Raw genomic sequence first — 57,671 nt, 5'->3', positions numbered from 1 at the left:
ATGGCCGGGGCGATGGACACCGCGCTGGACCGGATCGCACAGGCGCAGCGCGCGGCCCGGGAGGAGGGTGCGACCGGGCGTCCGCGCTGGCCGGTGATCGTGCTGCGCACCCCGAAGGGCTGGACCGGCCCGGCCGAGGTCGACGGTGTGCCGGTGGAGGGCACCTGGCGTGCGCACCAGGTGCCCCTCTCCGGGGTCCGTGACAACCCCGACCATCTGCGGCAGCTGGAGAACTGGCTGCGCTCCTACCGGCCCGAGGAACTGTTCGACGAGCACGGCGGTCCCCGCGCCGACGTACTGGCCTGCGTCCCGGACGGCGCGCGGCGGCTCGGCGCCACCCCGCACGCCAACGGTGGTCTCCTGCTGCGCGAACTGCCCCTGCCGTCGCTGGACACGTACGCCGTCGAGGTCGGCAAGCCCGGCACCACCCTGCACGAACCCACCCGGGTCCTCGGCGACCTGCTGGAGGACGTGATGCGGGCCACTGCGGACCGGCGCGATTTCCGGCTGGTCGGCCCGGACGAGACCGCCTCCAACCGGCTCCAGGCCGTCTTCGAGGCCAGCGGCAAGGCCTGGCAGGCGGAGACCCTCTCCGTCGACGAGCACCTGGACCGGCACGGCCGGGTGATGGAGATCCTCTCCGAACACACCTGTCAGGGCTGGCTGGAGGGTTACCTCCTGACCGGGCGGCACGGGCTGTTCTCCTGCTACGAGGCGTTCGTGCACATCGTCGACTCGATGGTCAACCAGCACATCAAGTGGCTGCGCGTCACCCGCCGCCTGCCGTGGCGGGCGCCCATCGCCTCCCTCAACTACCTGCTGACCTCCCACGTGTGGCGGCAGGACCACAACGGCTTCTCGCACCAGGACCCCGGTTTCGTCGACCACGTGCTGAACAAGAGCCCCGAGGTGGTGCGGGTCTATCTGCCGCCGGACGCCAACACCCTGCTGTCGGTCGCGGACCACGCCCTGCGCAGCCGCGACTACGTCAACGTCATCGTGGCCGGCAAGCAGCCCTGCTTCGACTGGCTGACCATGGAGCAGGCCAAGGTCCACTGCGCCCGCGGCGCCGGCGTCTGGGAGTGGGCGGGCACCGAGGACGGCCTGCGGGAACCGGACGTCGTGCTCGCCTGCGCGGGCGACGTGCCCACCCAGGAGATCCTCGCCGCCGCCCAGTTGCTGCGCCGGTACCTGCCCGAGCTGTCCGTCCGGGTGGTGAACGTCGTCGACCTGGCCCGGCTGCTGCCGCAGGAGGAGCACCCGCACGGCATGCCGGGCGCGGAGTACGACGCACTGTTCACCACCGACAAGCCGGTCATCTTCGCCTACCACGGCTACCCGTGGCTCATCCACCGCCTGGCCTACCGCCGCACCGGCCACAAGAACCTGCACGTGCGCGGCTACAAGGAGATCGGCACCACGACCACGCCGTTCGACATGGTGGTGAGCAACGACCTCGACCGCTACCGCCTGGTCATGGACGTCATCGACCGCGTCCCGGGACTCGCGGTGCGCGCCACGGCCCTGCGCCAGCGGATGGAGGACGCCCGGCTGCGCCACCACGACTGGATCCGCGAGCACGGCACCGACCTGCCCGAGGTCGCCGACTGGGCCTGGGACGGCTGACCGGGCCCGCGACCCACGCTCACGCTCACCGGCACCGCGCCCGGACGGTGCCGGTCCCATCCGCACCCCGGTCCCGGAGTCGGGACCGCACAGGAATCGGGACCGCACGACCGAAGTCCGGGACCGTCGCCTCCGGGGGCAGGGACCACCGGCCCCTGTCCCCACGCCGTGAGGCGACCAAGACTCGACGCGTATCCCCGAGGAGGTTCCACATGCCCCGCACCGTCACCGCCGGACTGGACGGCTCGCCGGAGAGCCTGGCCGCTGCCGACTGGGCCGCCCGCGAAGCGCTGCTGCGTGATCTGCCCCTGCGTCTGGTGCACGCCGCGACGCAGCAGCCCCTGGTCTACGGTCCGTTGGCCGGGTTCACCGCGCCCGTCCCGTCGGCCGAGCAGCAGCACGCAGCGGCGCGGCACCTGCTGGACGAGGCGCGCGCCCGCGTCGCCCGTCGTCATCCCGGTCTGCGGATCGACGCCGACGAGATACCGGGGCAGCCCGCGTCGGCCCTGCTGAAGGCCGCCGAGGACGCCGAGCTGCTGGTGCTCGGCTCGCGCGGCCTGAGCAGGATCGCCGGGTACCTGGTCGGCTCCGTCGCCCTGTCCGTCGTGGCCTGGAGCACCCGGCCGGTGGTCCTCGTCCGGCACGACGGGCAGACCGGGGAGGAGCAGCCCCCGACCGGCGACCCGGCCACCGGCACCGGTGCCCACGGCGACGTCGTCCTCGGCCTCGACCTGCACAAGCCCAGCGACCCGGTGATCGAGTTCGCGTTCGACGCGGCCTCCCGCCGGTCGACGCACCTGCGGGTCGTGCACGGCTGGACGCTGCCCCCCTACCAGTACGGCGGTGACCTCATGCCCGAACTGAGCGCCGAGACCGCCGCCCGGGCCCGAAGCGAACTGACCGACGTGCTGCGTCCGTGGCAGGAGAAGTACCCGGCGGTGGAGGTGCACGCGCAGGCCACCATCGGGGGCGCGGGCGCCCATCTCGTCGAGGCCTCGCGCGGGGCGTCGCTCGTGGTCGTGGGCCGGCACGCCCGCCGGGCACCGCTCGGCACCCACATCGGCCCGGTGACGCAGGCACTGCTGCACCACGCCGCCGCGCCGGTGGCCGTCATCTCGCACGCCTGACCGCGGCAGGCGCGGCCGGGTCCCCGCCGGGACCCGGCCGCCGCTCAGACGCCGCCCTCCAGGGCCGCCCCGACCTCTCGGCGCGGGGACGCCGGGCCCTCGGGACCGTAGCCCAGCCGGATCACCATCTGGGCGCGGCCCGGTCCGCCGCCGCGCGCCGGACCGTCGAGGTGGGCGCGCAGATCCGGCCACTCCAGCGCCTGGTGCAGAAGCGACGTCCGCACGCCGTGCGCGGTCGCCACGAGCAGGATCCGCTCCAGCGCCTGCCCGGCCCGCAGCCAGTCCGTGCGCCGGTCGTGCGCGGTGCGCAGCAGCGCGAGCGCCGGGTGCCTCTCGTAGGGCCGCGCGAGCAGGACGGCCGGATGCCGGTGCGCCCCGAAGTCCCGCACGGGAACCCGCTCCAGGGAGTCCTGGGGCCCCACGACCGCCGCGGGCATCCCCAGTGAGGCGGGGTGCGGGCCGCTCGACCAGTGGCGGCTCTCCGCCGCCCGGTCCGCGTCCGCCCGGTTGCGGACCTCCCCCTCCCACGTCGCCCGCAGCACCCGGTCCGTCTCCCGCCGCCCCGGAAAGACGAGCGAGGCCCCTTCCAGGTGGGCGGCCTCGGCCAGCTCCGCGAGCAGGTGCCCGGGAAGCGGCCGGTCCGTGTAGGGGAAGCGGCTGCTGCGCCGCCGCCACAGAGCCTCGTACAACTCCGGCGCCGCCGGGATCCGCGCGGTGCCGGCGAGCCGGACGGTGGCGAGCAGGTCGGGCCGGTCGGGGCGGGGGAGCAGCCGTGTCACCGGTGCCCAGCCCGAACGGGCCGCCGCCACCCGCAGGTTGAGGACCGCACAACCCACGGACACGTGCACCGCGCGACCCGCCGGATCGGTGTGCCGCAGTCCTCGGTCGGTGGCGGCGTACACCCGGATGGTGCGCGTGTCCTGATCGATCCCGAAGCGCCACGGCTGGGTGTTGTGCAGGGACGGCGCGGCCACGGCCGCGGCGACCAGCCGTTCCAGCGCGGTGGCGTCGAGCGTCGCAGTGCTCATCGGAACTCCTTCCCCCCTGCCGGGTCCGGCGGGGCAGGTCGATGACCTCCCCAGGTTCCCGGCGGCGCGCCACCCCGGCCAGGGCCGTACGGCCCTGCGTGGTTCCCGGAGCCCATCGCACCCGCCGTCAGGGGACGTTCGGTCCCCGACCGGGACCAGCGGCCCCTGCCCCGGCACGGGCGCGCACGAGACGCTTTCCTCAGATCACCGAAACCAGGAGGTGGGCAGATGCCCGGCACGATCATCGTAGGACTCGACGGCTCGCTGGAGAGCCGCGCCGCCGCCGAATGGGCGGGCCGCGAGGCGCAGTTGCGCGGTGCCGGTGTACGACTGGTCCATGTGTGGCTGCCCGTGCCGAAGACGATGGCCCAAGCCCCCCTCCTCGGCGCCGAGACCCACCAGCACTGGACCGAACGCGTCCCCCGCGAAGCCGCCGAGGAGCTGAGGCGGCGTCATCCCGGCGTCGAGGTGACCTTCGAACAGCGCACCGGCGCCGTCGCCGAAGCCCTCCTGGACGCCTCCCGCGACGCGGAACTGCTGGTCCTCGGCTCCCGCGCGCTGAGCGGGCTCTCCGGCTTCCTGGTCGGGTCCGCCGGCCAGTCCGTGGTCGCCCGGGCCGAGGTGCCGGTCATCCTGATCCGCGCCGGTGAGCGGGCCGCCGACGAGCACGTCGAGGACTCCGGTGGCGCCCCGTCGGCCGACACCGCCTTCCGGCCCGTCGTCCTGGGCCTGGACAGCGACAGCCCCGACGACACCGTCGTGGCCTTCGCTTTCGAGGAGGCACGGCTGCGCGGCGCCGCGCTGACCGTCGTCCAGGGCTGGAGCCTGCCCCCCTACTACGTGTACAGCCTGTCGGCCGGTGTGGACCCGCGGGAGGACATCACCCGCGAGCGGGCCGCCGAGCTCACCGAGACGCTGCTGCCCTGGCGGCAGAAGTACCCCGACGTCGAGGTCGTCGAGACCTCCCGCCTGGGCAGCCCCGCCAACCACCTCGTCGACGCCTCCCGTGACGCGTCCCTCGTCGTCGTCGGCCGGCGCGTGCGCCGCAGCCCGTTCGGCATCCACATCGGGTCCGTCGCCCACGCGGTGCTGCACCACGCCGCCGCCCCCGTCGCCGTCGTCGCCCACGACTGACACGGCCGGCCGGGCACACCTAGAAGAGAAGCTCCGCACACAAGAGAAGCTCCGCAGCACGAGCAAAGCTCTCCGGAACGGACGAGAAGGTCCGGAACGGACGAGTAGCTCCGGAACCGGGAAGAACCCGGGAACAGAAAAGAGAACGCACCATGAAGGCAGCTGTCGTCGAGGAGTTCGGGGCACCCCTGGTCATCGAGGAGCGCCCCGACCCCGAACCCGGACCCGGGCAGGTCCGCATCCGGGTCGAGGCGTCCGGGCTGTGCCACACCGACATCCACGCCGCGCACGGCGACTGGCCGGTCAAGCCCACCCCGCCGTTCGTGCCCGGGCACGAGGGAGTCGGTCTCGTCGAGAAGCTCGGCGAGGGCGTGACCCATCTGTCCGTCGGGCAGCGCGTCGCCGTGCCCTGGCTCGGCAGCGCCTGCGGGCGGTGCGAGCACTGCCTGTCCGGCTGGGAGACCCTGTGCGAGAGCCAGGTCAACACCGGCTACGGCTGTGACGGCGGGTACGCCGAGAAGATGCTCGCCCGGGCCGACTTCGCCCAGCCCGTGCCCGACGGCGTCAGCGCCCTGGACGCCGCCCCGCTGACCTGCGCCGGCGTCACCACGTACAAGGCGCTCAAGGTCGCGGGCGTCGGGCCCGCCCAGCTGGTCGCCGTCTCGGGCGTCGGCGGGCTCGGGCACCTGGCGGTGCAGTACGCGAAGATCGCCGGGGCGCGGGTCGCCGCCGTCGACGTCACCGACGACAAGCTCCGGCTGGCCCGGGAACTCGGTGCCGACATCGTCATCGACGCCCGCACCCAGGACGTCGGCGCGGAGCTGAAGCGGCACGGCGGCGCCCATGTCGCGCTCGCCCTCGCCGTGAACCCGGCCGCCTTCGAGGCCGTCAACTCCGGGCTGCGGCGCGGCGGCAAGCTCGTCATGGTGGCCCTCCCGGCGCACGGCACCGTCCGGCTCCCGATCTTCGACACCGTGCTCAACGGCACCTCGGTGATCGGTTCCATCGTCGGCACCCGGCAGGACCTCGCCGAGGTCTTCCAGCTCCACGCGGCGGGCCGGACCCGGGTCATCAGTGAGACCCGGCCGCTCACGGCGGTCAACGACTGCATCGACGAGGTCCTGCGCGGTCAGGTCAAGGCCCGGATCGTCTTCGACCTCGACACGGGAAGGTGAGGACCATGCGCGCGCACCCGCCCCTGGTCGTCGGTGTCGACGGCTCCGAGGCGAGCCTGCGGGCCCTGGACTGGGCGGCCGACGAGGCCGCCCTGCGCGGGCTGCCCCTCAGGGTGGTCTACGCGTCCCTGTGGGAGAGGTACGAGGGAGCCGCACTCGCGCGTGACCTCGGCGGACCGTCCGGGCACGTGGCCGCCGAGGACATTGTCCGCGTCGCCGGGGACCGCGCCCGGCGCCGCCGCCCGGACCTGCCCGTCACCACGGCGGTCGTGCCGGAGGAACCCGAGTACGTCCTCGTACGGGAGAGCCGCGACGCCTCCGTCGTCGTCGTGGGCACGCGCGGGCGCAGCGGGCTCGCCGACGCGCTGCTGGGATCCGTCAGCCTGACGGTGGCCACGCGCGCCCACTGCCCCGTCGTCGTGATCCGCGGCAACCACGACAACCGGGCCACCGGCGGAGGGCACGCCCGCATCGTCGTCGGCGTGTCCGACGCGCCGACGACGGCCGTGCGCGTCGCCTGCGAGGAGGCGCGGCGACGCGAGGTGCCGCTGGAGGCCGTACGGACCTGGCGGCGCCCCGCGCACGAGACGGTCGACCACCCGCTGCTCGCCGGTTCGCCGGAGCGCCTGCACGAGGAGCGTGCCGCCGAGGAACTGGAGACCGCCCTCGCCGACGCCCCGCCGGAGGTGGTCCTGCACCGGCGCACGGCCGAAGGGCATGCGCGCCAAGTGCTGCTCGCCGCCTCGCACGAGGCGGACCTGCTCGTCATCGGCCGCCGCCGCACCGGGCAGTTCGGGCCCCGTCTCGGTCGGGTCGCCCACACCGTCCTGCACCACTCCGCCTGCCCGGTCATGGTCGTACCCGACGAGGAAAACACCGAGGGCCGGCACGCGGCCGCCGGCCGCCCGCACCGAACGTGACCCGGCGGCACCGCGTCGCTCGTCAGCTGTTCGCTTCGTCTCACCTCGCCTCAACGAGTCTCACCTGGTCTCACCGCGTCGCCCCGGGTCCGCCGAGGTGGCCGGTGAACCAGTCGCGGGCCAGCTCCGCGGCGACGTCCGCGTTCCGCCCTCCGGTGACGGCGTGCGGTGCGCCGGGCAGTTCGGCGATCTCGTACGGGCCGGGCATCCAGTGGGCCGCGAGGCGGGTGCGCCCGAGCAGCCGGGTGTCGAACTCGCCCACGACGAACAGGACGGGAACCCGCACCCGCGCCAGCGCCGCGGGACGGGCCAGCTCCGGGCGGCCGTCGAAGCAGACCACGGCACGGATGGCGTCGTCCGCCGCCGCGGCCTCCAGCGCGGCCGCCGCGGCCGTACCGCCACCCGCACAGCCCAGGGGGAGACCCGTCTCGCCGCCCAGCCAGCGGCAGGCGGCCCCCAGCCGCCGGGCCAGCAGGGGCACGTCGAAGAGGTTGTGACGGTCGCCCGCCTCCCGCACGGTGAGCAGGTCGAGCCGTACGGTTCCCAGCCCGGCGTGACGCAGGGCGGCGGCGACCGTCGGCCCGCCGGTGTCCATGGTGACGGCCACCAGTCCCCGGGGCGCGGCCGGCAGCGCCAGCCGGGCGGTCAGACGCACCGGCCCCGCGGGCACGCTCACGTCACGGCCCAGCGGGCTCTCCTCAGCGGCGGAGCCCTTCCCGGCCCGCATACGCACACCTCCCCAGCACGCCACTCCTCAGCACGCCACTCCTCAGCACGTCACTCCCCGGCAGGTCACTCCCCGGCACGTCACTGCCCAGCCCGTCGCTCACCGGGCCGCGCCGGCACGGGCGTACCGGCGGCCCGGCACCACGGCCTGAAGCGACGCGGCGGCGGAGCGGGCGGCCGGGTCCGCGGCGGGCACCGTGACCACGGGGACCGCCGAGAGCCGCAGGCAGGCGCGACCGACGCTGCCCACCGAGGGCAGATCACGCTGCCTGCGGGCGGTGCGCCCGAGGACCAGCAGCCGGGCGTCCTGCGCCTGCTGCACCAGCACCCGCGCGGCCGGCCCCTCCACCACGACGCCGCGTACGGCACCGCCCGTCCGCGGCCCGAGGACCGCGCGCACCGTCTCCGCGAGCACCTGCGCGGCCCGGTGCCGCTGCTCGTCGGCCGACGGCCGTGCCGGCACGGGCGCGTACGGGGCGAGCCCGGTACCGGCCTGCTCCCAGGCGTGCACGGCGACGAGGTCCGCGTCGAGCGCGCGAGCCTGGCACGCGGCCCAGCGCAGCGCCTCCATGGACGCCGCGGACCCGTCGACGCCCACCACGACGGTGTTCTCGGCGGTGTGTTGAGTCATGGCATCCTCCCTGGACGGCTTCTCGTCCAGCGTGCGGGTGGTCAGGTGCGGTAGCGGCGGTGGTCGTCCCCCTCGCCGATGAAGTGCTTCTCCTCGATGATCACTTCGCGTTCGCCGGGGCGCCGGACCAGTCCGGGCGTGGACATGAACGCGATCAGGCCGAGGACGCCGACGGCCATCAGGACGAAGCCGACGACGAACGAGCTGTAGCCGAACACCAGGCACGCGCCCAGTACGGCCGCCCCGACCAGCAGGAGCGGAATCATGGCTGCCCCCCTTCCTTCCCCGCGTACGACGCGGGGTGCGGGTCCCCGCCCGGGCCGGGCGGGGACGTTCACAGCTTGCGGAGCCAGTCGTCGGCCACGCCGTGCAGAGTCTGCTCGACCGGCTCGAGACGCGTGTCGTCGATCCGGTACGCCAGCTCGTCGACGACGCCGACGACACCGTCCACGCGGCCCGTCAGGGCGAGCGCGATGGACTTCTCGGTGCGCCGTTCCAGCACGCCCGAGAGGGTGACCACACCGTCCCTGACCTGCACCGCGACGGTCCGGGGAGCCACCCCGAGGGTGTCCAGGAGGACCTCCCGCCCGACGGCCCGCCGGATCTCCTCGTCGGTGCCCAGGAAGACCTTCAGCAGGTCGTGGCGCGTGACGATGCCGATGAGCCGGTCCTCCTCGTCGACCACGGGCAGCCGCTCGATACGGTGTCCGGCCATGAGCCGCGCGGCCTCGGTGACGGTGGCGTCGGCGCGTACGGTGACGGCGGGCGCGGACATGAGACCGCCGGCCACGGGGGTGCTCCCGGCCGGGTCGCGCCAGGCCCGGGGGAGGGCACGGCTCGCGAACCTCGACTCGGGGCTGTGACGCCGCCGACGCAGCCGGGTCAGCCACGTCTCCCCTCCCGGCCCGGCGGCCTGGCGGAGCATCAGGTCCGTCTCCGAGACGACCCCGATGACCTTGTCGTCCTCGTCGACCACCGGGAGCCCGCTGATGCGGTGCTCGCCGAGCAGCCGGACCACTTCCTTGAACGGTGTGCCGTACTCCGCCGTGACGACGTCCCGGGCCATCAGAGCGCCGATCTGCGTGGGTTTCATGGCAGTCCTCCTCGGTGCTGCGGGACCCGGTCCTCCACGGCCGGCGCTCACAGCCGGCCCCGGCCCGTGGCGGCACCCGGCACCGCGTGCGCGGCGGCCGTGCGGTGCGCACACCGGACACCTCGTCCGGCGGGGCCGCTCCGGGCTTCGAGTCCAGCGTCCGCCACCGACGCCTGTCCCTCGTAGGGCTGAGCGGGCAGGCGGCAGGGCCGAGCGGCCCTCTTCGTACGCCCGGCCGGCCGGGCCCCGCCGCGGGCACCGGCGCCTCGGCGCTCATCCTGCCGAACCCCCAACTGACGAGGGAGCGATGGGTGGTTCGGCCGGGAGCGCGACCTTGCGGGCCGGGCCGTCGACGAGACGACGACGGTGGCCGCCCGGTCCACACGAGGGGGACGTTCGGCCCCGCACTCCGGGTCCCGCAGCCCCTGCGGCCCGCTCCACGGACCCGGGACAGTGAACTCGACGACAACGCGAGTCAACGGGACTCCGGGCGTCGCCTTGGAGGGGATGAGCATCATGGCAGTTCACGATCACCCGCACCGGCACGCGGGGTTCCGCTTTCCGTCGCTGAAGAGGACCGGGAGGGGCAGCGAGGCGGTCGGTACGACGACCGCGGCGGCGACCGTGACGAGCGCCTACGTCCTCGCCTCGCTCCGCCTGCTGACCGGGTTCGTCTTCCTGTGGGCGTTCCTCGACAAGACCTTCGGTCTCGGCTACGCCACCCCGTCCGGCAAGGGCTGGATCGACGGCGGCTCGCCCACGAAGGGCTTCCTCGGCTCGGTCGCCGTGGGACCGATGGAGTCGACCTTCCACGACTGGGCCGGGGCCGCCTGGGCGGACTGGCTGTTCATGCTCGGACTGCTCGGTGTCGGTGTGGCGCTGACCCTGGGCATCGGTCTGCGGATGGCCGCCGTCGCCGGTACGGCGATGATGGCGCTGATGTGGATCGCGGAGTGGCCGCCGGCCCGCCACCTGTCCGACGGTTCGGCGAGCATGTCGACCAATCCGTTCGCCGACTACCACCTGATCTACGCCGTCGTCCTCATCGCCCTCGCGGCCGCGGGCGCCGGCGCCACCTGGGGCCTGGGCCGGGCATGGGCCCGTCTGCCCTTCGTCAGCCGCAACCGCTGGCTGCTCTGAACCGCGCCCGCACCGGCCGGAGTACCGCCGCTCATCCCGGCGGTACTCCGGCCGGTGCCGTCTGGGACCGGGAGGGTACCCGCCGCCCGGTCCCGCCGCCGCGCCGGGACGCGCACAGCGGCCACGGAGCCGACCGGCCCGGCGGCCGGAGACCTAGGGTGGAGTCATCGTTGTCCCTCTCGGGAGGAGAGCACGTGGAAATCGTCGCTTACGGCGTCCTCGCGGACGAGGAGGCCCTGCTGCGGGAGGCGTTCGACAAGGCGTTCGCCGGCCGGCACGAGCTGCGGTGCCTGAGGATGTTCCTGGACCGGGACACCGCGCCCACCGCCGTGGGCCACGAGGTCGTGCTCAGCAGCGTCAACGACGTCCTCGACGCGCAGGTGCTGCAGGTCCTCGCGGACGGCGGCACCCGGATGATCGCCCAGCGGTCCACCGGCTACAACAACATCGACCTGCCCGCCGCCGAGAAGCTCGGCCTGACCGTCGCCCGGGTCTCGTCCTACTCGCCCTACTCGGTCGCCGAGTTCGCCTGGGCGCTCGCTCTCGCCGTCAACCGCAGGATCGTCCGGGCCGCCCACCGCACCCGTGAGTTCGACTTCCGGCTGGACGGCCTGCTGGGCCGTGACTTCCGCGGCCGCACGGCCGGAGTGGTGGGCACCGGCAAGATCGGCGCGGCCTTCGCCCGGATCGCGCACGGCTTCGGCATGCGGCTGCTCGGCTGGGACATCGCGGAGAACCCCGACTGCAGGGCTCTCGGTATGGAGTACGTGCCGCGCGAGCAGCTGTTCGCCGAGTCCGACCTGGTCAGCCTCCATGTGCCCCTGCTGCCCGACACCCACCACCTGGTGAACGCCGAAGCGCTGGCGATGATGAAGGACGACGCGATCCTGGTCAACTCCAGCCGGGGCGGCCTGGTGGACACCGACGCCCTGCTGGCCACGCTGCGCGCGGGGCGGCTCAGCGGCGTCGGCCTGGACGTGTACGAGGAGGAGGCCGGGGTGTTCTTCCTCGACAAGTCGCTGGAGGTGATGACCGACGAGCGGCTCGCCCGGCTGATGACCTTCTCCAACGTCCTCGTCACCTCCCATCAGGCGTACTTCACCCGTGACGCGGTCGGCGAGATCGCCGACACGACGGTGTCCAACGTGGCCGACCACTTCGCGGGCCGCACCGGCGACAACACCCTGGTGCGCCCGGCCCGGACCTGAGGCGGCGGCCGCACCCGGACGGCCCGCCCGACGGCCCGCCCGCACGGTCAGGGGGGAAGTCCCGAGCCCGTCCCGGGCGGCCGTCGCGTCAGCGCGGGACGGCCGCCCGGTTGGTCACCGCTCTCGCCTCAGAGCATCAGCAGCAGCCGGGTGTTCGGCACGAGCTTGCGGTTGACGCTGGTGCTCTGCACGAAGATGGTGAAGTCGTCGTTGTGGTCCGGCTTGACGCGGACCTCCGTGTCCGGCAGGCCGAGCAGCGACCGGGCTTCCGGGCCCGAGTACACACGGTCCGTCTTCTTCTCCAGCACCGCGATCTGCTTCCGCGCCTGGATCTTCTCCGACTTGCTCAGCTGGTAGAAGGCGCCGCCGGTGCGGTAGGCGTGCCCGCACTCGATGACCCAGTCGCGGATCGCCGCGTCGCGGGCCACCGGGATCAGCTGGTACTTCGACGGATCGACCGGGGTCAGGCCGGCCGCCTCGATGGTGTCCTTGTTGACCGCGTCCGCACCGGTCGAGAACACCGCCCGCGATCCCCGGATGCCCTGGCTGCGGCCCACCATGAAGTTCTCGGTGGCCTGCTGGATCACCTGCCCGGCCTCCTCCAGGCCCTGCGTGCTGGTGGCGTCCCATATGGCGATGTTGTCCTTGGGGAAGCCGCACTGCATGGCCTCGCGCTTGCCCATCTGGTCGGGCACCAGGACGGCCAGCGTCCAGTTGTCCTGCTGTGTGTCCATCATGTGGGCGACCGCCCGGACCAGTTCGCGCGGGTCCCTGCTGGGAGCGTCCTGGCAGCGGTGGCTCGCGTTCTCCTGGCCGTCGGTCAGCACGAAGGTCAGGAAGCTGTGGTCCCCGTACAGCTGGGCCGTCTGCGCGAGCTCCCGCTGCGACTTCAGCGCGGCCGCCAGCAGGGACGTCATGCCACCCGCGCGGTACAGGTGCTTCAGGGACGGCATGCGCAGGACGTCCTTGTCGTAGATGACGCACTCCACGTCGTCCGCGAAGACGTACACCGTGACGCGGGTCTCCTGGTCCAGCTCCCTCGAACGGCGGGCGAGGTAGGCGATCTGCTGGTCGGCGACCTCGACGACCTTGCGGCTCAGATGTGACATGGACGAGCTGGCGTCCAGCACCAGAGCGACGTGGTTGATGTAATTCTGGGTTCCGGACATCACAAAGAATCCCCCCTCGTTCCCGGCTTGGTGTCTCCACCCTCTCACCCACCACTGACAATCGATCTTGGTCGTGGGGTGCGGGCGGGAACCGGTGCGTCCGGTACGGGCGCGGCCCCTACCGCCGTGCGGTGAACGGAAGTTGACCTGCCTTCGTCGCGTCGGTGCTCACGTGTACAGACGGCGGTCCCCTGGGCGCAAAGTTCTCCCCGCACCATGGGCAGGTCCCCGCCGCCGATCAAGGAAGTGCCTGTGAGAACGCACCGCACTCCGCGCCGTACCGCCGCCCTCGCCCTGGGCATCGCCGTACTGGCGTTTCTGACGTCCGCCCCGGCCGGGGCCGACGACGCGGACCTGCCGACGGTGACGCCCGCCGCCGAGACCCCCGCCCTCCACGACGACGAGGCGGGCGGCAACGCAGACGCGGACGACCCGGCGATCTGGCGCAACACGGCCGACCCGGGCCGCAGCCTCGTCATCGCGACCGCCAAGGAAGGCGGCCTGCGCGTGTACGACCTCGGCGCCCGCCTGGTGCAGTCGCTGCCCGCACCCCGCCCGCCCGCCGAGGACGACGCCCCGGGCCGCTACAACAACGTCGACCTCGTCACCGGTCTGCGCACCCCCACCGGCCGGACCGACGTCGCCGTGGTCAGCGACCGCGGCAACGACCGGCTGCGGATCTACCGCATCGACGCGTCGAAGCCCGCAAGCCCGCTGACCGACATCACCGATCCGGCCGCCGCCCCGGTGTTCTCCACCGGCCAGACCGAGATCAACGAGCAGCGCACCGCCTACGGCCTCGCCACCTGGCAGGACACCGCCACCGGCCGCACCTACGCCCTGGTCAGCCAGCGGGAGCGGACCCGCCTCGCGCTGGTCGAGCTGACGCCCACCGCGAGCGGCACCGTCACCTACCGGAAGGTCCGCACCCTCGACCTGCCCGCGTCCTTCCGCCTCCCGGACGGCACGACCTGGTCCCCCTGCGCGGAGCCCGGCGAACTCCCGCAGGTCGAGGGCATGGTGGTCGACCCCGCCGACGGCACGCTCTACGCCGGACAGGAGGACATCGGCATCTGGCGGATCCGCGCCGACCTCACCGGGAAGCCGGAACTGGTCGACAAGGTACGCGAGTTCGGCGTCCCCGGCGTCTACGACGAGGAGACCGAGGAATGCGCGGCGGGCGCCGACCCCGGCTTCGGCGGTGACCACCTCTCCGCCGACGTCGAAGGACTGGCGCTGTATCAGGAGAAGGACGGAGACGGCTATCTGCTGGCCTCCAGCCAGGGCGACGACACCTTCGCGCTGTACGACCGCGAGGTGGGCGAGGACAACGAGTACGAGGGCGGCTTCCGCGTCGGCGCGGCCTCGGCGACCCTCGACGGTTCGCAGGAGTGCGACGGCGCCGCCGTCCTCAACGCCCCGCTGGGCAGCCGCTACCCGAAGGGCCTGCTGGTCGTCCAGGACGGCCACGAGACCCCCGGGGTCCCCGACGGCGAGGGCGGTACGCGGACCGCGACCGGCTTCAAGTTCGTCGACCTGGCGGACGTGGTGGACGCCGCCGACCTGTGAGCCCGCTCCCTCCCTTGCGGCGGACCGCGCCCGTCCGGGGCATCAACCGTGTCTGCGGAAGCGCAGGCGGGGCATACGGGCTTCACCCCCTTCGAGAGGAGCTCGTTCCATGCTCGGCATAGTCGCGGCTGTGTTGTTCTTCATCGCGTTCTTGATCAACGCGGCGGAGATCGGCACCAATGATGTGTTCTCTTCGACGAACCTCATGCTGCTGGGGTTGATGTGCCTGGCCCTGCAGGTGGCCGGCGTGGGTGGCGGCCTGGCCCGCAGACGCTGAACCGCACCCCCGCCGCAGGCCCGGTGACATTCCGTCACCGGGCCTGCGGCGTGCCGCGGTCGTGCGGCCTCGCCTCACCCTCTTCGCGCGACAGCGCGCTCCGACGGCCGTACCCACGGCCACCATCAGCCCGCCGACGGCCAGGAACAGGGTCTTCAGGGCCGCGCCTCCCGCGGTCATCCGCCGTTCCCGCGCCGCAAGCGGACGGATGCAGGCGAAGCAGGAGCCGTCGGCGCGCGGCTCGCCCCGCGTCCGCCTGGGCAGCCGCCGGTTCACGAGCTGAGGCGCCGTCATCCCAGGCCCCGGCGGACGTTCCCCGCGGCGCAGCCCCTTATCGCCCGGCCCCCGTCTCGTTGATCGCGCGGAGTCCAGTGCCTGAGCACTTTCCGGCCGCCGCGGCGCAGGCGCCGGACGAGCCCCCGGAGGAAAAGAAGGGTAAATGTCTTGCTTTACTCCATTTGGGGTGGAGACTGGGGTGTACAAGGGACCGGCTGAGGATGTGCGCACGTGTCGATGAAGTGGGACGACGATGTCACCCTCGGCTGGGCTTACGACCAACTGCAGGCGGGCGAGCCTGTCGGGCTGCCTGTCCGCGAACCGATCCTGGCCTCCTGGCGCAGGTGCCGCTCCCAGGGTCTCGCCGAGAAGCACAAGGGAGATCTTCCCTACCTGGGGGACCTGGACGACGCGCAGAACCTGACGGAAGCCGCCGGCCCGGTGCTCGAGGCACTCGAGACCCGGCTCTCGGGCACACCGACGGCCGTGTTCCTCGCCGACGAACGGGCCCGGTTGCTCGACCGGAGGGCCGGCGAGCCCGCACTGGACCGGCGGCTCGACGCGATGCAGCTCGCACCGGGTTTCAGCGTCCCCGAGTGCGTGCTCGGGACCAACGGCATCGGCACCGCCCTGGTGACACGCAGGCCCGTCTTCATCTGCGGCCGTGAGCACTACGGCGACCACTGGGTCGACCTCGCGTGCGCGGGGGCGCCGGTGCGCGACCCGCTGAGCGGACACGTCGTCGGCGCGCTCGACCTGACCAGCATGCGGGTCAACGCCGATCCCGCCATGCTCACCATGACCCTCGATGCGGCCCACGCCGTCGAGCAGCGGCTGCTGGCACAGGCCTCGGTCCGCGAGCGTGACCTGCTCCAGGCGTTCCGGGCGGCCCGTCCCGTGGCGGACGGGGGACAGGGCGGCGCGGGCACGGCGCTCGACGAGCTGCTCGACCGGCACGACCGGCTCCTCATCGAGGAGCGCGCCACCGAGCTGATCTCCTCGGGGCACACCGGCCTCGTGGAGCTCCGGCTGGCCCACGGACGCACGGCCATCCTGCGCAGCCGGCCGATCACGACGCCGACCGGCGTCAACGGAATCGCCGTCGAGGCGGCCCTGCCCTCCGGGGTGCGGCAGCGCATCGCCGTACTGACGGAGGGGAGCGGCACGGCGGCGGTCCTCACCCCGCGGCCCGCGCCGGGTGGTGAGACGCCCGCGCCACCGCGGCGGGCAGCGGCCCGGACCGGCCCGACGCGCCCCCCGCCGCCCACGTCGCAGCCCGCGGCCGCGCCGGACACCGAACCGGGCGACGATTCCTTCGAGCCCTGGCTGGTCGCCGTCGGTGAACCGCTCATCGGCACGCTGGCCCTGCAGGCCCGGCAGCGCCTCGGCCTGCTGCACGACGCCTCCGCGTGCGTCGGCACCACCCTCGACGTGGTCCGGACCGCCGAGGAGCTGACCGAGGTCGTCGTCCCCAGGTTCGCCGACTTCACGGCCGTCGACGTGCCGGAGGCCATGCTGGCCGGTGAGGAACCGGTCCGGGTCGACGGTGACCTGCGCCGCGTCGCCCTCACCGGGGTGCGCGAGGACTCCCCGCTGTGCGCGGCCGGCGACCGGATCGGCTACGGGCCGTCCACCCCCCAGGCGAGGTGCCTGACGAGCGAGAGCCCCGTCCTGGAGGCCGATGCCCACTCGCTCATCGCGGTGCCGATGCGGGCCCGGGGCTCCCTGCTGGGCGTGGTCAGCTTCTACCGCTCCGAGCGCCAGGAGCCGTTCTCGGAGGACGACCTGCTGCTCGCCGAGGAACTGGTCGGCCGTGCCGCCCTGAGCATCGACAACGCCCGGCGCTTCACCCGCGAGCACACCGTGGCGCTGGCGCTGCAGCGCAGTCTGCTGCCGCGCGGACTGCCCGCACAGCACGCGGTCGAGGCGGCGCACCGCTACCTGCCGGCGCGGTCCGGGGTCGGCGGCGACTGGTTCGACGTGATCCCGTTGTCCGGCGCGCGGGTGGCGCTGGTGGTCGGGGACGTGGTCGGCCACGGGCTGCACGCGGCCGCCACCATGGGCAGGCTGCGCACCGCGGTCCACAACTTCTCCGCCCTCGACCTCGCCGCCGAGGAGGTCCTCGCCCACCTCGACGACCTCGTCGCCCGGCTCGACGCCGACCAGGAACAGGCGGACACCGGCGCCGAGGAGATCGTCGGCGCGAGCTGCCTCTACGCCGTCTACGACCCGGTCGCACGGCGCTGCACCGTCGCCCGGGCCGGTCATCCTCCGCCCGCGCTGGTCGGGCCCGACGGGAGCGTGGAGTTCCCGGACCTGCCCGGAGGCCCGCCGCTGGGCGTGAGCGGCCACCCCTTCGAAACCGCGGAACTGGAGATCCCCGAGGGCAGTCAGCTCGTCCTCTACACCGACGGCCTGATCGAACACCTCGGCCGGCGGGACGTCGGCCTCGGCATGGACAGGCTGCGCGGCGTCCTGGCCGGCGCCCGGGGCACACCCGAGCACACCTGCCACCGGCTGGACTCCCTGCTGCCCCGGCTTCCGGACCACCCCGCCGACGACGTCGCGCTCCTCGTCGCCCGTACCCGGGCGCTGGACGACGACCACGTCGCCACCTGGGAGCTGGCCGCCGACCCCGCCGAGGTCTCGCGGGTCCGCGCGGAGGTCACCGCGCAGCTCACCCGGTGGGGCCTCGACGAGCTGCAGTTCGCCACCGAGCTGACGGTGAGCGAACTGCTGACCAACGCGCTCCGCCACGGCAGCGGCCCCATCTCGCTGCGCCTGCTGCGCGACCGCGCGCTGATCTGCGAGGTCTCCGACGGCAGCAGCACCTCTCCGCACCCGCGCCGGGCGGCGGACACCGACGAGGGCGGCCGCGGGCTGTTCCTGGTCGCCCAGCTCGTCCAGCGCTGGGGCACCCGGTACACACCCCGGGGGAAGGTCATCTGGACGGAACAGCCACTGGCGTCCGCGTGAGCCCGGGCGGGCCGTGGGACGAGCCTCGGCAAGCGGGTCAGCCCGTGGCCGCTCCGGCGGTGAGCCCGTCGGGGAGCCGGCCGTGCCGCGGGTTCAGGCGGATGCGGAGGCGCCGGACCCGGACGAGCTCGACACCTTCCACCGCGGCGCGCCCCCGGGCGGCCTCCAGCCGCTCGCGCACCGAGGCGTCGACGTACACCTGGCTGTCCGGGGGCAGCGGCAGGACCCGGAGCTCGATCCCGCGCCCGGCCACCGCGCCCGCGCGGCGGCGCAGCCCCACCTCCCACGCGGGCCCGTACCAGAAGTGGTCGGCCACCAGCCGCCCGTCGACATAGGCCCGTGCCACGTCACCCGTGTACGACACCCGCAGCAGCACTTCCCCGTCGGTGCCGAACGCCGACGGCGGGACGGTGACCCGGTAGACGGCCGCACCGTCGAAGTCGGCGTCGCGCGGCGCGGACGCCCGGTTCCGGGAACCGCCGGTCCGTGACGGCGGGACGACGGCTTCGGCGCGGACGCACTCGACCCGCGGGAGCGGTGCCGCGGCCCCGTCGTTCACGATCGTCCACTCGGTGAAGCAGCCCCGCGCACGCGGGCCGGACAGGCCAGGACCGTCCAGCAGGCCCCGGACGGACGCTTCGCCGGAGGGCATGAGCACCGCCAGGCGCACCTCGTCCCGCGCGGTGTGGATCCGCAGCTCGCCGCCGTCGGCCAGCACCGGCTCCTCGCACAGGACCAGCCGCTCCGCAGCGCCGACGGTCACCAGCTGGGCCCGCAGCGCCTGCTCCTCCGACAGCACCAGCAGGCGTACCGGTCCCTGCGGGCCGGTCACCGTCACCCAGGCCCCCGTGCCGGGCTCCGGCACGCTCACCACGGCCCGCCCCTCGCCCTGCGCGTCCGTACGCACCGGTCCGGACGCCTCGCAGCCGGCCGGCAGGGCGAACTGCGCGGTGATGCCGGCGGTGGCCGCGAACACCGCCACCGGCGTCCCGTCGAGTTCCAGCCGGGTCACCGGCTGCGCGCTCGCCCACTCCAGCCGCACCCCCCGGCCGACGTCGTAGCCGATCGGCCACACGAAGTGCGCTCCGGACGGCACGGTGACCTCCTGGGCCGGCAGGGCGACCGTCCGCCCGGCCAGGTGCACGCGGAAGCGCACACCGTCGTGGCCGGGCAGCGTCTCGTGCGGCTGGTGGTTGTTGACGAACAGGAAGCCACTGCCGCCCCGCGCGCGCACCGACCAGCGCAGCGTGGTGCGGTCGTCGAGCCCGGCCGGCTGCTCGTCGGGCAGGTGCAGCGGCATCTCCGCCAGCCGCTCCCCGCTGTCCCGGATCAGCAGGTGCTGCAGGCGCAGGGCGTGGAAGGAGGGCCGCACCTGGCCGTACTCGCCGAGCGGCGCCTGGAAGTCGTAGGTCACGGCCGGGAGGTCGTTGGGGTAGCCGCTGTCGTGCGACTCCTGGTTGGGCAGCGCCTGGCCGAGGCGCTGGGAGGAGCCGTGGAACAGGTAGTAGCCCTGCCACACCGAGCCGCTGCCGAGCTTGGTCAGGGCGAGCGAGGAGACGTCGGCGGCGGGCACGAGAGGGCGCCGGTGGTAGGCGATCGCCATGCCGCCGCCCAGCTCGCAGGTCGCGTAGGGGAAGCGGCGGTCGTCCGGCCCGGTGCCGGCCGGGGCCGAGGAGCGCAGGTCCGCGCCGATCGCGTGGTCGTCGCGGATCGCGGTGAAGAAGTAGTGCCGCCGCATCTCGCGCGCCCAGCCCTCGTGGGCGTCCTCCCAGAACGCCTCCGGGTAGCCGCCGTACAGCGGCAGCAGCACGTCCGCGGGGATCTCGGCGCCGCCCCACGCGGTCGCCGTCCACAACGGCGCCCGGACACCGGCCCGTTCGGCCGTCGCCCGCAGGGTGCGCAGGTGCCGCGGCTGGTCGTGGAGCTCGTTCTCGATCTGTACGGCGACGACCGGGCCGCCGTCGTCGTGGCCCAGTCCGCGCAGTTGACGGCCGATGCCCCGGAAGTACCGCTCGACGAGCGCCAGATAGGCCGGGTCGTCGGAGCGCGGAGTGCAGCCGGTGCGGGCCAGCCAGTCGGGGAAGCCGCCGTTGCGGCATTCGCCGTGCGACCACGGCCCGATCCTCACGGCGACGTAGAGCCCCAGCTCACCGCACAGCTCGACGAAGCGCCTGATCTCCAGGTCGCCGTCGAAGCGCAGGGTGCCGCGCTCCTCCTCGTGCTGGTTCCAGAACAGGTAGGTGGCGACCAGACCGACCCCGCCGGCACGGATCTTCAGCAGTTCCTCACGCCACTCGGCCGCCGGACAGCGGCTGAAGTGGAACTCTCCCATCACCGGAAGCCAGGCCCGGGCACCCCGGCGGAGGGTGCGGCTGTCGGCCGTCACCGGGAGCGGGGTGCCCGCACGGCTGCCCAAGCCGAGGTGCCCCGCGAGAGGGGCGGGCGGATCCTGGGCGTGCAACGTCAGCATGACAAGCGGCTCCTGCGCGACGGGCTGTGAAGTCGGTTCATCGTCAGGGCGGCTCCCACCCCTGTCAACGAGTTCTCTGCGGACGCCTTTCGCCGCACCCGCCGCGGTGCGCCGGGCCGCGCCGCACCGGGCGGTCAGGCCTTCTCCCTCGTCCAAGTCCGTTGCCGCCGGGGGCCGGTGGGGGCGTGGACCGTGCGCGAGTCACGGCCGACGTGAGCGTTCATCGCCGACCGCAGCCGGTGCCGGAAGGAACCCCGGTGCCGGTCCCGCCTTCGCGGGACGCTCCCTCACGTCGGCCTTGCCGCACAGCTCGTCCCACACACGGTCCGGGCACTCCCCGCGCCGCCACAGGAAGTCGCAGTACGGGACGTGCGTGATCTCCAGGCCCAGCCAGCCGCCCTTGGTCAGGACGCCCTTCCATTCCTCCGGGCGGACTTTCAGGTAGCCGCGCGGCCGTTCGGACTTGTCGACGCTGGTGACGCGGAGCGCGCGGACGAAGTCAGGGGTGCGTTCCAGCACCACCACCGGACGCTCCTTGTAGGTGTCGTCCTCGTGGGTGATCTCGGCCGTCCACACCTCTCCGGCGGCCGGGGGCCAGGAGGTCACCCCGGGAGGCGCGGTGCCGGGCGGCGGACCGGTCCTCAGCCAGCGCACCAGACGGGGAGCCGCGGCCACCGCGCAGCCGGCCGACAGCCCCGCCAGCGACCACCACAGCACGGCGAGCAGCAGCGTCCCGGCGGAGGAGTCGGACGGGCCGGGGAGGAGGGTGCCGCCGGTGTCGTGGATCCAGTAGCCGGTCACGCCGGCCAGCAGCCCCTTCCACAGTGCCGTCCCCAGCAGGACCAGCGGGAAGTAGCCGTGGTCCGCGATCCGCAGCAGCCCCAGTACGGCCGCGGTCGTCGCGTAGATCACGGTCCACCCCGCCACGGGGTGCTCGGTGACCTCCGCGTCCAGCGAGGCCATGACGGCGCCGACGACACCGCAGAGACCCACCGCGCGTGCCGCGACCAGCAGCCGCTTGCCCTTGAGCCGCTCGGGCGCCACCGTCCGGACCATCGGCCGGGCGACCAGCACGCACAGCACGAGCAGCCCCCCGCAGATCCAGGTGTCCCTGTCCTCGGTGCCGCCGAACCCGACGCGCAGAACCGGGAACATCAGCACCCACATCGCCCAGGACCCGATCCCCACCGCCAGGGGCGCCCCCGCCGTGTACTCGGGTGTCCGCCGCGTCGACCTCAGCCGCGGTTGCTGTGTCCCTCCCATGAGTGGCGTGCTCAGACACACCAGAAGTACGCATGCCGCCAGAATCGCCTGCACGTTCCCCCCCGGACCCTTGTCGCTGGCAGAGGGCAGCAGCATGGACCGCGGCCGGCGCGCCCGGCGCGGTTCGGCCTCTTTCGTCCCGCGCGACCGGCCGGCCTGGTAAGCGGTGGCGCGGCGGCCGAACCCGCCGGAACGCGAAGCGGCCCGGCACCGTGTCCCGGTGCCGGGCCGCCCGTGTGCCGGAGCGCCGGCCGTCAGCCCTGACGGGCCTTGTAGCGCGGGTCCTTCTTGTTGATCACGAAGGTCACGCCCCGCCGGCGCACCACCTGCGCGCCGGGCTTGTTCTTCAGCGAGCGCAGGGACTTGCGCACCTTCATCGCCGTCTCCTTCCGCGGAATCGAACCGGCACCGCCGTCAGTGACGGGCCTGGGCGGCGGTACCTCCGTAGCGCCGCTCGAAGCGCTGCACGCGTCCCGTGGTGTCCACGACGCGGGAGGTGCCGGTGTAGAACGGGTGGCTCGCCGACGAGATCTCCACGTCGACGACCGGGTACGTACGGCCGTCCTTCCACCGCACCGTCTGCCGTGCGCCGACGGTGGAGGGGACGAGCAGCTCGAACCCCGCCGCACGGTCGCGGAAGACGACAGGGCGGGAGACGGGGTGGATGCCATGCCTCATGGCGATGTTCCTTCCTGGGGCCCCCGCCGCCGGGCGGCGGGGGCAGGGGGTCAGCGTTCCTCGCGGAAGAGGACGTGCGCGCCGGCCTTCGGGTCGTACTTGCGCAGGACCAGCCGGTCGGGGTCGTTCGAACGGTTCTTGCGGGTCACGTACGTGACGCCGGTCCCGGCCGTGGACCTCAGCCTGACGACGGGCCGCGCGGTGCTGCGTGCCATGAGTGCCCCTTTCAACGTGCACCCGAGCTGATTGACTCGGGCATGTCAGACATCCCGCACAACGCCCGCCACCGCCCCCGCATTCCCGGCGGCCCCGGGGCGCGCGGCTCAGCCCCCGGTCGGCTGGTAGTCGAACCAGTCGAAGCGCACCGTGCCGGACGCGGCGTACATGCCGATGACACGGCCGGTGAAGCCGCCCGCCACCTCCGTCGACAGGTAGCGGCCTTCGAGCGTCGCCAGCACCGCGAACGTGCCGTCGGGCTCCTCCACGCCCAGGGACACGGCGTCGGGGCCGGTACGCGCGTCGTGCGGCGGCGCCGGGTCGCTGATCCGGGCCGCGAGGACCAGCGGTCCGGCCGGAACGGGGCGGCGTGCCACGACGGTGCGCAGCGAGCCGGCACGTGCCACGACGCGGACCTCGCCGCCGTCCGTCTCGATGTCGTAGTGGTGCCTGTCGTCGAGGAGGACGGTCAGGCCGCCGCACCCCTGCGCGGGGTCGATCAGCGTGCGCGCCCGGCACAGCGGATGCTGCTGGCGCCGGCCGACGAACGTGACGTCCGGGTCGTCCGGCGAACCGCCCCGCGCGCGGAGCGTGAGCCAGCCGGGACGCTCCTCCGTGGTGACGCACTGCGCGGGACGGTCGCGCAGGGACACCCAGTGCGGCCGCAGCGTGCCGAGGTCGAAGTCGTCCCGGGGGTCCTCGGCGGGAGGCGGGGACAGCGGCCACGGGGGAGCGGGCTGCCGAAGGCCCACCTCGCCCACGACCGGCCAGCCGTCCACCCACGTCACCGGGGCGAGGAACGTCTCACGGCCGAGCACGTGCCAGCCCGGGGTGCCGCCGCGCGGCCGCACCCCGAGGAACACCATCCACCAGGATCCGTCGGGTGCCTGCACCAGGTCCGCGTGGCCGGTGTTCTGGACGGGGTGGTCGGTGCCGCGGTGGGTGAGGATCGGGTTGGCGGGGCACGGCTCGAACGGACCGGAGGGCGTACGGCTGCGGGCGACCGAGACGCCGTGGCCGCGTTCGGTGCCGCCCTCGGCGATGAGGAGGTACCAGTGGTCGCCGACCCGGTACAGGTGCGGTGCCTCCGGAGCCTTGGCGTTCGCCGTGCCGGACCACAGCTCCCGCGGGGGACCGAACGTCTCGCCGGTGTGCGGGTCGATGCGGACCTGCCCGACGCCCGCGAACGTGCACCAGCAGGTGCCGTCCTCGTCCCACGCGAGGTCCGGGTCGATGCCCGGCACGCCCGGCAGCCGGACGGGCTCGGACCAGGGCCCGGCGGGGTCGGTGGCGGTGACGAGCAGGTTGCCGCCGCCCTCGCCCACATTGGTGACGATCAGCCAGAAACGGCCGTCGTGGTGGCGCAGGGTCGGGGCGTAGATCCCGCCGGAGGACGGCGTGGCCGTGGGCAGGACGAGCTGACTCGGCCGGTCCAGCACGTTGCCGATCTGCGTCCAGTGCACCAGGTCGCGGCTGTGGAAGAGGGGGACGCCGGGGAAGTACTCGAAACTGGAGCACGCGAGGTAGTAGTCGTCACCGACGCGGCACACGCTGGGGTCGGGGTGGAACCCGGGGATCACGGGGTTGGCGAAGGTGTTCTTCGCGTCGAGCGGGTGGGACACCCGTTGTGTCCTTTCGTCGGGCAGGTCGGGCAGGTCGGGCTGTCGGCGGTCGTCGCACTGCCGGCCCTTCACTTCTCAGGACTCGTCGAAGCGCTTCACCAGTCAGTGGAACGTAATGGCTGGTATCGAGCAGAATCAAGAGCAGTGCTGGGAGAAAGAGCCGTCGATGCGCTTCGACAGCGTCATACAGACTCCGGGCACCCGCCCCCGGGATCGGCGCACGGACGTCCGAGCGGGCCCCGCCGGAGACTGCGTCGACAGGGCCCGCTCGGTCGTGCTCGGGAGAGGTCAGGCGGTGTGCAGGGTCAGCCCGTACCGGTTGAGGATCTCGTTGACGGGCTGGTGCCAGGTCTCGCCGCCGCTGCCGCAGTTGCCCCAGCCGCCGGACGTGACGCCCTGGGCCTGGTCGCCGCTGATGAAGGAGCCCCCGGAGTCACCGGGCTCGGCGCAGACGCTCGTCTTGGTCATCTGGTACACGGCGCCCTGGCTGTAGTTCACCGTCTCGTTCTTCGCCAGCACGGTGCCGCAGTGCCAGTGCGTGGTGGAGCCCGAGCGGCAGACCGAGGCACCCACGGGCGCTTCGGCGGACCCGCGGACGAGCCGGTCGGGAACCGTGCCCCAGCCGAGCACCACCGGTACGGTCCACCAGCCGCTGCCCACGTTCACCCAGGCGTAGTCGTTGCCGGGGAACGACGACCCCTGGAAGTTGCCGATGTAGGACCGGTCCCAGCCGTACACCGCCGCGCTCGGCGAGCCGCAGTGCCCGGCCGTGACGAAGCCGCCGTGCACGGAGAAGCCTATGGAGCAGCGGACGTTGCCGGTGTAGTACGGGTCGCCGCCCACGGTTCCGGCCGCGAAGGTGCGCGGCGCGGCCGGGGTCTCCCGCACCGCCACGGGACCGGCCTGACGGGCGCGGGCGAGGAAGGCCTGGACATCGTTGTCGCCGCGCTGCCCGGCGACGACGTTCACGACGACCTTGTTGGCCTTCGGGTCCACGTGCCAGCTGCCGACCCCGGCGGGCGCGGACAGTGCGTCGATGTTCTTCTTCGCCGTGTCGAGGTGGCGGGCGCTGTGCCGCACCAGACGCACGGTCGCTCCGGTCGCCCGGACGGCGTCGGCGTCGGCGGCGCGTGTGACGGCGACGGTGAGTTCACCGCTGCCGGCGTCGAACCAGGAGCCGCCGTAGGCCGGTCCTGCGGCCTTGCGCGCCTCGCGTTCGACGGCCGTCGCGGTCTTCTCCGCGGCCAGACGCGCTGCGGCCTCGTCACGGGTCAGCCCGAGGTCGCGCTGCATGGCGGAGAGGAGTCCGGGGGAGGCCGGTTGTTCGGTGGAGCGCGGGGGAGTGTCCGCCGCGGAGGCCGGCAGGGCGCTCGCGGCCGCCCAGGTGCCCAGCAGGAGGAGTACGGACAGGGCGGTGCTCAGGGGCTTGGTGCGTCTCAAGGGAATGACCCTTCGTTGTTCCAGCAGGGTGGGGGTGGAACAGCCGTGCTTGAGAGCGCTCTCTGTCGGTGCGAGACGGAGCCTAGCTTCTGATCATGTAAAGGTCTATACCGGTATCGGCCGCGTTCGCAGGCCGGAGAGGACGGCGCGTGACCCGGCCGGGTTCGGCCGCAACGGCAGGCGCGGAAAGGGCGGTTCGTCCGTGCCGACGGCCGCGCCGGAGCCATGGGGACGGGCGCCGTGCCGCCGGCGCGCCGCTCTCGGCACCGATCGTTCGCATTCGCACTGCAGAGCGGCTGCTTGCATGGCCGCTCTTCGGGTACTGGCGTCTGGATGAGCGCGATATCCGCATCCCGTGCTTGACGAAAGTGGCAAGGTCGTGACCCATTCCAACGGCCCCGGCGACCGGGCGAGGGGACCGGGCGACTGCCCGGAGGCCGTCGCCCGGGAGATCGCTGATGCCGCGGAGAGCCTGACGAGTCTGTGGTCACGGGCCGCGCAGGAGGCGACCCTGAGGCCGTCCGCGCCGCAACTGCGTGCCCTGCGCGCCCTGCAGTCGGCGCCGGGTGTGAACCTCACCGCCCTGGCGGAACGGCTGAACGTCGGGCTGCCCACCGCCAGCAGACTGTGCGACCGGCTCGAGGCGGCCGGTCTGCTGGAGCGGGTGCTGCACCCGTCCAGGCGCCGTGAGGTGCAGCTGAGCCTGACCACGCACGGTCTGCACGTCCTCACCGACGTGGCCGAGCGGCGCAGGCGGCTGCTCGTCGCCGTGCTGGAGGCCATGGACCCCGCCGCGCGAGCCGCGTTGAGCCTCGGGATGCAGGCCTTCGGCGCCGCTCAGGAGACGCCACGGCCGCACCCCGGGGGCACGAACCGCGGATAGCGGACCGTCACACCCCGTGCGGATCGTCACGTCCCGTGGACGCCTCGCGGCCCGTCCAGTCCAGGCACACGACAGCTGCGTCGGTGGTGAGGTCCGTGCTGCCGAAGTGCTCGATCACCGCCTTGACCACGGCCCGCGCGGCCTCGTGGGGCGGCATCGAGCTGGTGGCGCTCAGCGTCTGCCGCAGGGCACGCCGGCCGAAGAGGTCTCCGTCCGCGGAGACGGTGCCGTGCACCCCGGAGCCGACGGCGATCAGCCGGTCGCCGGGTTCGACCCGGAAGGTCTGCTCCTCGTACACGGTCTCCTCGAACATGCCGAGGGGGAACTGCGCCTCCAGCTCGATCCGCTCGACCGCCGCTCCGCGCTGCCGGTACAGCTGGGGCGAGCCGGCGTCCACGGCCCGCACGGTGCCGGTGTCCAGGTCGAAGTCCAGCAGCAGCGTCGAGGCGTAGGCCTTTCCGCCGTACTGGGCGTAGAGGGCCTGGTCCGCGAGGCAGGCCTGGCCGGCCAGGCCGATGCCGGCGCGGCGGGCGTTGCGCAGCGCGCCGACGGTGAGGTTGGTCAGCAGGGAGGCCCCGATGCCCTGCCCCATGCCGTCGGTGACGGTGACCGTGAGGTGATCGGCGCTCGTCGACCAGTCGAAGTTGTCGCCGCCGATGGCGTAGGCGGGCTCCAAGTGCGCCCCGATGACGTACTCCTGGCGGGCGCAGCCGCGTCCCGGCAGCAGCTGCCACTGCATCTCGGCGGCGAGGGTGAGGCGGCGGGTGCGGCGGGCCTGCAGGTACAGGTCGGTGTCGCGGCCGGCGGTGACGACCTCGTGGCCCAGCGCGGTGGCGAACTCGGCGAGCCGGAGCACCGCGGCGGTATCGGCGGCGCCGGCGGGGAGACGGACGGAGAGCACGCCCAGCCGGTCGCCGCGCACGGTGATCGGCAGGTGGACGAGGGTGGTGGACGCCGGGTCCCCGGTGAGTTCCACGACCGGGGTCTGGGTGACGAAGGCCCGCCCGGCCGGACCGTCGTCGGCGGGGACGGGGTCGTCGGTGTGGGGCAGGTGATGGACCGCCTGCAGGACGCTCAGCCCGTAGTCGGCCAGCAGCAGCGTCATCTCCCGTGCCGCGAAACGCTCGGTCAGCAGGCGGCGTGCGGTGGCTTCCAGCGCGTGGGGCGGGGCTGCGCGCAGTTCGCTCTCCACGGATCGCACCGGCTCGGAGGCATTCACGACATCCACCCTCTCCCCCTCGGGGCCTTCACGCTATCGCGGGCACCGCCGCCGCGACGGGGCGGGGGGAACGACTGAGCGATTCACCCCGATCGCAAGGCGAGGGGCGGTACGCGGCCCCGGTCTCACGGGAGGACCGGCCGTGGCGGCGAGGCGGCGGTGCGGCACAGCAGCAGACAGACGTCGTCGTCCCCCGCGGAGTCGCGCAGCATGGGCTCGAGCAGCGCTTCGGCCGCCACCTCCAGGTCCGGGTCCAGGTGCCGCGGGTCCAGCGCGGACAGCTCCCGGGCGAGACGGCCGATGCCCGTGTCGATGCCCAGGGCACGCCGCTCGACCAGGCCGTCGGTGTACAGCGCGACGGTGGATCCGGGCGCCAGGTCGAGCGTGTGCTCCCGGTAGGCGTAGGGCAGCAGGGGAACGCCGAGCATGATGCCCGGTTTCGTGTCCAGGACGCGCACCGCGCCGTCGGGGGTGCGCACGACGGGCGGCGGGTGCCCGGCGGACGCCCAGGTGACGGCGGGCTCGCCCGGCCGGAAGCGGACGATGGCGGCCGTGGCGTACAGATCGGGCTGCTGGTGGCGCAGCAGGCGGTGCAGGCGGGTGAGGATGGCGCCGGGGCCGTCCTCCTCGGCGGCGTAGGCCCGCAGGACGGTGCGCAGCTGCCCCATCAGCACGGCGGCGCGCAGGCCGTGCCCGGTGACGTCGCCGATGACGGCGAGCAGACTGCCGTCGGGCTGCTCGAAGGCGTCGTACCAGTCCCCGCCGATGTTGAGGCCGTGGGTGGCGGGCAGGTAGCGGGCGGCCAGGCGCAGCCCCGGGACGGTGGGCAGGTCCGTGAGCTGGGCGCGCTGCAGGGCTTCGGCGGTGTCCCGGTGCTGCTCGTAGCGCAGCGCGTTGTCGAGGGCGATGCCGACCCGCCGGGCCAGCTCGACCAGCATCACGCATGTGTCGGGCGCGAAACGGTCACCGGGAGCGCGCAGCGTGAGCACGCCGATGACGCGGCGGGCGGTCAGGGGGATGCACAGCAGCGGTGGTGCCGGTGCCGGTGAGGAAGCCGGCAGGTCGTCGACGCCGGGCAGGCCGCCGGGGTGCGCCGCGGCGTGCTGGGGGCGTCCGCTGCGGACGGCGGCGACCGCGGCGGCCGGGAGAGGGTCGGCGCCGGAGCTCTCGCCGTCCTCGAGAAGCCGTACGCCGACCTCGCCGGCGTACCGGGGGACCAGGAGCTCGGGCAGGCGGCGCAGGATGTCCCGATGGTCGAGGGAGGCCGTCACGGCGGCGCTGGCGTCGGCCAGGAACATCAGCAACTGCCGGGCGTTCTCCGCCTCGTTGCGGGCGGCCCGTTCGGCGGCGAGCAACCGGCGCTGCAGGAGCGCGGCCGCTTCCAGTTCGGCGTGCAGGGCCAGCACGCCCTGATTGGTCTGGTGCATCTCGCTGCGGTGGAAGCGGACCAGCTCCTCCTGCTCGTCCATCCTGCTCAGTACCGCTGCGGTGTCCTCGTCCGCCGCGAGCAGCACCTCGGCGAGTTCCCCGTCGTCCCCGCCGTCCGCACCGCCGCCCGGAGCCGGGACGGGAGGGAAGCAGGCGAGGGTCCGCGACCAGGCCGGGCCGTCCCGCGGCGCGGGCCCGGCCAGGCGTACGGCGGTGGTGACGTGTCCGGGTGCCTCGGCGGTGCCCGGCCGGGTGGTGACGAGCAACTCGCAGCCGCCGCTCCCCTCCAGGCCCGCGCGCAGGTGCGCCGTGAGGTCGGTCAGGAAGCGGGCCCGTGCGACCAGGGGCACGTCGGCGGCGGCCAGCAGCCGGGCGACCGCCGTCCGGGCCCGGGCAGCGTCGGAGACCGAGCCGATCTTCCAGGGGTCGCAGATGCCGGTCATGGGCGGCGGTGTCCTTGTTCGGGCACGGCGCCGACGGCGTGCGGGTGGGAGACACACGACTGCCGGACATCGCCCACGGGCGGTCGCGTAGCACCCACGGCGTCGCGGCCGGCGACCCGCGACCGCCCGCTGTGCACCGCCGTGCACGCTGCCGCGCTCGCGGCACCCCGCCTGACACGGCTGCCCTCCGAGGCCCGGGCCGGAACGGTCACCCCGACCCCGGCCGGGAGGCGAGTGGGCGAGGCCGCACGGGTGCCCTCCCGTCGTCTGCGGGTGCGCGGCGGCACTGCGGAGAGCGTGGACGCGAGCGCTCGAGGCGGACCGAGGGCCCGCGCGAGGCCGCCGGGCGGGTGGTCGGCGGAACGGATCACGGACGGTCGGCCGTCCGCGCGCCGTGGCAGGCCGTCCGCAGCTCCGGTGCCCCGCGCGGTGGCGAGGCCCATGCCGCGGGGGACGCGTCCGGCCCGGAACGAGACCGTCCCGGCCGCCGTGCGCTCAGCCCGCCCCCGGGCCGAGCCGCAGCAGGGGACGCCCCGCAGGGCGCTCATCCCGTGCCGTCACGGGGGGACGGAATACCGGACGCCCACGCGGCGATGCTGACCGTGGTGCCCTCGCCGGGCCGGCTGTCGACGGTGAAGTCGTCGACCAGCCGCTTGGCCCCGCACAGCCCCAGCCCCAGGCCGCCCCCGGTGGTGAATCCCTCGGTCATCGCCTGCTCGACGTCGCGTATGCCGGGGCCGGTGTCCACGAAGGTCAGCCGCAACCCCGGCTGTGGCCCGGCGGGCACCGTGGTGATCTCCACATGGCCTCCTCCGCCGTGGACGAGGGTGTTGCGGGCCAGTTCGCTCGCCGCGGTGACGATCTTGGTCTGCTGCACCAGGCCGAACCCGAGCTCCGCCGCCGCCTGCCGCACCCGCTGCCGGACCCAGGCGAGGTCGGTGTCCGAGGCGATGGGCAGGCTGATCGTGGCGGTGCCCGGAGGGGCCTGCGTCATGTGCCCTCCTGGAGGGGGCTGCGAGGGGAGGCGAGCAGGTCCATGGCGTGTGCGGTGCTGAGGGCGGTGTCCAGGCCGGGCAGGGCGAGCCCCAGCTCGGCGAGCGTGATCGCCACGGCCGGCCGCATCCCGGCCACCACCGTCCGCGTGGACAGCAGGTGTGCCTGCGAGGCGATCTCGGCGAGGACCCGCCCCAGGAACGAGTCGATGACGTCCACACCGGAGAGGTCGATCACCACACCGGAGGCGTTCTCCCGCGCGATGCGGTGGCTGATGTCCTGCTGCAGCTGCTCCGCGGTGCCGTCGTCCAGTTCGCCCTGCAGCGTGACCAGGAGGACGTCGCCCAGCGCCAGGACCGGCACGGGGGTCGGGCCGCTGAAGGGCGGTGTGTTCACGAGCGGCCCGCGCCGGTACCGGCTCGTGCGCCCACTTCGATGCCCTGGCGGGCCAGCGCGTAGGACAGGGCATCGGCCAGTCCGGCGCGGGTGACGACCGTTCCCAGGTCGATGCCGAGGTGGACGATGGTCTGGGCGATGGCGGGCCGGATGCCGGAGACGATGCACTCGGCGCCCATCAGCCGCGCCGCGGCCACCGTCTTCATCAGGTGCTGGGCGACCAGCGAGTCGACCGTGGGCACGCCGGTGATGTCGAGGATGGCGTACCGGGCCTGCTGGCTGACCACCGCGTCCAGCAGGCTCTCCATGACCACCTGGCTGCGCGCGCTGTCCAGCGTGCCGATCAAGGGGACGGCGACGATGCCGTCCCACAGCTTGATCACCGGGGTGGCCACCTCCATCAGCTGCTGCCGCTGCCGGGCGATGAGTTCCTCGCCCGCGCTCAGCGTCGTCTCCATCACCACGAGACGCAGCGTGCCCATGAGCAGGGCCAGAGACAGCACACCGTCCTTCGCGTCGGCGCCGGCCGGATCCTCGAAGTCGCCGCGCAGCAGTTCGGTGACCGACTCGCGCAGTCCCGCGACCTCGCCGGCGATCTGACCGGGGGTGAACCCGCTGCGCCCGCGGGAGGCGGCCATACGGCTCAACTGGTCACGCACCGTCTGGAAGCCGGGTGCCTCGACATCCTCGGGGCGGCCCGTGGCGGCGACGGCGGACAGCGCGTCCACCACGGCCTTGGACGCCTCGACGGCCTCGTCCCGCGAGACGGTGAACACCGTGCGGAACAGCGGGGCGTCCGCCCAGCGCTGGGCGATCTGCTCCCGTCGGCGCTCCAGGAAGGCCCCCACCAGTCGTGCTGCCGTGTCAGCGGCCGCGTCCTGTCCCACTCAGCATTGTCCTTTCGTACGGACCTGGCCGGCCACTCGGTGGCGGACAGTCGGCACTTTGTTGCCATGTGACAAACATTAGCTGCGGCACGACGGTGCAAACAACACGCGGCGGCCCCTTCCTGCCCCGCCCCCTGGTGACTGCGCTCACAACCCGCGGCCGCGCCAGTCCAGGCACACCACGAGGGCGTCGTCGTCCGCGACGGGCTTGCCGCGGTGGCCGCTCAGCTCGCGCAGCACGGCCCGCGGCACCTCGGCCGCGGGCAGCAGGCGGGTCGACATGATCGCCCGGACCAGAGCGGCCTCCCCGTACGTCTCGCCACCGGGTGAGGCGGCCCCGTAGACCCCGTCGCTGACGAAGACCAGCCGGTCGCCGGGCTCGACGGCGAACTCCTGGGCGACGTAGTCGGTCTCCTCGAACATGCCGAGCGGCAGCTGCGCTTCGAAGGCGATGTGCTCCACCGCGCCCTCCCGCAGCCGCAGCAGCTGCGGGGAGCCGGCGTCCACCACCCAGGCGCGCCCCGTGCTGAGCTCGAAGTCGAACATCAGCACCGACAGGTAGCAGCGGCCCCGGTAGTGGGCGTACACCGCCTGGTCGGCCAGGGCGGCCTGGTCGTCGATGGCCAGGCCGGCCCGGCGCGCGTTGCGCAGGGCGTTGATCGCCAGGTTGGTCAGCAGGGAGGCCTCTATGCCCTCGCCCATGCCGTTGGTGACGTACAGCATGAGACGGTCGGCCGAGGCGGACCAGTCGAAGTTGTCGCCGAAGATCGCGTACGCCGGTTCGAGCTGGGCGCCCAGCTCGAACTCCGCGCGGGCGCAGGAGCGGCCCGGCAGCAGCTGCCACTGCATCTCGGCGGCCAGGGTGAGCCGGTCCTTGCGGCGGGCCTGCAGGTACAGGTCGGTGTCCCGCTCGGCCACCATCACCTCGTGCCCGAGCACCTGGGCGACCTCCGCCAGCTCCGCGAGGCAGCCGCGCAGGTGTTCCCCGCCCGGCAGGGTCACCGTCAGCACGCCCAGGCGGTCGCCGCGCACCGTGACCGGCAGATGGACGCGTGACAGACCGCCGCCGGCGCTCTCGATGAACGGCTCCTGGGCGCCGAAGGCTCGGCCCGCCGGGCTGTCGTGCACCGCGACGGGCTCCAGTGTGTGCGGCAGCACCGACACCGGCTGCAGCACCGTCAGGCCGTAGTCGGCCATGAAGAGCTCGACGGAATCCGCCGCGTACTGCTCGGCGAGCACGTCGCGGACCGCCTCGAGCAACCGATGGGGCGCCGCCGTCCGCAGTGCGCGTTCAGTGGTCACGAATCTGTTCACGATGGGAGATACACCATTCCTTCGCCGAATACTCGCCTTCCTCGCACAGGCGGCTGAACCGGTCAAGGGACTGCTCCGGCTGCCCGTTTCATCTTTGACCGCGCCGCGTGCCTAGTACTCTGGCGGGCATCCCACTACCTGCGAGAGTGTGATGGTGACTGCCTTCAGCCCCCGCCCTGAGCCGTACGAGGTCGCTCGTGTGACCTCGACGGCCGCGGAGTTGCTGGAAGTCCTCTGGGGACGGGCCACGACGGCTCCGGTGTCCGCCTCCCAGTTGCGCGTCCTGCTCGTCCTCGAGCACGAGCGGGGCATCAATCTGCGCACCCTCGCCGACCTCCTCGCCTCAACCCCACCCTCGACCAGCCGGCTGTGCGACCGGCTGCAGGCCGCCGGTTTCGTCGAGCGCGCGGAGAGCCCGGCCGACAGGCGCGAGGTGCGTCTGCACCTCAGCAGCCGGGGCAGGGCGTTCCTGGCCGATCTGCGCGCGCGCCGGGAGAGGACGCTGCAGGCCGTTCTCGAGCAGATGCCCGCCGCCAAGCGGGCCGCGCTGCGGGAAGGGCTGGAAGCGTTCTGCGACGCCGTGGACGCGCAGATACGCGACGACGTCAGGCCGTCCGGCTCCGGAAGCCGGACCGCCTGACCCGCTCTCGCCGGCGCCTCGCCCGGCGGCACCGCCGGCGGCCGGGAAGCAGCGCACGGAGCGACCCGGGCCCACCCACCGGAACATTCGGATCCTTCCCCGCGCGCATTCGACAGGCTTACTTTGTTGCCTCACGGCTATAGTTGTCAAACGGCAAGTGTCCGGATCGGATCCGTTCGACCTGCCCCAGGGCACTCTCAGTGGCGGTGCCCGCCGAGCAGGGCGCAGACCGCGTTCTCCTCGACGGCCCGGAGCCTTTCCAGGAGACCGGGGGTGAGGGCCTTGTTCACCTGGGTGGTCAGGGAGACGGTGAGGGACTTGCGGCCGTCGGGGGTGGCGGCGATCAGCTGGGTGTAGCCGGGGAAGTTCCCGGTGTGGCCGAGCACCGCGCCGCAGCGCGTGTCGTAGCGGAAGATGCCGAGCCCCGCCCTGTTGCGGCCCGGCCCCGCCGGTTCCGACGCCCCTTCGATCCAGCGGCGCTGCTCGCGCAGCACGGCCTTCGACGTCAGGCTCCCGGAGGCGTAGCCGCGGATGAAGCGCGTCATGTCACGCGGCGTGGAGACGATCCCGCCCGAGGCCCACACACCCGACGCGCTGAGCACCTCACTGACGTCCTCCGGCGGCGCGGGCGGTTCGACGGCGTAGCCGCGCATGTACGGTTCCGGCATCTCGTAGCCCAGGGGAAGGCTGGTGCGGCGCAGGTCCAGCGGCCGGTAGACGATCCTCCTCAGGAGTTCCTCGTACGGCCTGCGGGTCACGGCCTCCGCCATCAGGGCGACGGCGATGTTGTCGGAGTTGGAGTACCGGTACCGCGAGCCCGGGCGGAAACGCAGCGGTTCGTCGGCGACGAAGTCCAGAAGCCGGCGCGGGTCGAAGGTGCGGCGCGGGTCCGCCTGCAGCAGCTCCACGAACTCCGGGTCCTCGCTGTAGTCGGGCAGCCCGCTGGTGTGGTTCAGCAGCTGCCGCAGGGTGACCGACCGCCACGCGCGCGGCAGTTGGGGCAGGGTGCGCCCGATGGTGCTGTCGAGACCGAGCGCGCCCTGCTGCACCAGCCGCAGCGCCACGGCGCCGCTGAAGGCCTTCGCCGTACTGGCGATCCGCATGTGGTCGGTGGGCTCGATCGGGCGGCCGGTCTCCAGGTCGGCCACACCGGCGCGCAGGACCCGCGGGGCGCCGCCCTTCTGCAGGACGACGATCACCCCCGGGGGTCCGCCCGGTGTGCTGACCAGCTGCTCGAGCTGCCGCTGGAGGGCGCGTCCGCCCTCGCCTCCGGAGCCCCCGGCGGCGGCGCCCGCCGCCGGGGCGGGAAGCAGCCCTCCGAGACAGCAGGCGCCGGCCAGGGCGACGAGGGTCAGACGGAGACGGGAGCGAGGACGGGCGCCGGTGCGGCTGCGGGTCCGCGGACGGGGGAGGGGCGTGAGTGGCATGAGGGTCCCGGGAGGCTCGGCGGGCGGGCAGGGGCATCCCCAGCATCGGCCGGGACCCGGCGCACGCGCTCGCGCGCTTGCGCTGTCCGGCCGACCCGGCGCCTGCGACGAACGCGGCCAAGCCGTCCACGGCCGAGCCCCGAGCCCTGGTTCCCGGCCCCGCTCCCGACCTGGACACGGCCGCCGCCGTCCGCCGCCGTCCGCCGCAGTCCGCCGCAGTCCGCCGTGGTCCGGCGGACGGCCACGGTGACCGCCGGAGCCGGCAGCGCGGCCGCCCCGCGCGGGGTTCACGCCGAAGCGGCACGGGAACTGCCCGCCCCCGCTCAGAAGGCGTAACGCACCCGCAGCCACGGCGCATGACGTTCGATCAGGGCGCGCAGGCTCCGCACCGCCTCACCCTTGACGTCGTTGCGGTAGCGAAGGTTCAGGGCGCCGTTCTCGGAGCGCTTGGCCTGCTGGAGCTCCGGCCGCCACAGGACCTCCTCGGCCCGGGGATGCCAGCCGAGGTTGACCTCGTGCAGCTCCTGGTTGTGGGTGAGCATGATCACCTCGGCGGCGGCCTGCCGCTTCACCCGTTGCGGCAGGACGTCGTCGAGGTGGAGGAGCAGCTCGGCCCAGGCGTCCTGCCAGCCGGGGCGGACGACCACGGGGGAGAGGTTGAAGTGGACCTCGTACCCCGCGTCCAGGAAGTCCGCCGCGGCGCTGATCCGCTCCGGGACGGGCGAGGTGCGCACGTCGAGCAGCCGGGCGTCGTCCGGCGGCATCAGCGAGAAGCGGACGCGGGTGCGGCCCCGCGGATCGAGAGCCAGCAGGTCGGGGTTGACGAACTTGGTGGCGAAGGACGCCTTCGCGGTCGGCCACTGCCGGAAGGCGTGGACCAGATCCGCGGTGTTGTCGCAGATCAGCGCGTCCACCGAGCAGTCGCCGTTCTCGCCGATGTCGTACACCCACGCCTCGGGGTCGCACTGGTTCGGCTCGGGCTTGGGTCCCTGCCGCGCCACGTGCCGGGCGATGTGGGCGATGATCCGGTCGATGTTGGTGAAGACGGTGATGGGGTTGGCGTACCCCTTGCGCCGCGGCACGTAGCAGTAGGCGCAGGCCATGGCGCAGCCGTTGGAGGCGCCGGGGGCGATCCAGTCCGCCGACCGGCCGTTGGGGCGCGTGGTGAGGGTCTTCTTCTCGCCCAGCACCAGCGTCTCGCCCTTGATGCGCACCCAGCGCTCGATGTTGCCCTCGTTGCCGTGCAGCCCCGGGATGCGCCAGTGGGACTCCACCGTGGTCACCCGCGCGTCGGGGAACCGGGCGCTGATCTGCCTCCCGCGCGGCGACGAGGCGGCCGCGGGCTCGGCGTGGATCTCCCGCACGGGCAGCAGCCGGCGCGCCGCGTCGGACATGCGGAAGGAGGGATGCGAGTCGGTCGCGGCGGGTCCGGGCGTCAGGGCGCCGAGCCCGAACAGCGCGCCGGAGTCGTCGTCCGGGCTGCCGGACGGGTGGTGCATGGGTGCTCCCGTACGGGTCGGTGCGCGAGGACGGGGGGCCCTGGGGCCTCCCGGCCCCTCAACCTTACGGGCCGGGCATCACCTCCGCGTCCTCGCGCGCCGGGCGGTGCGCGGCAGCCCGCGAGGGGACCGCCGGGAGCGTCCGCGGCCTGGCGATCCTCACGGGGGCGGGGGGTATCCGTACGGCTCCCCTGGACGGGCAGGCGGGCAGTCGCGGTGGTTGCCTGGCAGGGAAGACGTCTTTCCCGCCGTCAGGAGAAAGGTACGGCCGTGGCCTCTGAGCCCTCACTCCAGTACACCGTCCCGGGCATGTCCGCCCAGGACAGCTCCGACATCATCGAGCTGCTCCAGCGGCGGCTGCATTCGCTGAACGACCTGCACCTGACCCTCAAGCACATCCACTGGAACGTCGTCGGCCCGCACTTCATCGCGGTCCACGAGATGCTCGACCCGCAGGTCGAGCAGGTGAGGTCCATGACCGACGACCTCGCTGAGCGCATCTCCACGCTCGGCGGTGTGCCGCAGGGCACGCCCGGAGCGCTGGTCGCCGACCGCACCTGGGACGACTACTCCATCGGCAGGGCCGAAGCCATCGAGCACCTGGGCGCCCTGGACGTCGTCTACACCCGGCTCATCGAAGACCACCGCGAGGCCATGGAGGCGACCGAGACCTCCGACCCCGTCACGCAGGACATGCTCATCGAGCAGCTGCGCGGGCTGGAGCTGTTCCAGTGGTTCGTCCGCGCCCACCTGGAGAGCAGCGGCGGCCGCCTGAGCACCGCCGACGCCAGAACGGAACAGGCGGCGGCGGACCAGGCCGCCGAGCAGGCCCGCCGGCAGCCCTGATCGGCGCGCCGCGGGCGAAGCCGCCGGACGATCCCGCCCCAGCCCTCTCAGCGTGTGACGCAGCGGATGAAGTACTTCCCGTCCGCGTGGTGGACGCCGTGCGTCTCGTTGCCGAAGCCCGGGAACCTCTGGTCGAACGCCTCCAGCAGCTTCAGGTACTTCATGAGGTCGGAATCCCCGGCGCCCACGCGTTCTCCGGGCATGAGGACCGGGATGCCGGGCGGGTAGAGGGCGATCTGGGTGGCGACGACGCGGCCGGGCAGTTCGTCCAGGGAGAGGAGCTCGGTGTCGCCCTGGATGAACTTCTGGTACGCCTTCGCCGGGGTGAGGGAGGGGTCGGGCGGGGTGGCGCCGGTGAAGGCGTCGTTCAGGAGCTTGATGAGCCCGTTGTCCGACAGGTAGGCGTGCATCTCCTCGCACAGCTCGGGCAGGGTGGACTTCCCGTACCGCTCGGGGTGTTTCCCGGTGAGCCCGGGGAGCACGTCGCTGAGCGCGGCGCCTTCGTCGTGGAGCTTCTTGAAGTCGGTGAGGGCGTCGAGGAGGGTGCCCCACTTGCCCTTCGTGATGCCCATGGAGAACAGCAGCAGGAAGGTGTAGAGGTCCGTCTTCTCCACCACGATCTGCCGGGTCTCCAGATAGGCGGTGACGATCCGGGCCGGGACGCCGAAGGAGCCGAGGTCGCCCTGGGCGTTCACCCCCGGGCAGGTAACGGTGACTTTGATCGGGTCCAGCAGGCAGAAGCCGTCCTCGAGGTCGCTGAAACCGTGCCAGGTGTCCTTCGGGTCCAGCACCCAGCAGGCGCTCTCCTTCCGCAGGAGGTCGAGCGGCGCCCGGTCGAACGCATGGGTCCGCCCGGTCTCGGGGTCGGTGACCTCTTCGGGCTGCCACACCCCGAAGAACCACCGGGGGCGGTCACCTGCCTCGGCGAGGCGTCTGCCGAGCCGTACCGCCGCCTGCCGGAACCGGATCGCCTCGGTGATCGCCTCCGTGGTCAGCCACGTGCCGGACGGGCCGTCCATCATGCCCGCGGCGACGTCCAGCGAGGCGATCATCGGGTAGAGCGGCGATGTCGTGGCGTGCATCATGTAGGTCTCGTCGAAGATCTCCCGGGCCGGGAGCCGCCCGGCCCCCTGCTTGACGTGGACCATGGCCGCCTGGGAGAGGGCCGCCAGCAGCTTGTGCGTGGACTGGCTGGCGAAGACCGTCGGTCGGTGGCCGCCGTCCAGCGAGCCGGGGTCGATCGCCATGCCGTAGCGGCGCTCGTAGAGCGGGTGGAAGTGCGCGTAGGCGAACCAGGCCTCGTCGAACTGGAGGGCGCGGGCGCAGGGGGCGAGCAGTCCCGCCACGCGGACGGCGTCGTAACACAGGCCGTCGTACGTCGAGTTGGTGATGACGGCGGAGGCCGGGTGCGGGCTCACGGCACCTTTGGCGAGAGGGCTCTTCTTGATCTGCCCGCGGACCGCCTCCTCGGTCATCCGCGAGGGGGGAATGGGGCCGGTGAGGCCGTAGCCGTTCCGCGTGGGGACGAGGTAGACGGGACGGCCCAGGGACATGATGACGCCGTGGTTGATCGCCTTGTGGCAGTTGCGGTCCACCAGCACGATCTCGTCGTGCGCCACCGTGCCGTGCAGCAGCATCCGCACGGACGTCGACGTGCCGTGCAGCACGAAGTACGTGTCGTCCGCCCCGAAGACCCGCGCGGCGTTCTTCTCCGCCTCACCGATCGGGCCGGTGTGCTCGAAGAGCGAACCCAACTCCCCGACCGATACGGAGAGGTCGCTGCGCAGCAGTTGCTCACCGTAGTAGTCGTAGAACGCCCGGCCCACCGGAGACTTCAGGAAGGCCACCCCGCCGTGGTGCGAGGGCGTGTGCCATGAGTACTCGTGCGTGTCGTCGAAGCGCCGCAACCGGCTGAAGAAGGGCGGCAGGATCTTCTGGCGGTACGCACCTGACGCGGTGTCGACCCGTCCGGCGATGAACGCGGCGGTGTCCTCCATGAGGTACACCCAGCCGTTGATCACCTCCGACACCCACAGCGGGGTGTCGTCCGTGTAATCGCCGGTCGTCAGGAGGTACACGGGAATCCGGGAGGAGAAATGGTCCATCAGGACCCTCAGCACGCTCTCCGCGCCTGTCTCCTTCTCCCCGTGCACGTCGCTCGTCGGGCCGGGAAGCTCCCAGCTCACCAGAGCGGCGGCCAGATCGGCCCGGGAGGAGGCCACGGCCATGGCGTCGGCCGCGTTGTCGACCACCTCCACGTCGTAACCGAGACCGGTGAGCTGGGTGCAGACCTCCGTCACGCGCTGGTAGGGAACGCCGTCGGAGTCCGTGCCGCCCACTGCGACGAGGATGCTGGGACGCTTCATGGCGTTCCCTCCCGCACGAAGAGTTTCCCGGCCCCCTCGACGGCGGCCCGGGCATGACGGAACCGGGCCCGGCCGTCTGCTGCGCGGCAACGGGCCGGCTGTTTCGCCATCAAGATCATCGAGGCGTTCCAGGCGTGTCCAGCCACACGCCGATGCCCTGCTGAGCGTCATTCGGATGCCGCGGGTGACGGACGCGCCCGGGAACGCCGCCCGCCGGTCAGGTGCTCGAACCGCCGCTGGTGCGCCGCTGGCCCGGGCGGCTGCCGTGCCAGTCCAGCACCAGAGTCGTGGCGTCGTCGGGCAGCGCCCCCTCGCAGGCGTCGTACACCGCTGTGGTCATGGCCCGGACCACTTCGCGAGGGTGTTCGCCGCGGGTGTCGTGGACGAGGGCGTACAGGTCGACCGAGGCGGCGGCGCGCTCGTGCATCCCGTCGGTGATCAGTACCAGGCGGTCGCCGGGCTCCAGGCGAAGGCGCTGCACCTCGTAGCGGACCGGAGCGGGCACGCCGAACGGCATGTTCACCTTGATGGCCAGCTCCTCCACGCGGCCCGCGCGCATCCGCAGCGGCCAGGGGTGCCCGGCGTTGACCAGCTCGCAGACGCCGGTCTCCAGCCGGACACGCAGCAGCTGGCCGGTGGTCATGCCGCGGCCGTGGCGGGTGATCGCCCGGTGGGCGGCGTACGCCTGATCGAGCATGCCGAGCCCGGCACGGCGGGCGCCGCGCAGGGCGTTCACGGTCAGCGTGGCCAGCAGGGCGGAGGCCGTGTCGTGCCCCATGGCGTCGGTGATCGACAGGTTGAGGACGTCCTGGTCCAGGGCGTAGTCGTAGGTGTCGCCGCCGATGTCGTCGGCCGGGACCAGGCCGCCGGCCAGGGTGAACTGCGCGGCCTCGCAGCAGGGTGCCGAGGGCAGCAGCTGATGCTGGATCTCAGCGGCCAGGCTCATCGTGGTGGTGCGCCGGCCCCAGTGGTACAGGTCGGTGAAGCGGCGGTCGGTGACCACGATGTACGCCAGCGCGTGCGCGGCCTGCGCCACCGCGTCGCGGACCGTGCCGTCCGCGTAGGGCACCGCCAGGTCCAGCACCCCGATGCAGTCACCGCGGTTCGTCACCGGGGCCACCATCCGGCAGCCGCCCTCCCCGTCCGGCTCCTGGTGCAGGCGCTGGGAGCGCAGGACCCGGTCGTAGACGCTGCCCGTCAACCTGAGTCTCTCCACCGCGCCACGCGCCTGGCGGGCCGTGCCGGCTCGGGGGAGCCGTACGGCTTCCTGCCCGAGCATGTCGACCAGCAGGAAGGACACTTCGCTCGCCGAGAACCGCTTCTCCAGATTCCGGGCCACCACGTCCACCGACTCCACGGGGGTGGCGTCCTTTGCGGCTCCCAGCACCTCGTCCAGATCCAAACCGACATCGCCCGGCGCAGGCCTCTCCCAGTCCTCCATGCTGTGCGGTTTCCCGGCAGTCCGGCCGGAAATGCGCGCACCTTCGTATACGACGGCAGGCTGGGTCCGGCGGTGACGGCGGCGCCGGGTGCCTGCCAGGAGGAGCGGTCGCCCTGCCCGGGTACGGATCACTTCCGCGCCGCACAGGGTTTCCTGGTGCTCGGAACGGCGGGCAGCAGGTCCACCTCGCTCGCGGTGAGCTCCCGGTCGCCGATGATGTCGCACAGCTCGCGGTACCACCGGCCCGGTGCCAGCTGGAGCGGTCCGCCGGTGCCGTCCGGGCCGATGTGCAGCACGGTGCTGCCGTCCTCGGAAGCGCCCAGGAAGGCGTGCTGCCCTTCGAGCCTGCTGTCGGGCGGGCCGGTGAAGGAGTAGAAGGTCTCGTAGCCGGGCTTGCCGAGCCGGTGGACGCGTACGGCGTTGTTCGCGGCGACGAGATAGCGGCCGTGGGGCAGGAAACCAGCGGCGTACGGCGTCTCGTCCGATTCGGCGATGCTGCGCAGGGGGCCGATCTCCTTTTGCGGCGGGTCGCCGCGCCGCCAGAGTTCGAAGATCGAGCCCCGGCGCAGGATCGCGAAGTACCGGCCGCTGGGATCGAAGTGGGTGGCGAGGATGTCGTCGCCGGTCCTCACGGTCTCGGTGACGCGTCCGGTCGTGATGTCGACGATGTGGATGCCGGGCCGGTCCAGGACGATGACGGTGACCCGGTTCGTTCCCGGATAGGGCCCGATCATCAGCTCCGCGTCCTCGGCACCCCCGGCCCGTGCGCGGATCCTCGCGGCGTCGAAGCGCACGATGCGCCGGCCGGTGCGCGGATCCCACTGCTCGACCACGTCTCCCGAGACGGTGATCAGTCTCCCTCCGCGGTCGAAGAAGTAACTGAAGTCGTACGTCGGGTGCTTGACGCTTTTCCGGTCGCCGCCGCCGAGCCGGATGTCGCCGGTCGACGGTGCGGAATCCTCCAGGAGGGGAGGCTCGGCGGCGGTGACGGTCGCGGTGCGGCGCAGGGTGGTGGCGTCGCGGACGGTCACGATGTTCGCGCCCTCGCGGTCGGCGACGAGCCGTCCTGCGCGGTCCATGGCGAGGGGTTCGGCGCGTCGGGGTACCCAGTAGGGCTTGCGGCGCGGCACGTCGGCGAGGACGCGGGCGCTGACCTCGCGCGCGTGGTGCACCTGCATGCGCGAGCCGTCCGCCAGGACGGTGATCGTGTGCCTGCCGTCGTGCGTGAGGATCTGCTGGGCCACGTCCAGGAACCAGTAGCCGGGACGCAGTTGCACGAATCCGATGAACGACTCGTCGTGCCGGAGGTAGTAGAGCCTGCCGCCGGACTCCACGAGCCATGGGCTGGTCTTGGCCAGCGAGGAGGCCGAGGCGGGCAGGCCGTTGCGCGACAGCACCCTGCCGTCGCGCATGTCGGCCACGGTGAGGCCCTTGGCGGAGTTGAGGGCGATTCGGAGTCCCGGCCAGTCGACGGACTGCACCAGACAGGCGTCGGACGCGAACTCCTTGTTCCTCTCCCGGTAGGCGATGCCCTCCCGGGCGCCGTCCGTCACCCGGTGGACGGTGACCTCGGCCGTCCCACCCCGGGTGTGGCACAGGACGGCTCGGGTCCGGTCGCCGGAGACGCGGATCTGGTCGGCGTCGGCGCGCACCACCAGCCGGCTCCTGCCGGTGACGAGGTCGAGGGCCAGCAGACTGCCCCGCTCGCCGCTCCCGAAAGCGCCGAACCGCTTGTACACGGGCACCAGCAGCGTCCGGTTGTCGGGGGCCGGCCACATCTTGAACTCCAGCCCTTCGGGCGCCGGCAGACTCCCGGCGAGGGCGCCGTGCCGGCCCTCGTCCAGGTTCCACCAGACCACGCGCTTGCGCACGTGCGCGACGATCAGCCGGCCGTCGAGGGACATCGCGGGAGTGACGCTGTCGCTCCACATTGTGCCGATGCCGGGGGCGTCGGGCAGCCGGTGCAGGGGACCGGCGGGCCGCTGCGCGTCGGGACGCACCTCGAACCACGCGGCCTTGCCGTCGCTTTGGACGTAGGCGGCGCGGTGGCCGTCGGCGGAGACCATGACGTACTCGACCTTGCCGTTGGACGGCACCCGCACCGTGCGCACCGGTCCGGTCAGGGCGCGCACGAACAGGACGGCTCCGGAACGTCCGGCCGCCGCCAGGACCACGTCGCCGTCGCGGCTCTTGTCGAAGACGGTGTCGCCGAGGTCGCCGGAGAGGACCCGGTCGTGGTCGTTGTACTGGAGGTACTGGCGCAGCAGTTCGTTCTCGGCCTCCTGCGTGGGGGACGTGTCGTAGGCGGCGAGGGAGAGCAGCGCGGCGCGGGCCGGGTCGGTGACCGTGGCCTCCTGCGCGGCCTGGGCGAGGGCACGGGAGGCGCCGAGGGCGGCGCGTTCCTCGCTGCTGCGGCGCTCGACGACGTAGAGCATGCCGAGCACCAGGGCGAACACCACGGCCGTGGCCAGGGCCGAGGACACGGCGAAGCGCCGGCGGGCGCGGGCGCGGCGGTGGGCCCGGCCGGCGGCCAGGTAGTCCCGCTCGGCCTCGGTCAGGGCCGCGTCGCGGTCGGGGAGCCACTGCTCCGCGCCGGCCATGGCCGCGGTGGTCGGCAGGTGCTCGGCGGCTCGCTGCGCCTGTCGCCAGCGGTCCATCTCGTGCCGTACGGTCTCCCGCCAGGCGAGGAAGGACCGGTCCTCGGCCACCCACGCGGCGAGCTTGTCCCACGCGCCGATCAGTGCCTCGTGCGTGAGCTCCACGGTCTGCGTGCCCTCGGCGCTGCGGTCGGTGACGAGAAGCCGGGTGTGCGCGGCGAGCCGCTGGGCGACGCGCCACTGCTCCGCGCCGAGGTCGCCGCGCCGGACGAGACGACGGGTGGCCACCGCCGCTCCGATCGGCAGCCGGACGAGCTGGGTGAACAGCCGGCGGGCCGTCACCTCGTCCTGAGGCGGCACGTGTTCGGCCCAGACCCGGTCGGCGTGGTTGCCGAGCGCACCGGTGACCCCGCCGATCTCGTCGTACGCCCGGTGGGTGAGCACGCCGTCCTCCTGCCGCTGCCACAGCAGGTCGAGGGTGAGGGCGAGGAGCGGCAGGACGCCCGGTCCGGTGCCGGTGTCGGCGAGGATGCGCTCGGCGAGATGGGGTTCGTAGCGGACGCCGGGGAGGGCGTCCACGGGGGCGGTGACGATGTCGCGCAGCCCGTCCTCGCCGAGCGGGTCGAGGCCGTGCAGGTACCGGCCGGTGACGGGGCCGAGGCGCGGGTCGCCGAGGACGGGTTCGAGGAAGTCGGCGCGCAAGGTGGCCAGTACGCGGACGGCCCGCGGCACGGCATCGGCGGCGAACAGCACGTCGGCCAGTTCGCGGACGGCGTCCGGCGGTTGCTGCAGCAACTCCTCGAACTGGTCGACCACCACCAGCAGCCGGCTGCCACCCTGCCGTGCGAGCAGACGCTCCGTGGTCTCGGCGAGGCCGTCCCGGCGCAAGGCCGCGCACAGTTCGGGCAGGCGTGCCAGCCGGCGGGTCTCCGGCAGGTCGGGTTCCAGCAGGGGCAGCAGCGCGGAGGTGAGGGCCGCGAGAGGGCTGCTGCCGGAGGCGGGCCGCATGACGGCGACGCAGGCGCCGCGCGCACGCAGCCGTGGCGCCACGCCGGCGAGCGCGAGCGACGACTTGCCGGACCCGGACGGGCCCACGACCGTGACCCACTGCTGATCTTCGAGCGCCCGGGCGACGCGGTCGCTCTCCTTGCGTCTGCCGTGGAAGACCGCCGCGTCGGCCTCCTCGAAGGCCTCGAGTCCGCGGAACGGCGAGGGGGGCAGCACGAGCGTGCCCAGTTCGGGCCAGGCGGCCACCAGGCCGCCGGTGGGGATCAGGTAACCGACGGGCGGCTGCCCGGACTCGGCGACGGCGACCATGCCGACCACGCCCGACAGCCGGTCGTCCCACACCGGCCCACCGCTGAAGCCCCGCGACACCCGGTAGCCGGAACCGGCGAGATCGGCCTGCACCCATCCGTCGGCCTGCCGCCCGCGCAGCACCCCCGCGTGCCAGACCCCACCGGGCCGCCCGGCGGGCAGTCCGAACGCCCGCACCCGGTGCCCCCACAACCCGTCCGCCGACGCGTCCGCCACCGCGTCCGCGTCGACCAGCCGCACCGGTCCCGCCCGCCGCGGTGCGGCCGCGAACCGCAGCACGGCGACATCGGCCGCGCCGGACGCCGTACCGGCGGACGAGTCGCCCGGCGCCCGAGGCGGCACCCACTGTTCGACGACCGCCTCCGCGCTCGGCGCGGCCGGCACGAGGGGCAGGTCGACCTGGACGCGCGCGCCGGGCCGCGGTGGCGTGCCCTCCGCTGCGCCGAGGGCGGCGCGGACCACGTGCGCGCAGGTCAGAGCCACCGTGTCGGACACCAGGAAGCCGACTCCGACAGGTTGGCGCCGCGCGTCGAGGATGCGCAGCAGCGCCCTGTCGAGGGCGCCGGCCCCGATGGCCGCCGACCGGTGTTCCGGTTCCCGGGCCGACGTCATTCCGCCTCCCCGTCCGGCGGCCGGTGCCCGACCGGGGTGAGCGTGAGGGGCTCTCGCCCGGCCGTCCGGGGCAGCACCGGGCCGGCGCCCGCCGACGGGACCAGGGCGGACCCGCCGCCGATCCCGTCGGGCAGGTCACGGAAGGCGCCGACGGAGTGCGCGGCGACCCGTCCGGCCCCGGCGAGCGGGTCGTGGCACACCCGGCTCACCGGTGTCATGACCCGGCCCGGCCGGGCGGCCTCGACCGGGGCGGCAGGCCCCGCTGCGGCCCGCACCGGAACGGCCCCCGCCCCGCCCCGCGGTGCGGTGTCCGTGGCGCCACCGGCCACGGACACCGGTGGTTCGATCCGGTGCGCCATGCGTCCCCCTTCACTGCGTCCCTCCTCGTCAACGCCGGCCGGGCAGCCCCCGGTGCTCACGCGCACAGGTTCCGCGTCCTCGCCTCCGCCGGGAGGTCGTCGCGCTCGTCCGCCGTGAACTCCCGCTCCCCGACGATGCGGCACAACTCCCGTGCCCACAGCCCGGGATCGAGGGCCAGGGCCTGGCCCGGTGCGTCGAAAGCGCCCCAGAGCACGGTCTTTCCGTCCCCGGACACGTCCAGGTAGGAGGCCTCCCCGGGCGTCGCATCGTCGATCACGTACGAGTCGTCGTAGCCGCCCTCGCCCAACCGGTAGGTGCGGACGGCCTGGTCGGCGGCGATGAGGTAGCGGCCGTCGTCGAGGAAGACCGCGAGGTACGGCGTGATGGCCCTCTCGCCGACGGTGCTCAGCGGGCCCAGCACCCGGCGCGGGACGTCCGCGCGCTGCCACACCTCGAGCCCCGTGCTGCGTCGCATCACCGCGAAGTACCGTCCGCCGGGTCCGAATTGGGCGGACAGGACGTCGGCTTCGGTGCGTACGCGGTCCGTGACCCGTCCGTCCGTGATGTCGACGACGCGGATGCCGGGCTGTCCCCGCACGATCACGGAGACCTTGTCGCGGGCGGGGTACGGGGCGATCGTCAGGAGCGCGTCCGGGTCGTCGGCAGGACGCAGCGCCCCGGCCTCGAAGCGGGCGGTCTGCCGCCCCGAGCGGGGGTCCCACTGCTGGACGACGGTGCCGGAGACGGTCAGCAGACGGCCGGTGTGGTCGAAGTGGTAGCGGAACCCGTACTTCGGTGAGCGCCAGGTCAGCGCACCGCTGACGTCCAGGTCCCGGACCCGCCGGGTGTCGGGCCGGGTCTCGGGCGGCTGCACGGCGGTGACGGTGGCCACCTTCCGCAGCGTGTCCGCGTCACGGATGACGACCCTGCTCCGGGCCTCGCGGTCGGCGACGAGTTCCCCGGTGCCGTCGAAGACGGGCAGATCGGTCTCCCCGGGTACCCAGTACGGCCTGGCGCGCGCTGCCCGGGCCAGGACGCGTCCGCTGTGCCGGGGGCCTGCCGGGCGCAGCTCCATGCGGGAACCGTCCTCCGTGACGGTTACCGTGCGTCGTCCGTCGGGGGTGAGCCGTTGCTGAGCGGCCGCCTGCGGCAGCCGCCTGCCGCGGGTCAGGTCCACCAGGGCGATCATCGACTCCTGCCAGCCCGCGTAGTAGAGCCTGCCGCGGGACTCGGTGAGGAGCGGCACGGGTGTGAACTGCGTGGGAGTGTGTTCCACAAGCCGGGCGCCGGAGATCACCGCTCCGCCGTCCAGATCGATCACCCGCAGTTCGTCGCTCCACCGGAGCGCGACGCGCCGCCCGGTCGTGTCCACGGCGTCCACCGTGCACATGTCAGTGATGTACGCCTCGTCCCGCTCGCGATAGGGGCGGCCGATGCCCGCGCCGTCGGAGGTCCGATGACGGCTGACGACGGACCGGTCCTTCTCCTCGCGGCACACGACCGCGGTGCGGCGGTCCCCGGACAGATGGATCTCCTGGGCGCCGGACAGGAGTCGCCTGGCGCGGCCGGTGCGCAGGTCGACGGACTGCAGGGCCTGCGCACCCGCGGCCGTGTAGACCGTCGTCAGCAGCGTCCGCCCGTCCGGGCCGAACCAGACCGCCTGCGTCAGGTCCGGGGGCGCGGGCAGGGTACCGGCGAGCGTGCCCCTGTCCAGGTTCCACCACACCAGACGGCCCCGGACCCGAGCGGCGAACACGCGGCCGTCGGCCGACAGGGCGGGACGCACCGCAGGTTCCCCGCCGGCACCGCTGCCCGGCGCGTCGGGCAGCCGGTGCACCGGGCCGAGCAGGTCTTCCGCACCGGGGTCCACCTCGAACCACACGGCCTCGCCGTCCGCCTGGACGTAGGCGACGCGCCTGCCGTCCGCGGACACCGCGACCTCCATGACCTGCCCCGTCGCGGGCACCTGGGCGCTGCGCACCCGCCCGGAGACCGCACCCACGTACACGATCGCCCGGCCCAGTTGCGACGTGGCCAGCACGACGTCGCCGTCCCGGCTGGTGGCTGCCTGCCTGACCGTGCCCAGCACTCCGGACAGCACCCGGTCGTAGCCCTGATGCCGCAGGTACTGCCGGAGGAGTTCGTTGCGCGACTCCGGCGTCGGCGCCGTCCGGTGAGCGGCCAGCGCCTTGAGGACGCCGAGGGCCGGTTCGGTGTTCGTCTCGTCCTCCGCGGCCACGGCCAGGGCGCGGGACGCCGCCTGTGCCGCCCGCTCCCGGCTCTCCTGCCGCGCGGCGTGGAACGACGACAGGGCCACCAGGACCAGCAGCACCACGACGCCGACCGCCGCGAGCAGCACCCGTCGCCTGCGCACCCTCCTGCGACGATGGGCGCGGCCGGCATCCAGGTAACCCCGCTCCCTGTCGCTCAGTTCGTCGAGACGCTCGCTCTCCCATTCCAGCGCCCGGGCGAGTTGCAGCGCCGTCGGCAGCAACTGCGGCGCGCGCTCCGCCTCCTCCCAGCGGTCCACGTCCTGCTGCAGTGCGGCCCGCCACTCCAAAAAGGCGCGGTCCCCTTCGGTCCAGTCGGCCAGTGTGCGCCATCCGCTGATCAGCGCCTCGTGGGCGAGCTCCACGGTCTCGGTGCCCTCGGCGTTGCCGCCGACGACCAGCAGCCGCGTCCCGGCCAGGCGTTGCGCGACGCGCCACTCCCCGGCGCCCAGCTCGGTGCGCAGCGCCATCCGGCGGGTGGGCGCGCTCACGCCCGCCGGGATCCGCACGAGCCGGGTGAACAGCCGCCTGGCCGCCTCCTCGTCCTGCGGCGGCACGCACGCCTCCCAGACACGATCGGCGTGCTCGCCCAACGCGCCGGCGACACCGCCGAGTTCCTCGTACGCCCGGTGCGTCAGCAGACCGCCCTCCTGCCGCTGCCACAGCAGGTCGAGGGTGAGACCCAGCAGCGGCAGCTCGCCCGGTCCCGGTCCCGTGTCGGCGAGGATGCGCTCGGCCAGATGCGGCTCGTAGGACACACCGGGTACGGCCTCGACCGGTGCGGTGACGATCTCGCGCAGGCGCTCGGGGGCCGGTGGGGCCAGCGCGTACAGGCGTCCGCCGATCTCGGGGCCGAACCGCGGATGGGCCAGCACCGGCTCCAGGAAGTCGGCGCGCAACGTGATCAGCACGCGGACGGTGCCGGGCAGCGCGCCGCCGGTGAGCAGGGCGGCGAACTCCGCGACGGCGGCCGGGTCCAGGGCGAGGACCTCCTCGAACTGGTCGACCACGATCAGCAGTGAGGCGGCGCGCCGCAGTCGCAGCAGCCGGGCCACGACGTCCGCCGGGCCCTGGAGGGCCAGAAGTGAGGCGAGTTCCGCGATCCGGTCGGCGTGCTCGGCCGCGGGCAGGTCCGGTTCCAGCAGGGGCAGCAGCTCGGCGGCGAGGGCGGCGCGCGGGCCGCTGCCCGGAGTGGGGCGCAGGACCACCGCCTGAGCGCCTTCCGCGCGCAACCGGGGAACCACTCCGGCCAGGGCCAGGGAGGACTTGCCGGAACCCGACGGTCCCACCACGGTGACCCGGGTCTCGGCGGCCAGCGCCCGCACCACCTCGTCGGTCTCGGCCCGCCTGCCGTGGAAGACCGCCGCGTCCGTCTCCCGGAACGCCGACAGTCCGCGGAACGGCGAGGGCGGCAGCGTCACCGCGCGCAGCTCGGGCCAGGCGGCCAGCAGCCCGCTGGTGGGGATCAGGTAACTGACGGGCGGCTGCCCGGACTCGGCGACCGTGACCATGCCGACCACGCCCGAGAGCCGGTCGTCCCACACGGGTCCGCCGCTGAAACCGCGCGACACCGGGTAGCCGCTGCCGACGAGATCGGCCTGCACCCAGCCGTCGCCCTGCCGTCCCCGCAGCACGCCCGCGTGCCAGACCCCGCCGGGACGCCCGGCGGGCAGACCGAACGCCCGGACCGGGTGTCCCCACACCTCGTCCGCGTCCACCAGGCGCACGGGCGCCGCTCCCGGAAGCGGCGCCTCCAGCCGCAGCACGGCGACATCGGCGGGTCCGACGGCATCGCCGCGCGGGGAGGGAACCGAGCCGCTCCCGCCGGGAGCCCGGGGCGGCGCCCAGTGCTCGACACCGGCCGATGCCACAGGGGTGCCGCCGTCACGCCGCGGGGGCGGGACGAGGGGCAGATCGAGCCGGATCCGCGCGGATGGGGCAGGCGCCCGGTCCCCGCTCGTGCCCAGCGCCGCATGGACCACGTGCGCGCAGGTCAGTGCGAGCGTGTCGGAGACCAGGAAGGCGATGCCGACAGGCTGTCCACCGCCGTCGCGGACACGCAGCACGGCCGCGTCCAGTGACTGCGGCCCCGGGGCCACCGCACGCTCGGGCGGTAACGCGGGCACGCTCATCCCGCCGTGTCGCCCGCCGGTTCGCCGGACGAGGGATTGCGCCAGGTCAGAGTGACCTTGAAGTTGGCCTGACCGGTCGTCCGGGAGATCACCACGTCCGCCTCGGCCGACAGGGACAGGCCGAACTCGACGCCGATCTCGTCGGGTTGGCGTGCCATGTCACGGAAACCGTCGACGAAGTTCTCCGCGACAGGCCGGATCCCGGCGAGCATGTCGTTCAGCGACCGGGTCGCCCGCGCCACGACCTGCCCGGGGCGTGCGACCTGCACCAACCCGTCGGTGACCTCGTCGATCTGCACCTTGACGACGTCGGGCGCGTCCGTCGAAGGGGACCCCGGCCCCTCGTCCCCCGACCCGGACACGGGCAACTCGACCAGGTACGCCATGCTTCCCCCTTCGCCACACATGCCACGCCGGCTCCGTACCCTACCGACTCGACGGGCCAGTGGCCGGGTGTACGGCGGTCATGCCCGGGGCGGGTTCTCCTGCCGGTCACCAGTGAGGACTGCCCACCAGATAGGCCAGGCCCGCCAGGACGGCCAGGACCAGCGCCGGGATCGCCAGGCCCTTGGCGACCGAGACCAGCGTGTGCGTGCTGCTCGCCACCTGCTTCGCGTAGTGCTCGCGTCCCGTCTCCAGCTCGTGACGGGCGTAGGCGCCGGCGGCCAGTGCCAGCGCACCGGTGATCAGGCACACGATGAGGGGCGTGAGCGCTCCGTACGCGCGGATGTTGTCCTCGACGTTGCCGCCCACCCCTTGGTCCCCGCGTTCGATGATGGCCACCGTCGCGCGCTGGAGGGTCAGTACGAGCGTGGCGACCGACGCGAGAGCGAGGGCGAGGGCGGCGCCGGCCAGGGCGGGGGCGCGTCGTGAGGGGGAAGGCCGGTCCGGTCGCGCCTGGCGGGCAGGGGTCGGGGCCGGGGTCGAGGGCGGGGGCTTGGGGGGACGGGGCGGGCGCGTGGGCTCGATGATCACCGTGTCGCGCCTGTCGTCCGACGGGGGCGTCGGCTCCGCGGGGGTGGGGGGAGGCTGGGGCCTGGGCTTTGTGCGGTCCGGCTCACGGGCAGCGGCCACGACCGCCTCGACGTGGAGCACGGCTTCGTCGGCCACCCCCTTGAGCATGATGTCGCCGGACAGATGTCCCTCGGCGGTCGTGTCGATGCGGACGTCCAGGCCGTTGCGGGTCGGGTCGACCCGTATCCAGGACTGTTTGGGCTGGGCCACGCAGTGACGGGCGAGCGGTGGGCCGTGCAGGGTCACGGACCGCTTCTGGGGGGTCGAGTTCCTCGGCACCATGCCGAAGTCGAGCCGGTCGGGCGAAGGGCTCAGGCGGATCTTGCCCAGGACCTCGGAGGCCAGACCGGCGATCTGCTGGATGTCGTTGCGGGCGATCTCCTCCAGGTGCTGCCGTGCCCCTTCCGCCAGGGGCAGCTCGGGGTGCTGCAGTCGTCGGTCCAGTTCCAGTACGGCGCCCTGGCGCGTGAGGACCTCGTCGCTGCCCAGGGCCGCCCGGAGGGAGGGCGGTGAGGGAATCGCGGCGATCTTGATGCGGCCGCGCCGGCTGTGCGCCAGATGCAGTTCCCCCTGCAGCTCCGCCGCCTTCTTGGGCGTCTGGTGGGGGTTCTGCTCCTTCACGTGGCTGTAGACGTAGTCGTACAGGTCGTCGAGGGAGACGTGTCCGTCGGCGTCGAGGTCGGCCTCGCCGGTCTCCAGGCCTTCGACCACGGCGTGGGTGAACACCGAAGGCCGGGGACCCGAGTTCTCGGCGAGCTCGTTGCCCTCGAAGGAGTACTCCATGGAGTCGGACGCGGTGATGACGGCCCAGCCCCGCCCACTGGCCGGCTCGTCCTTCGCGAACGACTCCAGGACGTGGACCTCACCGGAAGCGCGTACGGAGGCCGCGCCCCGCGAGAAGGCGCCGCCGTAGCAGCAGTCGAGGAACAGGACGGTCCGGCCCGCCCGGGTGCCGGACATGCAGCCGCGGACGAACTGGGAGGGGACGGCCGTCGCGGCCAGCAGCGGGGGCTCGGTGTCGGTGGCGGCGAAGTACAGCTCGCCCGACTCGCTCTTGAGGCCGTGGCAGGAGAAGTGCAGCAGGAGCGTGTCGGCGCGGGTGCGGTCGTTGAAGAAGGCCTGGATGCGTCGGCGCATGAGATCGGCCGTGGCGTTGTGCACGATCTCCACGTCGAAGTCGCCGATCTGCGGGTCGTGCAGCACCCTCTCGAGGGCCTCGGCGTCCTGCGCCGGAGCCTTGAGTTTCTTCAGCCCCTGGTCGGCGTACCGGTCGTTGGCGATGATCAGCGCGTGCCTGGTGTCCGTCATGGCTCGGCTCCGGCGGGGGAGTGGCGCTGGACGAAGATCCTGAACGCCTCGGAGACCTGGTCGTCGGTGGCCTCGGACACCTCCAGGACGTCGTCGCCCATCTTCAGGTGCAGCGACGGGTGGGTGTCATGCCTGCGGCCCAGCCACGACCGGACCACGGTGATCACCTGGTTCAGGGCGGTCGCCGAACTGCCCAGAGTCACCAGCAGGGCACCGATCTGGGTGACGTCCACGGCCCGTGCTCCGGGCGGGGGCTCTCCGCCGGATGCCGTCCTGACGTCGTCCACGTCGAGGTCGAGCAGTTCCTCGCGCAGGTAGCCGGTCAGCTCGGCGATCTGTTCGGCGTCCGCGTCCTCTTCGGTGAGGAGGATGTGCAGGGTGTTCTGGGTGTTCTCCACCGGAAGTCAGCCCCTTCGTCTGATGCTCGTCGGGGCGGCGCGGAGTCCGGAATCCGGGTGTGGTCCACGTCAACAACTACAGTTTCCGCTGATCAGAGCGGGGCGGCAAGTCGCCCCCGGGGAAATGAACTTCACGGTTCAACCGTGAGGTTTCTCGTTCAACTTGACTTGCGTGCCGGGGCCGGGGTGGCAGCCCTCGGCGGGCGACCACCCCTGCATCCCCTCAGCGGGCGGCGAGCAGTTCGAGAGTGTCGATCACGCGGTGGGAGAAACCCCATTCGTTGTCGTACCAGGCGACCACCTTGACGTGGCGGCCGTCGACGCGGGTGAGGGCGGAGTCGAAGATCGACGACGCGGGATTGCCCACGATGTCGGAGGAGACGAGCGCGTCGTCGGAGTACTCGAGGACGCCGGCGAGGGGCCCGTCCGCCGCGGCACGGTAGGCGGCCAGCACGTCCTCGCGGGTCACGTCGCGGCTGACGGTGGTGTTGAGCTCGACGATCGAGCCCACCGGCACGGGGACGCGGATGGAGTCGCCCGACAGCTTGCCGTCGAGGTCGGGCAGGACCAGGCCGATCGCCTTGGCGGCCCCGGTCGTGGTGGGCACGATGTTGACGCCGGCGGCCCGGGCGCGACGCGCGTCGCGGTGCGGCCCGTCCTGGAGGTTCTGCTCCTGGGTGTAGGCGTGCACCGTCGTCATGAACCCGTGCTCGATCCCGGCGAGTTCGTGGAGGACCTTGGCCAGCGGCGCGAGCGCGTTGGTGGTGCAGGAGGCGTTCGAGACGACGGTGTGCACGTCGGGGTCGTAGGCGCCGGTGTTCACACCGAACGCGAGCGTGACGTCGGCACCGTCCGACGGCGCGCTGACGAGCACCTTCTTGGCGCCCGCGTCGAGATGCGCGCGGGCGGCCTTGGCCGAGGTGAAGCGGCCGGTGGCCTCCAGGACGATGTCGATGCCGAGGTCGGCCCAGGGCAGCTGCGCCGGTTCGCGCTCGGCCAGGACCGTGATCCGGCGGCCGTCGACGACGAGGGTGTCGCCGTCGACGCTCACCGGGCGCCCGAGCCGGCCGGACGTGCTGTCGAAGGCGAGCAGCCGGGCGAGAGCGGCGGGTTCGGTGAGGTCGTTGACGGCGACGATCTCCAGGGCGCTGTCGCGCTCCAGCAGGGCGCGCAGCACGTTGCGCCCGATGCGGCCGAATCCGTTGATGGCGATGCGAGTCATGAGTGGTGTCCCTTCCCTTCTCCACCAGGCTCGCTCCCGGCACGCGCCGCTGACAGTGGCGGGATCGCCATGGTTCAAAAGGATCCCGCCACACGTGCCGGGTGGGTCACTCGCCGCGGGTGAAGGTGCGCCGGTACTCGCTGGGTGTGGTGCCGAGGATGCGCTGGAAGTGCAGGCGCAGGTTCGCGCCGGTGCCGAGCCCGATGTCGGCGGCGATCTGCTCGACGCTGCGCTCGGAGCGTTCGAGGAGTTCGCGGGCCAGGTCGATGCGGGCGCGCATGACCCACTGCATCGGCGTGTAGCCGGTCTCCTCCACGAAGCGCCGGGAGAACGTGCGCGCCGACACCCCGGCCTGCCGCGCCAGCGTGTCGAGGGTGAGGGGCTCACCGAGCCGGTGCAGCGCCCACTCCCGGGTGGCGGCGAACCGCTCGCCGAGCGGCTCGGGGACGCTGCGCGGCACGTACTGGGCCTGGCCGCCGCTGCGGTAGGGGGCGGCGACCAGGCGCCGGGCGGCATGGTTGGAGGCGGCCACACCGAGGTCGCCGCGCAGGATGTGCAGGCACAGGTCGATACCGGAGGCGGCACCGGCCGAGGTGAGCACGCTGCCCTCGTCGACGAACAGCACGTTCTCGTCGACCCGGACGAGGGGATGCCGGGCCGCGAGGGCCCGCGCGTAGTGCCAGTGCGTCGTGGCGCGCTTGCCGTCGAGCAGGCCCGTGGCGGCGAGCGCGAAGGCACCCGTCGAGATGGCGGCGAGCCGTGCGCCCCGCTCGTGAGCGGCGATCAGCGCCTCGACGACGGCCGGCGGCGGGTCCTCACGGTCGGGGAACCGGTAGCCGGGGACGAAGACGATGTCGGCCCACGCGAGCGTGTCGAGACCGTGGGCGACGTGATAGGCGAGACCGTCCCCGCCGGTGACGAGCCCGGGCGCCGTCCCGCAGACCCGGACCTCGTAGGGCATGCTCGCCCGGGTGGTGAAGACCTGCGCGGGAATCCCGACGTCGAGCGGCTTCGCCCCTTCGAGCACGAGGACGGCCACGCGGTGCAGGTGGGGGGCTGGCATGGGGAGAGGTTACGTGGGCGTGCTGGGTGCTTGCTGGGCCGTGACCTTGGCGCGCCTTGTGCGCGGGGCGTGGGGGGGCAGGGGCACGCTGGCTGCGGTACCTGGCTGGCAGTCGCCGCCGTCGGCCTGCGCGACCAGCGCGGTGAACAACAACTCCAGTCCGACGACGGGAGGATCGCAGGTGTTTGGACTACTCGCCCGAGAAGGCAATGCGCAGATCCTTCTCCGCGCGGCAGCGCAGACCCCAGGCCAGTAGCGTCGAGACGGCCTGGCTCTCGGCGTCTCTCAGCCGAGCGAGATCTGAACCTTCCAGCTCCCGCACCATGCGGTCCACTGCCTCACCGCGCAGCAAGGTGTCCCCGTAAGGATCGACGTCAGCAAGGGTGGGCAGCCGGTGTCGGCCCAGCGTTTCCAGGGCCGCCCAGAGCTCGCCATCGACGACTATCCGCTCAAGTGTCCCTGCTGCGGGCGGCGGTCCTGACTTCCGCCCGGTCCGAGCCGTTGAGACCCCGCGTCGCAGCTCGATGACGAGCGTCATCACGCCTCCTCGCTTGCCTCTCGGACCATCGAGCCTATCGACATACAGCCCCCATTCATCACCCGAAAGAAGCGCGCTCGTCGTGACCCAAGCCGATGTGACGCACCCTGGGACGCGGTTCACGGGCAGGGTGGGGAATGCTCGTCCCGTCCAGGCTGCCACCTCCGGGGTGGGCGGATGTCATCGCACACCCGTAGCCCACCGCACGGCGTAGCGGCGGCAGTTGGGGCCATGACGCCATCGGACAGTGCCCGAGCCCGGGGCGATTCGCCCAAGGAAACGGCCCGTTGAGGTGTCTGGTGAATCCAAGCCGACCGGATCGGCGGAAAGAGCCGCGACGCCTCACATCCGAAGCCGCGATCAGCGGCACGAGAAGGGACGACTGTGGCACTCTCCCGGTACGTAATCGCCCTGGCGGCAGCAGGTTCGCTCAGCATCGCGGCAGCCGCGCCCGCACTGGCCGGTGCGCCCGCCGTCGCCGCGGATCAGCCTCCGGCGGTCGAGCGGGTCGACGTGAACCGCTATCTGGGCACCTGGTTCCAGGTGGCGGCGGTTCCCCAGCTCTTCGAGATCCAGTGCGCCAAGAACGTCAAGGCGGACTACACCCTCACCGCAGCCGGCGCCGTCGGTGTCCGCAACTCCTGCACGACCTGGCTCAACACCACCAGCTCCGTGACCGGTGAGGCGAAGTCCCTCGATGCCTCCAACGCGCGCCTCAACGTCAGCTTCCTCAAGATCGCCGGATCGTACCTCCACAGTGACGACGCCAACTACATCGTGACCGGTCTCGACCCCGCGTACCGCTGGGCCGTCGTCACCGACAGCGACCGGCAGTCCGGCTTCGTCCTGTCCCGTACCCCGGCCCTGGACGGAGCCCAGCTGGACGCGGTCCGGGGTTCGATCCGGGCGGCGGGCCTCGACGCATGCGATTTCCGCGTCACACGCCAGGACGGTGCGGCGAGGACGAGCGGCCGGCTCTGCTGAGCCCTCCGCCCGGGGTCTTCCTGCTCCTGCTGCCCTTCCGCCGTGCGCACGCTGCCCGCTCCGGAAGGGCAGCAGGCATGTGTGCCCTTCGTCTCGCCTCTCCTGTGCATCCGCCGCCGCCCTCCGGCCGGTACATCAGGTGAGGCCATGACCGAAGGGGCGCACCTGCCCTTGAGCCGCGAGGAAGAACCGTGAAGACGATGTCGCCGACCGATCCCTACGACGCCCTGCTCCTGCTCTCCTTCGGTGGCCCGGAGGGCCCGGACGACGTGGTCCCGTTCCTGGAGAACGTGACGCGCGGGCGCGGCAT

Annotated in this window: 46 protein-coding genes (1 of these 46 running past the window's edge); 14 read left to right on the top strand and 32 right to left on the bottom strand. The window is 73.1% G+C overall.

Annotated features, from left to right (window positions below; all coding sequences use genetic code 11):
- Both ABZY20_RS33690 and ABZY20_RS33685 read left to right on the top strand, forming a co-directional pair.
- Positions 1-1,626: the 3' portion of a phosphoketolase family protein gene (locus ABZY20_RS33690; RefSeq protein ID WP_356446742.1), read on the top strand. The gene continues 759 nt to the left of window position 1, outside the view; only the last 1,626 of its 2,385 coding nucleotides appear in the window; the start codon falls outside the window, past its left edge; it ends in the stop codon at positions 1,624-1,626.
- 212 nt (positions 1,627-1,838) lie between these two features.
- On the top strand, positions 1,839-2,753 hold the full coding sequence (locus ABZY20_RS33685) for a universal stress protein (RefSeq protein ID WP_356446740.1): 915 nt from the start codon (positions 1,839-1,841) through the stop codon (positions 2,751-2,753).
- A 44-nt stretch (positions 2,754-2,797) separates the two neighbouring features.
- Here ABZY20_RS33685 and ABZY20_RS33680 read toward each other — a convergent pair whose 3' ends face one another.
- Positions 2,798-3,781 (bottom strand): nitroreductase family protein, encoded by a 984-nt coding sequence (locus ABZY20_RS33680; protein WP_356446739.1) that lies wholly within the window; start codon positions 3,779-3,781, stop codon positions 2,798-2,800.
- Positions 3,782-4,009: 228 nt separating this feature from the next.
- On the opposite strand from ABZY20_RS33680, the gene ABZY20_RS33675 reads away from it, so the two are divergent.
- From ABZY20_RS33675 to ABZY20_RS33665, 3 genes are all read left to right on the top strand, one after another.
- Positions 4,010-4,915 (top strand): universal stress protein, encoded by a 906-nt coding sequence (locus tag ABZY20_RS33675; protein WP_356446737.1) that lies wholly within the window; start codon positions 4,010-4,012, stop codon positions 4,913-4,915.
- Between the two features lie 152 nt (positions 4,916-5,067).
- On the top strand, positions 5,068-6,090 hold the full coding sequence (locus ABZY20_RS33670; RefSeq protein ID WP_356446736.1) for a zinc-dependent alcohol dehydrogenase: 1,023 nt from the start codon (positions 5,068-5,070) through the stop codon (positions 6,088-6,090).
- A gap of 5 nt (positions 6,091-6,095) precedes the next feature.
- Entirely contained in the window at positions 6,096-7,010 is a 915-nt protein-coding gene (locus ABZY20_RS33665; protein ID WP_356446735.1) for a universal stress protein, read from the top strand.
- Positions 7,011-7,080: 70 nt separating this feature from the next.
- On the opposite strand, the gene ABZY20_RS33660 is transcribed toward ABZY20_RS33665, so the two are convergent.
- The 4 genes from ABZY20_RS33660 to ABZY20_RS33645 form a co-directional block, all read right to left on the bottom strand.
- Complete coding sequence (locus tag ABZY20_RS33660) at positions 7,081-7,737, bottom strand: alpha/beta hydrolase (protein ID WP_356446733.1); 657 nt, start codon at positions 7,735-7,737, stop codon at positions 7,081-7,083.
- Between the two features lie 99 nt (positions 7,738-7,836).
- Complete coding sequence (locus ABZY20_RS33655; protein WP_356446731.1) at positions 7,837-8,367, bottom strand: universal stress protein; 531 nt, start codon at positions 8,365-8,367, stop codon at positions 7,837-7,839.
- A gap of 41 nt (positions 8,368-8,408) precedes the next feature.
- Positions 8,409-8,633: a hypothetical protein gene (locus ABZY20_RS33650; RefSeq protein ID WP_356446729.1), complete on the bottom strand. Its 225-nt coding sequence runs from the start codon at positions 8,631-8,633 to the stop codon at positions 8,409-8,411.
- A 68-nt stretch (positions 8,634-8,701) separates the two neighbouring features.
- Complete coding sequence (locus ABZY20_RS33645) at positions 8,702-9,460, bottom strand: CBS domain-containing protein (protein ID WP_356446727.1); 759 nt, start codon at positions 9,458-9,460, stop codon at positions 8,702-8,704.
- A gap of 516 nt (positions 9,461-9,976) precedes the next feature.
- On the opposite strand from ABZY20_RS33645, the gene ABZY20_RS33640 reads away from it, so the two are divergent.
- Together ABZY20_RS33640 and ABZY20_RS33635 are read left to right on the top strand one after the other, a co-directional pair.
- Positions 9,977-10,600 (top strand): hypothetical protein, encoded by a 624-nt coding sequence (locus ABZY20_RS33640; protein WP_356446726.1) that lies wholly within the window; start codon positions 9,977-9,979, stop codon positions 10,598-10,600.
- A gap of 194 nt (positions 10,601-10,794) precedes the next feature.
- On the top strand, positions 10,795-11,808 hold the full coding sequence (locus ABZY20_RS33635) for a 2-hydroxyacid dehydrogenase (protein ID WP_356446724.1): 1,014 nt from the start codon (positions 10,795-10,797) through the stop codon (positions 11,806-11,808).
- A 128-nt stretch (positions 11,809-11,936) separates the two neighbouring features.
- On the opposite strand, the gene ABZY20_RS33630 is transcribed toward ABZY20_RS33635, so the two are convergent.
- Positions 11,937-12,977, bottom strand: coding sequence for a vWA domain-containing protein (locus tag ABZY20_RS33630; protein ID WP_356446722.1), 1,041 nt, complete (start codon positions 12,975-12,977; stop codon positions 11,937-11,939).
- Positions 12,978-13,229: 252 nt separating this feature from the next.
- Here ABZY20_RS33630 and ABZY20_RS33625 point away from each other — a divergent pair, with 252 nt between their 5' ends.
- The 3 genes from ABZY20_RS33625 (at position 13,230) to ABZY20_RS33615 (ending at position 18,075) form a co-directional block, all read left to right on the top strand.
- A complete protein-coding gene (locus tag ABZY20_RS33625) occupies positions 13,230-14,546 on the top strand; it encodes a phytase (RefSeq protein WP_356446720.1) in 1,317 nt (438 codons plus the stop codon).
- A gap of 109 nt (positions 14,547-14,655) precedes the next feature.
- Entirely contained in the window at positions 14,656-14,823 is a 168-nt protein-coding gene (locus ABZY20_RS33620; protein ID WP_356446718.1) for a hypothetical protein, read from the top strand.
- A 513-nt stretch (positions 14,824-15,336) separates the two neighbouring features.
- A complete protein-coding gene (locus ABZY20_RS33615; protein WP_356446773.1) occupies positions 15,337-18,075 on the top strand; it encodes a SpoIIE family protein phosphatase in 2,739 nt (912 codons plus the stop codon).
- A 37-nt stretch (positions 18,076-18,112) separates the two neighbouring features.
- Here ABZY20_RS33615 and ABZY20_RS33610 read toward each other — a convergent pair whose 3' ends face one another.
- From ABZY20_RS33610 to ABZY20_RS33580, 7 genes are all read right to left on the bottom strand, one after another.
- A complete protein-coding gene (locus ABZY20_RS33610) occupies positions 18,113-20,545 on the bottom strand; it encodes a beta-galactosidase (RefSeq protein ID WP_356446716.1) in 2,433 nt (810 codons plus the stop codon).
- A 201-nt stretch (positions 20,546-20,746) separates the two neighbouring features.
- A complete protein-coding gene (locus ABZY20_RS33605) occupies positions 20,747-21,808 on the bottom strand; it encodes a hypothetical protein (RefSeq protein WP_356446714.1) in 1,062 nt (353 codons plus the stop codon).
- Between the two features lie 254 nt (positions 21,809-22,062).
- The gene (ykgO, locus tag ABZY20_RS33600) at positions 22,063-22,185 is read right to left on the bottom strand and encodes a type B 50S ribosomal protein L36 (RefSeq protein ID WP_356446713.1); all 123 of its coding nucleotides are present in this window, start codon (positions 22,183-22,185) and stop codon (positions 22,063-22,065) included.
- A 37-nt stretch (positions 22,186-22,222) separates the two neighbouring features.
- Entirely contained in the window at positions 22,223-22,486 is a 264-nt protein-coding gene (locus tag ABZY20_RS33595) for a type B 50S ribosomal protein L31 (protein ID WP_356446711.1), read from the bottom strand.
- Positions 22,487-22,536: 50 nt separating this feature from the next.
- Complete coding sequence (gene rpmG, locus ABZY20_RS33590) at positions 22,537-22,701, bottom strand: 50S ribosomal protein L33 (protein WP_356446709.1); 165 nt, start codon at positions 22,699-22,701, stop codon at positions 22,537-22,539.
- Between the two features lie 108 nt (positions 22,702-22,809).
- On the bottom strand, positions 22,810-24,324 hold the full coding sequence (locus tag ABZY20_RS33585) for a glycoside hydrolase family 43 protein (RefSeq protein ID WP_356446707.1): 1,515 nt from the start codon (positions 24,322-24,324) through the stop codon (positions 22,810-22,812).
- A 288-nt stretch (positions 24,325-24,612) separates the two neighbouring features.
- Positions 24,613-25,764 (bottom strand): S1 family peptidase, encoded by a 1,152-nt coding sequence (locus ABZY20_RS33580; RefSeq protein WP_356446706.1) that lies wholly within the window; start codon positions 25,762-25,764, stop codon positions 24,613-24,615.
- A gap of 379 nt (positions 25,765-26,143) precedes the next feature.
- Between ABZY20_RS33580 and ABZY20_RS33575 the strand changes: the two genes are divergently transcribed.
- Positions 26,144-26,647, top strand: coding sequence for a MarR family transcriptional regulator (locus tag ABZY20_RS33575; RefSeq protein WP_356446704.1), 504 nt, complete (start codon positions 26,144-26,146; stop codon positions 26,645-26,647).
- A 7-nt stretch (positions 26,648-26,654) separates the two neighbouring features.
- Here ABZY20_RS33575 and ABZY20_RS33570 read toward each other — a convergent pair whose 3' ends face one another.
- The 6 genes from ABZY20_RS33570 to ABZY20_RS33545 form a co-directional block, all read right to left on the bottom strand.
- Positions 26,655-27,875 carry a PP2C family protein-serine/threonine phosphatase gene (locus tag ABZY20_RS33570; protein ID WP_356446702.1) on the bottom strand — a complete coding sequence of 407 codons (1,221 nt, stop codon included), beginning with the start codon at positions 27,873-27,875 and terminating at the stop codon, positions 26,655-26,657.
- A gap of 116 nt (positions 27,876-27,991) precedes the next feature.
- Entirely contained in the window at positions 27,992-29,737 is a 1,746-nt protein-coding gene (locus tag ABZY20_RS33565; RefSeq protein WP_356446700.1) for a PP2C family protein-serine/threonine phosphatase, read from the bottom strand.
- Positions 29,738-30,281: 544 nt separating this feature from the next.
- Complete coding sequence (locus ABZY20_RS33560) at positions 30,282-30,731, bottom strand: anti-sigma regulatory factor (RefSeq protein WP_356446699.1); 450 nt, start codon at positions 30,729-30,731, stop codon at positions 30,282-30,284.
- Positions 30,728-31,126, bottom strand: coding sequence for an STAS domain-containing protein (locus tag ABZY20_RS33555; RefSeq protein WP_356446697.1), 399 nt, complete (start codon positions 31,124-31,126; stop codon positions 30,728-30,730). The genes ABZY20_RS33560 and ABZY20_RS33555 overlap by 4 nt, the downstream gene beginning before the upstream one ends.
- Positions 31,123-32,013: an STAS domain-containing protein gene (locus ABZY20_RS33550; RefSeq protein WP_356446696.1), complete on the bottom strand. Its 891-nt coding sequence runs from the start codon at positions 32,011-32,013 to the stop codon at positions 31,123-31,125. Before ABZY20_RS33550 ends, ABZY20_RS33555 begins: the two co-directional genes overlap by 4 nt.
- 147 nt (positions 32,014-32,160) lie before the next feature.
- Positions 32,161-33,327 carry a PP2C family protein-serine/threonine phosphatase gene (locus tag ABZY20_RS33545; RefSeq protein ID WP_356446694.1) on the bottom strand — a complete coding sequence of 389 codons (1,167 nt, stop codon included), beginning with the start codon at positions 33,325-33,327 and terminating at the stop codon, positions 32,161-32,163.
- A gap of 148 nt (positions 33,328-33,475) precedes the next feature.
- On the opposite strand from ABZY20_RS33545, the gene ABZY20_RS33540 reads away from it, so the two are divergent.
- Positions 33,476-33,967 carry a MarR family transcriptional regulator gene (locus tag ABZY20_RS33540; protein ID WP_356446692.1) on the top strand — a complete coding sequence of 164 codons (492 nt, stop codon included), beginning with the start codon at positions 33,476-33,478 and terminating at the stop codon, positions 33,965-33,967.
- A gap of 197 nt (positions 33,968-34,164) precedes the next feature.
- Here the strand turns inward: ABZY20_RS33540 and ABZY20_RS33535 are convergent, their stop codons facing one another.
- Complete coding sequence (locus tag ABZY20_RS33535) at positions 34,165-35,394, bottom strand: serine hydrolase domain-containing protein (RefSeq protein WP_356446691.1); 1,230 nt, start codon at positions 35,392-35,394, stop codon at positions 34,165-34,167.
- A gap of 323 nt (positions 35,395-35,717) precedes the next feature.
- The gene (locus ABZY20_RS33530) at positions 35,718-36,893 is read right to left on the bottom strand and encodes a spore photoproduct lyase family protein (protein ID WP_356446689.1); all 1,176 of its coding nucleotides are present in this window, start codon (positions 36,891-36,893) and stop codon (positions 35,718-35,720) included.
- A 270-nt stretch (positions 36,894-37,163) separates the two neighbouring features.
- On the opposite strand from ABZY20_RS33530, the gene ABZY20_RS33525 reads away from it, so the two are divergent.
- Positions 37,164-37,739, top strand: coding sequence for a DNA starvation/stationary phase protection protein (locus tag ABZY20_RS33525; RefSeq protein ID WP_356446687.1), 576 nt, complete (start codon positions 37,164-37,166; stop codon positions 37,737-37,739).
- 47 nt (positions 37,740-37,786) lie between these two features.
- Here ABZY20_RS33525 and ABZY20_RS33520 read toward each other — a convergent pair whose 3' ends face one another.
- The 11 genes from ABZY20_RS33520 to ABZY20_RS33470 all read right to left on the bottom strand — a co-directional run bounded on the left by ABZY20_RS33520 (position 37,787) and on the right by ABZY20_RS33470 (position 56,377).
- The gene (locus tag ABZY20_RS33520; RefSeq protein ID WP_356446685.1) at positions 37,787-40,105 is read right to left on the bottom strand and encodes an Orn/Lys/Arg decarboxylase N-terminal domain-containing protein; all 2,319 of its coding nucleotides are present in this window, start codon (positions 40,103-40,105) and stop codon (positions 37,787-37,789) included.
- Between the two features lie 217 nt (positions 40,106-40,322).
- The gene (locus ABZY20_RS33515) at positions 40,323-41,546 is read right to left on the bottom strand and encodes a PP2C family protein-serine/threonine phosphatase (protein WP_356446683.1); all 1,224 of its coding nucleotides are present in this window, start codon (positions 41,544-41,546) and stop codon (positions 40,323-40,325) included.
- 128 nt (positions 41,547-41,674) lie between these two features.
- A complete protein-coding gene (locus tag ABZY20_RS33510) occupies positions 41,675-46,072 on the bottom strand; it encodes a serine protease (RefSeq protein WP_356446681.1) in 4,398 nt (1,465 codons plus the stop codon).
- Entirely contained in the window at positions 46,069-46,431 is a 363-nt protein-coding gene (locus ABZY20_RS33505) for a hypothetical protein (RefSeq protein ID WP_356446679.1), read from the bottom strand. The genes ABZY20_RS33510 and ABZY20_RS33505 overlap by 4 nt, the downstream gene beginning before the upstream one ends.
- A gap of 56 nt (positions 46,432-46,487) precedes the next feature.
- The gene (locus tag ABZY20_RS33500; RefSeq protein ID WP_356446677.1) at positions 46,488-50,828 is read right to left on the bottom strand and encodes a trypsin-like peptidase domain-containing protein; all 4,341 of its coding nucleotides are present in this window, start codon (positions 50,826-50,828) and stop codon (positions 46,488-46,490) included.
- Between the two features lie 2 nt (positions 50,829-50,830).
- A complete protein-coding gene (locus ABZY20_RS33495) occupies positions 50,831-51,220 on the bottom strand; it encodes a CU044_2847 family protein (protein WP_356446675.1) in 390 nt (129 codons plus the stop codon).
- Positions 51,221-51,326: 106 nt separating this feature from the next.
- Positions 51,327-53,156 (bottom strand): caspase family protein, encoded by a 1,830-nt coding sequence (locus ABZY20_RS33490; RefSeq protein WP_356446673.1) that lies wholly within the window; start codon positions 53,154-53,156, stop codon positions 51,327-51,329.
- Entirely contained in the window at positions 53,153-53,554 is a 402-nt protein-coding gene (locus ABZY20_RS33485) for a hypothetical protein (protein WP_356446671.1), read from the bottom strand. The genes ABZY20_RS33490 and ABZY20_RS33485 overlap by 4 nt, the downstream gene beginning before the upstream one ends.
- 223 nt (positions 53,555-53,777) lie before the next feature.
- Positions 53,778-54,776, bottom strand: a complete 999-nt coding sequence (gene gap / locus ABZY20_RS33480; protein ID WP_356446669.1) for a type I glyceraldehyde-3-phosphate dehydrogenase — start codon at positions 54,774-54,776, stop codon at positions 53,778-53,780.
- A 106-nt stretch (positions 54,777-54,882) separates the two neighbouring features.
- A complete protein-coding gene (locus tag ABZY20_RS33475; RefSeq protein ID WP_356446667.1) occupies positions 54,883-55,839 on the bottom strand; it encodes a helix-turn-helix domain-containing protein in 957 nt (318 codons plus the stop codon).
- Positions 55,840-56,029: 190 nt separating this feature from the next.
- Positions 56,030-56,377: a hypothetical protein gene (locus tag ABZY20_RS33470; protein WP_356446665.1), complete on the bottom strand. Its 348-nt coding sequence runs from the start codon at positions 56,375-56,377 to the stop codon at positions 56,030-56,032.
- A 384-nt stretch (positions 56,378-56,761) separates the two neighbouring features.
- Between ABZY20_RS33470 and ABZY20_RS33465 the strand changes: the two genes are divergently transcribed.
- A complete protein-coding gene (locus tag ABZY20_RS33465) occupies positions 56,762-57,361 on the top strand; it encodes a lipocalin family protein (RefSeq protein ID WP_356446663.1) in 600 nt (199 codons plus the stop codon).
- Positions 57,362-57,671: the final 310 nt, after the last annotated feature.

The organism is Streptomyces sp. NPDC006624 (assembly GCF_040611555.1).
Lineage (GTDB): Bacteria > Actinomycetota > Actinomycetes > Streptomycetales > Streptomycetaceae > Streptomyces.
This window is presented reverse-complemented; position numbering and strand designations above follow the sequence as displayed.

What these genes read in the sequence shown, in the direction of transcription:
- ABZY20_RS33565 (WP_356446700.1), bottom strand. Translation starts at nt 29,737, where the DNA reads ATGACCGGCATCTGCGACCCCTGGAAGATCGGCTCGGTCTCCGACGCT.
- gap (WP_356446669.1), bottom strand. Translation starts at nt 54,776, where the DNA reads ATGACTCGCATCGCCATCAACGGATTCGGCCGCATCGGGCGCAACGTG.
- ABZY20_RS33650 (WP_356446729.1), bottom strand. Translation starts at nt 8,633, where the DNA reads ATGATTCCGCTCCTGCTGGTCGGGGCGGCCGTACTGGGCGCGTGCCTG.
- ABZY20_RS33510 (WP_356446681.1), bottom strand. Translation starts at nt 46,072, where the DNA reads ATGACGTCGGCCCGGGAACCGGAACACCGGTCGGCGGCCATCGGGGCC.
- ABZY20_RS33515 (WP_356446683.1), bottom strand. Translation starts at nt 41,546, where the DNA reads ATGGAGGACTGGGAGAGGCCTGCGCCGGGCGATGTCGGTTTGGATCTG.
- ABZY20_RS33630 (WP_356446722.1), bottom strand. Translation starts at nt 12,977, where the DNA reads ATGTCCGGAACCCAGAATTACATCAACCACGTCGCTCTGGTGCTGGAC.
- ABZY20_RS33605 (WP_356446714.1), bottom strand. Translation starts at nt 21,808, where the DNA reads ATGGGAGGGACACAGCAACCGCGGCTGAGGTCGACGCGGCGGACACCC.
- ABZY20_RS33645 (WP_356446727.1), bottom strand. Translation starts at nt 9,460, where the DNA reads ATGAAACCCACGCAGATCGGCGCTCTGATGGCCCGGGACGTCGTCACG.
- ABZY20_RS33505 (WP_356446679.1), bottom strand. Translation starts at nt 46,431, where the DNA reads ATGGCGCACCGGATCGAACCACCGGTGTCCGTGGCCGGTGGCGCCACG.
- ABZY20_RS33680 (WP_356446739.1), bottom strand. Translation starts at nt 3,781, where the DNA reads ATGAGCACTGCGACGCTCGACGCCACCGCGCTGGAACGGCTGGTCGCC.
- ABZY20_RS33530 (WP_356446689.1), bottom strand. Translation starts at nt 36,893, where the DNA reads ATGCACCACCCGTCCGGCAGCCCGGACGACGACTCCGGCGCGCTGTTC.
- ABZY20_RS33475 (WP_356446667.1), bottom strand. Translation starts at nt 55,839, where the DNA reads ATGCCAGCCCCCCACCTGCACCGCGTGGCCGTCCTCGTGCTCGAAGGG.
- ABZY20_RS33595 (WP_356446711.1), bottom strand. Translation starts at nt 22,486, where the DNA reads ATGAGGCATGGCATCCACCCCGTCTCCCGCCCTGTCGTCTTCCGCGAC.
- ykgO (WP_356446713.1), bottom strand. Translation starts at nt 22,185, where the DNA reads ATGAAGGTGCGCAAGTCCCTGCGCTCGCTGAAGAACAAGCCCGGCGCG.
- ABZY20_RS33660 (WP_356446733.1), bottom strand. Translation starts at nt 7,737, where the DNA reads ATGCGGGCCGGGAAGGGCTCCGCCGCTGAGGAGAGCCCGCTGGGCCGT.
- ABZY20_RS33520 (WP_356446685.1), bottom strand. Translation starts at nt 40,105, where the DNA reads ATGAAGCGTCCCAGCATCCTCGTCGCAGTGGGCGGCACGGACTCCGAC.
- ABZY20_RS33685 (WP_356446740.1), top strand. Translation starts at nt 1,839, where the DNA reads ATGCCCCGCACCGTCACCGCCGGACTGGACGGCTCGCCGGAGAGCCTG.
- ABZY20_RS33470 (WP_356446665.1), bottom strand. Translation starts at nt 56,377, where the DNA reads ATGACGCTCGTCATCGAGCTGCGACGCGGGGTCTCAACGGCTCGGACC.
- ABZY20_RS33640 (WP_356446726.1), top strand. Translation starts at nt 9,977, where the DNA reads ATGGCAGTTCACGATCACCCGCACCGGCACGCGGGGTTCCGCTTTCCG.
- ABZY20_RS33495 (WP_356446675.1), bottom strand. Translation starts at nt 51,220, where the DNA reads ATGGCGTACCTGGTCGAGTTGCCCGTGTCCGGGTCGGGGGACGAGGGG.
- ABZY20_RS33490 (WP_356446673.1), bottom strand. Translation starts at nt 53,156, where the DNA reads ATGACGGACACCAGGCACGCGCTGATCATCGCCAACGACCGGTACGCC.
- ABZY20_RS33560 (WP_356446699.1), bottom strand. Translation starts at nt 30,731, where the DNA reads ATGACGCAGGCCCCTCCGGGCACCGCCACGATCAGCCTGCCCATCGCC.
- ABZY20_RS33535 (WP_356446691.1), bottom strand. Translation starts at nt 35,394, where the DNA reads ATGCCACTCACGCCCCTCCCCCGTCCGCGGACCCGCAGCCGCACCGGC.
- ABZY20_RS33665 (WP_356446735.1), top strand. Translation starts at nt 6,096, where the DNA reads ATGCGCGCGCACCCGCCCCTGGTCGTCGGTGTCGACGGCTCCGAGGCG.
- ABZY20_RS33675 (WP_356446737.1), top strand. Translation starts at nt 4,010, where the DNA reads ATGCCCGGCACGATCATCGTAGGACTCGACGGCTCGCTGGAGAGCCGC.
- ABZY20_RS33615 (WP_356446773.1), top strand. Translation starts at nt 15,337, where the DNA reads ATGAAGTGGGACGACGATGTCACCCTCGGCTGGGCTTACGACCAACTG.
- rpmG (WP_356446709.1), bottom strand. Translation starts at nt 22,701, where the DNA reads ATGGCACGCAGCACCGCGCGGCCCGTCGTCAGGCTGAGGTCCACGGCC.
- ABZY20_RS33670 (WP_356446736.1), top strand. Translation starts at nt 5,068, where the DNA reads ATGAAGGCAGCTGTCGTCGAGGAGTTCGGGGCACCCCTGGTCATCGAG.
- ABZY20_RS33620 (WP_356446718.1), top strand. Translation starts at nt 14,656, where the DNA reads ATGCTCGGCATAGTCGCGGCTGTGTTGTTCTTCATCGCGTTCTTGATC.
- ABZY20_RS33655 (WP_356446731.1), bottom strand. Translation starts at nt 8,367, where the DNA reads ATGACTCAACACACCGCCGAGAACACCGTCGTGGTGGGCGTCGACGGG.
- ABZY20_RS33610 (WP_356446716.1), bottom strand. Translation starts at nt 20,545, where the DNA reads ATGCTGACGTTGCACGCCCAGGATCCGCCCGCCCCTCTCGCGGGGCAC.